Here is a 56,527-nt window from a genome sequence, read left to right on the forward strand (position 1 = left end):
GGCCGCGCGCACCCGCTCCACCGCGAACTGCGAGCGCCCCCCGTCGACGAGCACCTCGTCGACCAGCCTGCGGGTGTCCTCGTCGACCCGGGTGGCCGCCTCGCGGTAGAAGTCGAGCGCGATCCCCGTACCCACGTACGCCTTGACCAGGGCCTCCAGCCAGTCGTGCGGCGCGGTCCTGGCGTGCCAGTCGTCCAGCGGCCCGACGAACGGCGCCATCGCCTCCTCCGGGTCCGTCCCCAGAGCCGTGAGCCGGTCGCTCAGCAGCCGGAAGTGGGCGTACTCGGTCACGGCCAGGTCGCCGAGCGCGGCCCGGTCGGTCAGCGTGGGGGCGAGCCGGGCGGCGTCCTCGGCGAGCCTGAGGAAGGCGGTGAGCTCGGCGTAGGCGAGGACGCCGAGCAGGTCGGCGACGCCGGGAGGGGAATCACTCATGCAGGGAAGCCTACGAGCTGCCGGACCCCGCCATTCCGTAGGAATACCAAGAAATCGGTTCCGCGTTGTGGTATCGAGTACACTGCTCTGTGAAAGTGCGACCGCACCCGTGTTAACCCAGGAGATTTCACCTCCTGGACGCCCCCGAAGTCGGCATGACGCCGCAGCGGTCGCTGATGACATCAGAGGGCCGGCCCTTCCGCGAGGACCCGGGCACGGGGAAACTTTCAGCCCGTGGTCCCGGCAGGACTGCCTTCAACGGAGACTTAGGCAGGCCAAGCTGACGACGTTCCGAGACCTCGGAGTCACCCCGGAGATCGCCGATGCCCTGGAGACCGAGGGCATCACCACGCCGTTCCCCATTCAGGAGATGGCGCTTCCCCTGGCACTCAACGGCCAGGACATCATCGGACAGGCGCGCACCGGCACCGGCAAGACGTACGCCTTCGGCGTCGCCATGCTGCAGCGGGTCGGCAAGCCCCGCAAGAACCGCAAGAAGCCCCGCGGGCTGGTCGTCGTGCCGACCCGCGAGCTGGCCGTCCAGGTCACCGAAGACCTGGTCACGGCGGCGGGCAAGCTGGGCTCGCGGATCCTCACCGTGTACGGCGGGCGCGCCTACGAGCCCCAGATCGAGGCGCTCAAGCAGGGCGTCGACGTCATCGTCGGCACCCCGGGCCGCCTGCTCGACCTGGTCAAGCAGAAGCACCTCGACCTCAGCCAGATCAACGCCCTCGTCCTGGACGAGGCCGACCGCATGCTCGACCTGGGCTTCCTGCCCGACATCGAGCGGATCATCAAGCTCATCCCGGCGGAGCGGCAGACGATGCTGTTCTCCGCGACGCTGCCGGGTGAGATCGTCGCCCTGTCCCGGCGCTACCTCAGCCGCCCCACCCACGTGCGGGCCGAGAACAACGACGCCGAGGCCGAGGCGACCCCGCAGACGACGCAGTTCGTCTGGCGCGTGCACCGGATGGACAAGGTCGAGATCGTGGGCCGCCTCCTGCAGTGCGAGGGCCGGGGGCTCACGATGATCTTCTGTGAGACCAAACGGGCCTGCGACAGGGTCGTGGAGGATCTGAAGGAGCGCGGCTTCGCCGCCGCGGCCGTCCACGGCGACCTCGGTCAGGGCCAGCGCGAGCAGGCGCTGCGCGCCTTCCGCAACGGCAAGATCGACGTTCTCGTGGCGACCGACGTCGCGGCGCGCGGCATCGACGTCGACGACGTCACCCACGTGGTCAACTACGACTGCCCGCAGGACGAGAAGGCCTACGTGCACCGGATCGGCCGCACCGGTCGGGCGGGTAAGACCGGCGTCGCGGTGACCTTCGTGGAGTGGGAGGATCTCACCCGCTGGAAGGTCATCAACAACGCGCTGTCACTCGACTTCGCCGAGCCGGTCGAGACCTACTCGACCTCCGCGCACATCTACACCGACCTGGGCATCCCCGAGGGCACCAAGGGCGTGCTGCCGCGCGCCAACCGCTCCCGGGCGGGCCTGGCGGCCGAGGAGATCGAGGACCTCGGCGAGACCGGCCGCAGCCGTTCGCGCGGCCCGCGCCGGGGCCGCGAGGAGGAGTCCAGGGAGCGCCGTGAGCGTCCGGCCCGCACTCCCCGGGAGCGTCGCCGCACCCGGGGCGGCCGGAGCGCCCAGGAGGCCGTCCAGGCCGCCGGGGCGGCGGAGGAGCCCACCCGGCCCGACGCCGGCGGCGTCCGTGACACCGGCGTCGCCGAGACCGCCGGAGCCGCCGGGACCGTCGATGAGCGGAACGCGCCGCTCGCGACCGAGGAGGCGCGGCGCCCGGTCGCCGAGCCCGCCGTGCCGGAGACGGACGCGACGCCCCGCGAGGAGGTCCGGGAGGAGCGCCCCGCGAGGTCCCGCCGCCGCAGGTCCGGTCTGAACCCCGAGGTGAGCCTCGGCGGCGAGGAGCGGAGCGACGCGGCCCAGGACGACGAGCCCCGGGACGACACCTCCCGGAACGACGCGGTCCGGGACGACACCTCCCGGAACGACGCGGTCCGGGACGACACCTCCCGGAGCCGCGCGGCCCGGAAGGACACCGACCGGGGCGACGCGGTCCGGAAGGAGGAGCCCGTGGCCGACCGGTGGGACGACGAGCCCGACGCCCCGGACTCCCGCCCGCGACCGGAGAAGATCATCCCGGCGAGCCCGTTCACGGTGATCTTCCAGTCGCCGGACCTCGCGACGGACGACGACGAGATCGCCCCGTCAGCGGCGTCGGAGCGGGCGCAGAGCCGCCGCCGTCCCCCCGCGCGGGGGCAGCGGGGCCAGCGCCGCCCGCAGTAGCCGGCGGAGCGGCAGGAAGCGCGGAGATCGCGAGAGGGCCCGGACCGTGCCCGCCCGGGAGGGGGGGAGGCGGTCCGGGCCCTCGGCGAGAGGGGTGCGACCCGACGGGTCGCACCCCTTTTTCCGCATCTCAGACGCACAAAGGCACTCCGCGGGGAGAGGTATCGTGGGGCCACGTGAGTACGCCACGATTTCTGACCCTGCCTCCTGGCGTCCGTTCCCGCCGGATCGAGACGACCGTGGGGACCTTCGCCGCGTTGGAGGCCATGCCGGTCAGTGGCATAGCCGAGCGCTGGCCCGCGCTGCTGGTCCCCGGCCTCACCGGCAGCAAGGAAGACTTCATCGCGGTCCTGCAGACCCTCGCCCAGGCCGGCCGCCAGGTCGTCGCGATCGACATGCGGGGCCAGTACGAGACGGAGGGTCCCGACGACCCCGCCGCCTACACCTGCCCGGCGCTCGGCAACGACATCGACGTCCTGGCCCAGCACGTCGGCGGGGGCGGCCCCGTCCACCTGGTCGGCCACTCCTTCGGCGGCCTGGTCACCCGTGAGGCGGTCATCGACGGCCGCACCAAGTTCGCGTCCTACACGCTGATGAGCTCGGGCCCCTCCGCCATCCCCGGGGTGCGCGCCCAGGTGAGCCGCGCCATGCTCGCCGAACTGCCCGAGGTGGGCATCGAGCAGCTGTGGCAGACCCGGATGGAGCCGGAGGCGCTGGCGGCCGGCGTGCCCGACGAGATCGTCGAGTTCCTGCGCGGGCGACTGCTCGCCAACTCCGTGACCGGGATGGTCGCGATGACCCACGCGGTTCTGTCGGCGCCGGACCGCTGCGACGACCTCGCCCAGGTCGGGGTGCCCACGTTCGTGCTGTGCGGCGAGCACGACGACGGCTGGCCACCGGAGACGCAGGCGGAGATGGCCCACCGGCTGGGCACCGAGTGCATGGTCGTGCCCGGCGCGGCCCACTCCCCCGCGGTCGAGGCCCCGGAGACGACGGCCGCCGCGCTCACCCGGTTCTGGAACGACTCCGAGGCCCGCCTGCTGAACTGACCGGACCCGCCGGCCCGGCGGGTCCGAGAGTTCAGTCGTCGGCCAGGCCGTCCCAGGGGTCGCGGTCGCCGGCGGCGGCGCGGCCCTCGGGGCAGTGCTTCCGGAAGTCGCACCAGGAGCACAGGGGTCCCGTGCGGGGCGGGAAGACCGCGTCGATCTCCGCCGGGACCTCCGGCGGCGTACGGCCGGCCTCCGGCGACGCGCGGCCGGTCCGCCCGGCGGGACGCGCCGGGCCCGCCCAGGCGCGGTAGCGGTCGTCGGCCTCCGACGCCTCCGCCGCGATCTCCTCGGCCCGCCTCAGGTGCCCGGCCAGCGACTCCTCGGTGTGCTCCCACTCCACGATCGAGCCGGTCGGCAGGTGGTGCAGTTCCACCCGGTGGCAGGGGGTGCGCAGCATCCGCTCCGAGGCCACGGCGTAGACGGCCAGGGCGAGGGAGAACCGGGCGTCGTCGGCGGTGGGAGGCCGGCGGCCGGTCTTGTAGTCGACCACGACCAGCTCCGCGCCGCGCCGGTCGAGCCGGTCGACGCGGCCGGAGAGGGCGATGACCGGGGTCCGCGCGGCGACCGTCCGCTCGACGCCGACGGGCTCGTCGGCGGGGTCGAGGGTCGCGGCGTAGGCGCCGGTCATCTCCGCGGCCCGCTTCCGCCAGGCCGCCGACTGCTCGGCGTCGCGGAAACCCTCGCCGATCCACCCCCTGCCGACCAGGGCCGCCGCCGTCTCCGGCGTCCGCCGCTCGTACGGCTCGCGCCACCACCCCGCGAGGGCGTTGTGCACGCTGATCCCCACACTGTTGTGCGCCCAGGGCGGCCCCTTGGACGGCGCGGGCCGGTCCATGTAGGTGAACCGGTAGCGCCGGGGGCAGTCGAGCCAGTTGTTCAGCCGCGACGGAGTACAGGAGTAGAGCCGCCGCGGCATGCCCTCCAGGGGAAGCTGGTCCATGGGTTCACTGGTCGCGGAGGTCGAGGCGGATACCGGCCGCCTTCGTGCCGTCGGTCAGCGGCCCCTCGGCCCCGTTCTCGCCGCTCTCCTGGCGGCGGATCAGCGAACCCGACAGCCAGTCGTCGAACTGCGGCTCCAGGGCGCCGACCGTGGTCTCCTCGCCGTGCGCGGGCATCACGCGCGTGGCGTGGGGCAGGGTGAACAGCCGGCCGCCGATCGCGGTGAGCTGGTCGGCCAGCGCGGGGTACTCGTCGCCGATCCTCCCCGGTCCGTCGGCCTGCAGGGTCTTTCCGGTGAACACCGCGGACAGGGCCTCGCAGTAGAGCGAGACGCCGCCCTGCGAGACGCCCGGGGTGGACATCACCTCCAGCTCGACGTCGGCGACGCCGAACACGCCCTCGTCCTCCATGTCGATGTCCGGCCAGGTCTCCGGCCAGGTCCGCCGCCACAGCGGCCGGTCCTTGGGATGCAGGGCGACCACCGCCTCGTCCCGGGCCGCGACCTCGATGGCCGCGCCCACGTGGTCGGGCAGGCCGTGGGTGCAGACGACGGCCAGCACCTCCCGCTCGCCGACCTTCGCCAGGATCGCCTCCGCGTCACGCGCGGGGTCGATGACGATGACCTCCTCGTCGTCGCCAACGATCCAGGTGTTGTTCTCGACCTCGTGCTCGACGCCGTCGACGTCGACGGTCCCCTCGGTCACCACTCGTTCGATACGCGCTGTCACGCTTCCGAACTTTACCCGTAAGCCGCCGGGGGCCCTGTCTCCTCAGCCCTCTTCGTTCCTCAGCCTTCTTCGCCGCTCTCCGCCGGCCCCTCGTCGCCCAGGCGCGGGGAGAACGCGCCGAACGGCAGATCCAGTGCCTGGTCGTGGTCGCGCAGGTCGCGCAGGGACAGCTCGTACAGGGTGACGAGGTAGCCCGCATCGGGCGGCCAGACGACCAGCCACAGCCAGTTGCCCAGCGCCTCCCCGACGTACACCGCGCGGTCGGGCGCGCCCGCCACGCACCACAGCGGGGTCGGCCGTCCGTTGATGTCGATCTTGGCGTGCGCCGGGCCCTCGTCGAGCCCCGTGCCGGGGTCGGGTCCGTCCAGCCCGGCGAGCCCCGCGCCCAGCCCGACGCCGGGCTCCTCGGCGATCACCAGCATGTCGGCCGGGCCCTGGGTCAGGGACGGTCCGGACAGCGCGACCACGGTGGCCCTGGCCCCGGTGCGGTCGTCTCCGGCCTCGGCCAGCCCGGTGACCAGGAACCCCTGCGGCAGCGGCCAGGGCAGCCAGACGGGCACCTGGGCGTCACGGATGACGGCCTCGACGGCGGCGGCGGAGGGGCGCATCGGCGCCTGCATCGGCAGGACGTCGCCGTGCAGGACGCATCTCCAGGCGCTCGACCAGACGCTGGGCGCGCGGAGCGGGCCGAAACACCGTGGGCAGGTAGGCGCGGCTCTCACGATTACCCACGGTGCGTCCTCGACGCCCCCTCCGTCAAGGGCACGGCTCGTTATCCGGCCGTAATCTTGTCAACGTGCGGGTAAATTGTGTCGGCGCGATCATCCTTGACGCTTCGGGGCGGCTGCTCCTCGTGCGCCGGGGGCGTCCGCCCGGCGAGGGCCTGTGGTCGGTGCCCGGCGGCCGGGTCGAGCCCGGTGAGTCCGACGCCGAGGCGGTGGCGCGCGAGGTGCTGGAGGAGACCGGCCTGACGGTCGCCGTGGGCCGCCTGGCCGGCTCGGTGGACCGTCCGGGGCCCGGCGGCGTCGTCTACGAGATCCGCGACTACCTCGCGGAGGTGCGCGGCGGCACCCTCGCGGCCGGCGACGACGCCGCCGGCGCGGGCTGGTTCTCCCCCGGCGAGCTGGCCCGGCTCCCGCTGGCCACCGGTCTGCTCGCGGCCCTCACCGAGTGGTCGGTCATCGCTCCGCGATGAGCGCCGGAACCGAGTGACCGGACACCGTACGGCGAGGCGACCGGTCATCGCCCCGCGGTGGGCATTCGGACACCGTACGGCGGGGCGACCGGTCATCGCTCCGCGGTGAGCGTCGAGCGCCACACGGTGAGGTGGTCGGCGTCGTAGGTGGTGGAGCGGCCCAGTGCCACCACCCGGTCCCCGGCGACCGCGACCGCGCCGAGCCACTGGGCCCCCTCGCCGCTCTGGTTTCCCTGGTCGGGGTCGTGCCGCCGCCAGGTCGTCCCGTCCTCGGAGGTCCAGACCGCGCTGTCGCCCTCGCCGGGGACACCGTCCCAGCCGACCGCCACCACGCCGTCGTCCGTGGCCGCCAGGTCCTGTACGGCGGCGGCCCGGCCGGTCGGGAGCCAGGAGACGCGCCAGGTCGTCCCGTTGTCGGCCGACACCGCGCCGAAGGGCCGGTCGCCCTGGTCGGTCCGGGCGATGCCGGTCGCGACGACGCTCCCGCCGTGCAGGACGACGTGGCGCAGCCCGGCCGACGTCGCCCCCGGCGGCAGGAGCGGCTTGCGCGCGGTCCAGTCGGTGCCGTCGGCGGACACCCAGACCACGCCGGTCTCGTGCCCGGCGGTGCCGGCGCCGCCGACGGCCACGTAGCCGGTGGAGGTCGCCGAGACGTCGTGCAGCCGCACCCCGCTGCCGCCCGCGGGCAGCTTCTCCGCCCTGGTGTAGCGCTTGAGGTCGGGGGTGAACCACAGGACGGGGACGCTCCCGGCCGGGCCGCGGTCCTCCCCGGCCAGGACGTAGCCGGAGGGCCCGGCGGCCACCGCGTGCGGAGCGAGGAAGTCGTGGTCGGCCGCGGGGGCGAGGGGGCCCGCGATCGGGACCCGCCGCCAGTCGGCGCCGCCCGCCGAGGTGAGGAGCAGCGGCTCGGTGGAGGAGGCGTCGGTCATGGTGCCGCCCACGGCCAGCCAGCCGTGCCTGCCCTGCGCGACGTCGGCGAGCGACTGGCGCCGCGGGCCGCCGAGGGCCTGTGCCGGGCCGGCTGCCGTCCAGCCCTGGCCGTCGGCGCTGGTCCAGACGCCCGCGTCGCCGGAGGCGGTGCCGACGGCGACGAACCCGCCCGCGCCGGCGGCCACCCGGGCGGTCTCCCGTTCGGCCCTGGCCAGTCCATCGATCCCGCCCAGCGGGACCGGCGCGGCCCGGCCTCCCCTGGGAGCGGTGATGAGGATCAGCCGGTTGTCCACGTCGGCGGCGCGCTCGTCGCCGCCGACGACGAGCGTTCCGGTGCCGGATACGGCGACCGCCCGCAGCGAGCCGGGGACCTCGCCGAGGTCGGTGGACCTGGCCCAGTCGTGGCCGTCCTTGCTGGTGTAGACGGCGTAGCGCTCGAAGCCCGTCTCGGCGATCGCCGCGACCCCCTGCGGTGAGGAGGTCAGCCGCCGGACGCCGGCGCCGTCGGAGTCCATTCCGGTGATCTTGCCGCACCGGTTCCAGTCGTCGCCCTGCGAGGAGCAGTAGACCTGGACGTCGCCCTTCTCGCCGTGCTGCTGGGCCGGGACGAGCACGAACCCGCCGCCGGAGGCGGCGAGCGTGCCGGGTTCGGGGATGACGCCGTCCAGTTCCGTCCCCGTCCGCAGCCAGGTCCGCCCGCCGTCGGCCGAGCGCAGTATCACCGAGGACGACCGCCCCTGCCCCGGGTCGCCGAGCGCGACCACGGCGTCGCCCCTGGCCACGACCGCCTTGAGGCCCCGCACCTTGTCCGGGGCACCGATCTTCGAGGTGTCCACCCTGCTCCAGCCGCGCCCGTCGGGTGAGACCCAGGCGACGGCCCCGGAGGTGCCGTCCGGCAGCACGGTCGTGCCGACCGCGACGAAGCCGGAGGACGTCCTGGCCAGTTCCATGACCTTGTCGCCGGCGGTGAACGCGCCCGTGCCCGCGGGGTCCACCGCGGTCCATTCGTAGCCGTCGGCGCTGGTCCACAGGCCCTGGCCGGTGCCGAGGAGGTCGTTGCCCGCGGCCAGCCAGCGGCCGTCGCCGCCCGCCACCGCGCCGACGGCGGTCGGCCCGCCCTGGAAGCCCGCGGGCCCGTTCACCCTGCCGAGCCGCCAGGTCGAGCCGCCGTCGGTGGAGACGAGGAAGAGCGGCCTGGGCACCGGGCTGGTGGTGTCGCTGCCGACGGCCACCACGGTCGAGCCGTCGGCCACCACGGCGTTGAGCACCTGGCTGGAGCCGGTGCCCCCGGCCTCGGGCCGCGCGACGAAGGCGGAGTCACCGGAGCCGCTCTCGTCGCCGACCAGCCGCAGCCCGGCGCCGAAGGGGTCGCCCACCCATCCCCACAGCGCCAGGCCGCCGGCGACCGCGACGGCGAGGACCATGACGACCGCGACCGGGACGACCAGGCCGCGCACGCTCCTGCGCCGCGTCGGGCCGGAGCGGCGTACGGCCGAGGGCGGCGGGGAGGAGCGGTGGTGCCTGCCGCCGCCCGGCCCGCGCCTGCCGGGCGGGCCCTGCGCGACCAGCAGGTCGGGCCGGGCCGGGCGGCCGCCCGGGGGGCGTCCCACCCGGCGCACCGGCTCGAAGTCGTCGTCGGACACGGCGTGCGCTCCGCCCTCCCCGGCCGCCTCGGCCACGGGTTCCACGGGTTCCACGACCACGAGGGCCTCGGCCACGGGTTCCGCGGGGCGCACCCGCTCCACGGAACGCGACGCCCGCGACGGGCCGGATGCCACGAGCACGTCGGGCCGTACGGCGCGGCGGGAGGCGGACCGTGGCGCGGCGTCCCCGTCCCCGTCCCCGTCCCGGTCCCGGCCCTCGGAGACGGCGCCGGGATCGGGGGCTCCGTGGGCGCCGTCGCGGGAAGCGGAGTAGGGGCGCGTGTGCGGACGGCGGCGCTCGCCGCCCAGCCCTTCGGGGCGCGCCCGCAGGGGCTCCTCCTCCGGGACGGGAGCGGCGAACGGCGGGAGCATCCAGGGGGAGGCCAGCGGCATTCCCCTGGGGCCGTCGTCGGAGGGGCCGGGTGGGAAGTGCTGGAGTGTGGGCGGAAAGTTCTCGGGGACCGCCTCGTCACCGGAGCCGTCGTCCGGCGGCCGTTCCGGTGAGCGCGGGTCGTGGGGGCCCGGGACCACGCTCAGCACCTCCTCGCAGGAAGCCCGTCTCGGCCCGGGATCGCCCTCCCGGACCGTTCCAGCCGTCCCCGTGACATCCCGCCGCGATTGCCAGCCGGGCGGCGAAACCCACGGGACCCTACTCCTACCCCGTTCCGCCGAAACGATCACCTCCGCCGGGCGGGCGGCCGGGGCCGGAACCGTACACAGTCCAGAGCAGCACGCCGGAGGCGCGCTGGCGAGACCTCTCTAGTCAGATTTACGCGCGACCCGCCTGAAACATCATCTTTTAGGGCCATATTTCCGGATTCTCGGCGGGCCGGAACTCCGTCCGCCCACCCGCCACGACCCTCCGGTCCGGCCGGCCGACCGCCTGGCGGTCCGGCCGGCCCGCCCGGATCAGGCGGACGGCGGACCCGGGCGGGTCAGGCGGACGGCGGGGTGAAGGACTCGGTGCGGGCCAGCCCGGCGGCCCGCCCCTTGGCCACGACCACCAGCGCCATCTTCCGGGACGCCTCGTCGATCATCTCGTCTCCGAGCATGACCGCGCCGCGCCGCTCGACCGTCGTGTAGTACTCGTAGGCGTCGAGGATCAGCTCGGCCCGGTCGTAGTCCTCCTGGGACGGCGAGAACACCTCGTTGGCCGCCTCGACCTGCGTCGGGTGCAGCACCCACTTGCCGTCGAAGCCGAGCGCCGCCGACCGGGCCGCCACCCGGCGGTAGCCGTCCAGGTCCCTGATCGCGAGATACGGGCCGTCGATGGCCTGCAGGCCGTGCGTGCGGGCCGCCATGAGGATGCGCATCAGGATGTAGTGGTACGCGTCGCCCTCGGTGTAGCCGGCGGGCTGCTCCCCGACGACCATGGTCCGCATGTTGATCGAGGCCATGAAGTCGGCCGGGCCGAAGACCAGCGTCTCCAGGCGCGGGGAGGCGCCGCCGATGGCGTCCACGTTGACCAGGCCCCGGGCGCTCTCGATCTGCGCCTCGATGCCGATCCGGCCGACCGGCAGGCCGTTCGCCTTCTCGATCTGGGTGAGCAGGACGTCCAGCCAGGCCACCTGGGAGGCGTCCTCCACCTTCGGCAGCATCAGGCAGTCGAGGAACTCGCCCGCCCCCTCCACGACCTCGATGACGTCCCGGTAGGTCCACCGGGTGCCCAGGTCGTTGACCCGCACGACCCGCGTCCTGCCCGACCAGTCGCCCTCGCGCAGGGCGGCCACGACGTTCCGGCGCGCCTCCTCCTTGGCCAGCGGCGCGACGGAGTCCTCCAGGTCGAGGAAGACCTCGTCGGCGGGGAGGCCCTGTGCCTTCTCCAGGAAGCGCGGGTTGCTGCCGGGGACCGCGAGACACGAACGTCGGGAGCGCATGGCGACACCGTAACGGGCCGCCGCCGCCCCGGAGCGCCGGACCCCGGGCTATGGCGGTCATACAAAGTCTCACCCTCGTTCTTGGTGGTGCCCCTGTACACCCCGCGCCGGTGATGTCCGAATAATGAGGAACCAAGCTTCAGCAAAGGGAGACGAGAACGATGGCAAACGCTTCTCCGGCGGTCCGGCCCGCCGTACTGTCCGACCTCATCCCCGGGTCCCGGGTGCGGGACGTCGCGCTCGTCGCCGGCGGAGCGGTCCTGACCGGGCTCGCCGCGCAGCTCACCGTCCCCATGTGGCCTGTCCCGGTCACCGGCCAGACCTTCGCGGTCATGCTCGTCGGCGCGGCGCTCGGCATGAACCGCGCGGCGCTCAGCATGATCCTCTACACCGTGGTCGGCGTCGCGGGCGTGCCGTGGTTCCAGGGCGGCACCTCGGGCTTCGGCGGGGCCACGTTCGGCTACGTCGTCGGCTTCATCGCCGCCGCCGCCCTCGTCGGCAAGCTCGCCGAGCGCGGCGGTGACCGCACCGCCGCCCGCACGGTCGGCACGATGGTCCTCGGCAACCTGGTGGTCTACGCCTTCGGCCTTCCGGTCCTGATGGCCGTCACCGGGCTGGGCCTGAGCGCCGCGCTCGCCGCCGGCGTGATCCCCTTCCTGGTCGGCGACGCCGCCAAGATCGCGATCGCGGCCGGCCTGCTCCCGGCCGCCTGGCGGCTCTCCCGCCGCTGATCCGGCCACGGAACGCGCGGGGCCGTACATTCGCCGCATGGGTGTTATCGAAGAGGGCGCCAAGAAGTCGGGGATCCTGTGGCTCTCGCTGGACCGGCCCCGGCTCGCCTGGCACGTCTGGCACGACGGCGCGATCTACGTGGTGACCGGCGGCGGTGAGCAGGACCTGCCCGGCCTGGCCGAGGCCGGGCAGGTCCTGGTGACCCTGCGCAGCAAGGACAACGGCGCCAGGCTGGTCTCCTTCGACGCGGACGTCGAGGTGGTGGACCAGGAGCGGTCCCCGGAGGCGGTGGCCGCGCTGGCGAAGGAGCGGCTCAACGCCGCCGACGGCGCGGGGCTGACGGCCCGCTGGGCCGCGGGTTCCCGGGTGGTACGGCTGACGCCCCGCGAACCCGCCCCCTGAGCGGAGACCGGCGCCGGCTCGACGGTGCGGCCGGCGCCCCGTGAGGCGGCCTCTCGGCCCTCCGCCGGTCCCGCCGGGCCGGTCCGCCCGGTCACCCCGCGCGGGCCGGCTCCGGGGTCTCCACCGCCGCCTGGGGCAGGTCCCCGGTGGCCCGCTGGGCCAGGTAGGCGCCGGCCAGGACGACGAGGCCGCCGGCGATCTGGAAGATCCCGAGTGCCTCGCCCGCCAGCACCCAGGCGACCACCGCGCCGATGATGACCTCCAGCGTGGCGACCGTGGAGCCGACCGCGGCCGACAGCCGCCGGATCGCGATGACGCCCAGGACGTAGGCGGCGACCGTGGCGATCACGATCAGCCAGAGCGTCGCGGCCCACACCGGCAGCGCGAGGCCGCCGCCGGCGTCGGCGGTCCGGGTGAACGCCCGCCACGGGATGTCCCACGGCCGGGAGAGCGGGACGAGCGCCACGGCCGCGCCGAACAGCCCCCAGCCGATCAGTCCGAGGGGGTCGATGTCGTCGCCGAAACCGTCGCTGAGCAGGAAGTACCCGGCGCAGCAGGCCGCCGCCGCGAAGGCGAGCAGCAGGCCCAGCGGGTCGAGGGCCAGACCCGCCCACACCTCGACCACGACGGCGAGCCCGACGGCCGCGACCACGGCGCCCAGGTAGGCGGCGCGCGGCAGCCGTACCCGCCGGACGAACCGCACCCAGAGCACCACCAGCACCGGCGAGGTGTACTCGATCAGCAGGGTGACGCCCACCGGCAGGCGGGTGATCGCCGCGAAGTACAGCGCCTGCACCCCCGCCACCGCGACCACCGCGTACACCACGAAGAACGGCAGCCGCGAGCGCGGGATGCGCAGCGCCCCCGGCCGGACCAGGGCGAGGACGCCGAGGAGCAGCAGGGCGGACCCCGCCATCCGCACCCAGACCGACTCCATCGGGGACAGGCCGCCGTCCGCGAGGTACTTGGCCATGGTGCCGGAGAAGGCGAAGGAGCAGGACGACGCGACCGCGATCGACAGGGCGGCACGTCTCATAGTCAGCCTCCGTGTAACTACCGTTTAAAGGTTTTGATGCTGTCACGGCGTTCCGGGCCACGGCAAGGGGCCGTCCGAAATGTGAGCGTCGTTTGAACCGGCCCATCCGAAGCGCGACCTACGCTTCAAATGTGAAGATCTTCATCGCGCACCTGGCCGGGGTCGCGGTCTTCGACCCGGCCGGGGACCGCGTCGGGCGGATGCGGGACGTGGTCGTGTCCATCTCCGGCACGGCCCCGCCGCGCGTGCACGGACTGGTCGTCGAGGTCCAGGCGCACAGGAGGATCTTCCTGCCCATCACCAGGGTGCGGGGGTTCCAGGCCGGCGCGGTCGTCTTCAGCGGCCAGATCAACGTGCGGCGGTTCGAGCAGCGGGCCTCGGAGTCCCTGGCCATCGGCGAGATGCTCGACCTTGAGGTGGAGGTCGGCGGGGAGCGCATGACGGTCCTGGACCTCGCCATGGAGGAGACCGGCCGCGCCGAGTGGTCGATCACGAAGGTAGCGGTGGTCCGCGGCGGCCCGTCCCGGGGGCTGCGGCGGCGGCGCGGCCCGACCAGGATCGTGGACTGGTCCGAGGTCAAGGGGCTCGGCGCGGTGCAGCGCGACCAGGGCGCGGCCAACCTGCTGGTCGCCTTCGAGACGATGCGCGCCGCGGACCTGGCCGGCGCCCTGCACGACCTCCCCGACAAGCGCCGGATCGAGGTGGCCTCGGCCCTCGACGACGTACGGCTCGCCGACGTCCTGGAGGAGCTGCCGGAGCGCGACCGGATCGGCATCATGAGCCGCCTCAAGCCCACCCGGGCCGCCGACGTGCTGGAGGAGATGGACCCCGACGACGCCGCCGACCTGCTGCAGGAGCTGCCGCCCGAGGACGCCGACGCGCTCATGGCGTTGATGGAGCCGGACGAGGCGGCCTCCGTACGGCGGCTGCTGGTCTATCCCGAGGACACCGCGGGCGGCATGATGACGAGCGAGCCGGTGGTGCTCCCGCCGACCGCGACGGTCGCCGAGGCCCTCGCACACATCCGGCAGCGGGAGATCACCCCGACCGTGGCCGCGCAGGTGTACGTCGCCCGGCCGCCCATCGAGACGCCCACCGGGCGCTACCTCGGCCTGGCCCACTTCCAGCGGCTGCTGCGCGAGCCCCCGTCTGCCCTGCTCGGCGCGGTCATGGACACCTCCATCGACCCGATCAAGCCCGGCTACACGCTGCGCCAGGTGACCTTCTACCTCGCCACCTACAACCTGATGGCGGTGCCGGTGGTGGACGAGGCGGGCCGCCTCGTCGGCGCCGTCACCGTGGACGACGTCCTGGACCACATGCTCCCCGACGACTGGCGCGAACAGTACCGCGAGCCCGGCGGCGAGCATGACTGACCGGCTCGACCTGCCCCGGGAGACGGGGCCGCGGCTGCGCCCGCAGTACGATCCCGAGACGTTCGGACGGATGGCCGAACGGTTCGCCCGGTTCCTCGGCACCGCCCGGTTCCTCGTGTACATGACCGTCTTCGTGACGTTGTGGCTCGGATGGAACGTCCTGGGGCCGCGCGGCTGGCGCTTCGACCCCTACCCGTTCATCTTCCTGACCCTGATGCTGTCGCTCCAGGCCTCCTACGCCGCGCCGCTGATCCTGCTCGCGCAGAACAGGCAGGACGACCGGGACCGCATCCAGAACGAGCTCGACCGCGCCGCCGCCGAGCGCAACCAGGCGGAGGTGGAGTATCTCACCCGGGAGATCGCGGGCCTGCGCCTGGCGCTGGGCGAGGTGGCCACCCGCGACTACATCCGCTCGGAGTTCCAGCGGCTGCAGGACGAGCTGCAGGAGTCCTGACGCGGGACGCCCGGCGCGGGCCGGTCCGGCGCGGCCGTGTCACCCGCCCGGCCGTGTCACCCCTCGCCGGGCGGCGGTCCGGCGAGTCCGGCGAGCACGGCCGCGCACCGGCGCAGCTCGTCGGCGCCGAGCGCGCCCAGCAGGTGGGCGCGGATCCCGCGCAGGTAGGTGGGGGTGGCCTCGGCCAGCCGTACGGCGCCGTCGTCGGTGAGGACCGCGAACAGGCCCCGGGCGTCGTCGGGGCACGCCTCCCGCTCGACCAGGCCGTCCCGCTGGAGGCGGTCGACGAGCCGGGTCAGGCCGCTGCGCGACAGCAGCACCCGGTCGGCCAGGTCGTTCATCCGCAGCCGCCGGTCCGGCGACTCCGCCAGCCGGGTCAGCACGTCGTAGGAGGCCAGGGCCAGGTCGTGCCCGAGCAGCAGCTCGGCCTCCAGTGCCCGGGTGATGCGCGCCTGCGCCCTCTGGAGCATGCGCCAGAGCTCCGGTCCCCCGGGGTCCCCGGAATCCCCGGGACCATCGGTTCCCTCGGGACCGGTGGCCTCTCTTGGCTCGCCCGCCGTCACGGTCACGGGGTAACCTTAGAACGTTGCACATGCATCTACATAGGGGATCTCCCGAATTCGGCGCTCACCGCCGGATCCCGGAATTCCCCGTGACGACCCCGGGTTCATACCATGGGCCGTGACCTCTTCTCCGCTCCCTCCGGGGAGCGGCTCCTCGCCCAGCCGCTGGGCGTCGCGACGCACGGGCACCCGCCCGCACGACCCGCCCGGACGATCATAGACAAGGAGGGACGGCACCCCGTCGCCCCAGGGTGACGGTCGTTGCCGACACTTCGATGGCACCTACCCCGGAACTGGTGACGGCCGCCCTCGCGACCGTCAACGATCCTGAGATCCGTCGGCCGATCACCGAACTCGACATGGTCAAAAGCGTCGACATCTCCCCCGCCGGGGTGGTGCGTGTCGGGATCTTCCTCACGGTGTCGGGCTGTCCCCTGAAGGACACCATCACCCGCGACATCACCACCGCGGTCTCCCGGATCGACGGCGTGACCGGCGTCCAGGTGGAGATGGACGTCATGAGCCCCGAGCAGCGAAAGGCCCTGCAGACCAAGCTGCGCGGCGCCCGGGGCCCGGAGAAGGAGATCCCCTTCGCCAAGCCCGGCTCGCTGACCCGCGTGTTCGCGGTCGCCTCGGGCAAGGGCGGCGTCGGCAAGTCCTCCGTCACCGTCAACCTCGCCGCCGCCATGGCCGCGAGCGGTCTCAAGGTGGGCGTCGTGGACGCCGACATCTACGGCCACAGCGTGCCGCGCATGCTCGGCGTCTCCGAGCGGCCCACCAAGGTCGAAGACATGATCATGCCGCCGGTGGCGCACGACATGAAGGTCATCTCGGTCGGCATGTTCAAGCCCGAGGGCAACACCCCGGTCGTGTGGCGCGGCCCGATGCTCGACCGGGCGCTGCACCAGTTCCTGGCCGACGTCTACTGGGGCGACCTCGACGTGCTGCTGATGGACCTGCCCCCGGGCACCGGTGACATCGCCATCTCGGTGGCGCAGCGGATGCCGTCGGCGGAGATCCTCGTGGTCACCACCCCGCAGCAGGCCGCCGCCGAGGTGGCCGAGCGCGCCGGGTCCATCGCCGTGCAGACGCACCAGCAGATCGCCGGCGTCATCGAGAACATGTCGTGGCTGCCCTGCCCGCACTGCGACGAGCGGATCTCGGTGTTCGGCGAGGGCGGCGGCCAGACCGTCGCCGACGCGCTCACCCGCACCCTCGGCGCGCGCGTGCCGCTGCTCGGCCAGGTGCCGATCGACATGCGGCTGCGCGAGGGCGGCGACGCGGGCAAGCCGCTGGTGCTCAGCGACCCCGACGCCCCGGCCGCGGCCGAGCTGATCCGCATCGCGAACGGCCTGGGCAAGCGGGCCGGCAGCCTCAGGGGCATGCAGCTCGGCATCTCCCCGACCCGGGGCCGCTGACGCGGCAGCCGGACCCCGGGACGGCGGAGGACCGGAACGGCGAAAAGGCCCGGGAAGACGAGAAAGAGGAGGCGGCCCCCTTCGGCGGGGGCGCCTCCTCTTTCTCGTCTTCCCTTGCCCGTCCTCCCGGGGGCCGGACGGCCCCTCCCGGGTCAGGTCGCCTCGGAGTCGTACGGCGGGATCTCGCCGTAGCCCAGCTCGCCGCCCGCCTGGGCGGCGTAGGAGCCGGCGGGGGCCGGCGTGGCCGTGGCGGTGGCCGCCGCGGAGGCGCCGTTCCAGTCGTCCTCCAGCTCGCCGGTGAGGTGCTTGCGGACGAAGTTCTTCGGGTTCAGGTCGGCCGGGTCGAAGTCGGCGAACTCCGGCCCCAGCCCGGTCCGGAGGTCCTGCTTGGCGGTGTTGGCCATCTGCCGCAGGTTGCGCAGCGTACGGCCCGCCTGGGCGGCCGCCTGCGGCAGCTTCTCCGGGCCGAAGACGAGCAGGCCGATGACCACGAGCGCCACGATCTCAGGCCAGCCGAGTCCGAACACTGTGATCTCCTAACGGGGCAACGCCGGGCGGCTCCCGGGGCACACACCCCGGGAGCTTCCAGACTAATGTCCCCGCACCTGAGCCTGCACCCGTCCGTCGCCTCCTCAGGAGGGGGTGGGCGAGGGCTGGGCGGTCGCGGTGCCGATGGTCACGACGGCCGTCTTCTCCCGGCCACCGCGCTGATACTTGACCGTCACCTTCTCGCCGGGCGCCTTGTTGCGGATCACCGCGATCAGCTCGCTGCCGTCCTGGAGCACCGTGCCGTCGACCTCCATGATGATGTCGCCGGGCTTGAGGCCCGCCTTGTCGGCGGGGCCGTTCGGCTCGACCGGCTGGGCGCCGCGCTCGGCCTCGCTCGCGATCCGGACCCCCGCGCCCTGGTAGGTCTGGTCGATGGTGACGCCGATCCGCGACTTCTTGGCGACGCCGGTGCTGATCAGCTCCTCGGCGACCCGGCGCGCGTGGTTCACCGGGATGGCGAAGCCGAGGCCGATGCTGCCGCTCTGGCCGCCGAGCGACCTGCCGAGCGTGGCGATCGCCGAGTTGACCCCGATGACCTCGCCGTTGGCGTTGACCAGCGGGCCGCCGGAGTTGCCGGGGTTGATGGCGGCGTCGGTCTGGATCGCGCTGAACCAGGTGGTGTCGGAGCTGTTCTCCTCGCCCGCCTGCACCGTGCGGTTGAGCGAGCTGATGATGCCGGAGGTGACGGTGCCGGTCAGGCCGAGCGGGGAGCCGATGGCCACGACCGGGTCTCCGACGACCACGTTCTCGGAGTTGCCGAGCGTGGCCTGGGGGGCGCCGAAGGTGTCGTCGGGCTTGACCACGGCGAGGTCGGACTCAGGGTCACGGCCGACGATCCGGGCCGGGCTGGACTTGCGGTTGCTGAACTGGATCTGGATCTCACCGCCGTTCGCGGCCCCGGCGACCACGTGGTTGTTGGTCACCACGTAGCCCCCCTTGATCAGGAAGCCCGAGCCGGTGTTCGCGCCGGAGCCGCCGCTGACCGCCAGCGAGACCACGCTGGGCAGGACCCGGGCGGCCACGCCCGCGATCGAGTCCGGCGGCCGGGCCGAGGAGCCGTTCGGCGGCTTGCCCAGGCTGAAGGACGGGTCGGTGCCGGAGGCCGAGGACCGGGTGAGGAGGTAGGTGCCGAGGCTGCCCAGCGTCGAGGCGAGCAGCGCGATCACCACGGCCAGGATGACGAGGGTGCCGGTGCGCGGTCCGCGCCTGCCGCCGGGGACCGCGCCGCCCATCGGGGGGCCGGGGGGCGGGGCCCAGCCGGGGCCCATGCCGAACGCGTGCTCCGGCGGGGGAGGCGGGCCGGCCGGGGTGGTGAAGATCGCCGTGTCGTGGTGGGCCCTGCCCGACGGGTCACCCCAGCCGCCGGCGGGGCCGGGCCCCTGGCCGGGGTTCCGGTTCGGGTCATGGCCGGGGTTGTGAGCCGGGTCATGGCCGGGGTTATGAGCCGGGTCATGGCCGCTTTCCCCGGACCGGGCGGCCCATTCGCCGGTCTCCGGCCACCCGGGCCGCTCGGCGGGGCCGGGGTGGTCGGCGGGCCCGGGGTGCTCGCCGGGGTTCCGCTGCCCGTGCGGGTCCGGCCGACCGTACTGACCTGGCTGCCCGTACTGACCCGGCTGTCCGGGCTGATCCGGCTGTCCGGGGTCTCCCAGCCGGTTCCAGCCGTCGCCGCGCGGCGGCTGGCCGCCGGACGGCGGCGCCTCTCCGGCGGGCAGGAAGTCCGGACGAGAGGGTTCGGGGGCGGCCCCCCTGTCGTCGGCGAAGCCCGACGGCGTGCGCCCCTCGGCGTCGTTCGCCTCGTGGGGGCGGGTCTCGTCGGTCATCGAATATTCACCACTCCTTGCCTCGCACGAGGCCGCTCACCGGAACGATCCGGCAATCCTCCCCTGAGCGGCATACGAGAGATGTAAAGCGTGCCTTCCCGAAGGGATCGGAACAGAAGGGTGAACGGCTCGCGCCTTCCCCCGAGTGGTGCGGCGGCCCGCTCCGGGCCAGTGCGGCGGCGCCACCGCTGCGGTGTCGGCCATGCCGGCCGGAACGCCCGCGCAGACGGTGTAGACATGACCTCCACTCGCCCAGATCGTCTCCTGCTCGGCTGAGTCCCGGATCCAGATCGTATGCCCGTTGCGTCGCCCGGCATGCCAGCCATGGAACTTTTCCCATCAAATCCGGCAAAGGGGATTGAGTTCGGCGCGGCCCCGGAACACGACGACGCGCCGCCGGGTGGACCGGGCGGCGCGTCGTCACGGGCGCGGACCGGAGCCGGTCCGCGCGGAGGTCAGGGAACGGTGGGCGACGGGGTCGGCGTCGCCGTACCCGAGGGCGTGACCTGCCGGTGGTGGTTGGCGAACATGTCGGCCGGCGGCACGTGCGTGGCCGGGGTGGAGCCGTTCACGGCGAACATCGTGCCGATCGCCACCGCGGCGGAGGCTACGCCCACCGCGACGTAGCCGAACCTCCTCGACCGGCGGGCGCCCGGGGCCCGGCCTCGCGGCCGGTTGTCCGGCGGAGCCACGCTGTGCATGCTCGGGATCGGCGCGCCGCCGAAGGTCCGTCCGGACGGAAAGGGCCGCTCGCGCGGCGGCAGCGGGCCGCCGGGCTCGGCCATCCTCAGCAGCGACATCGACAGGTCGGCGGGCACGGCCGGACCGTCCAGGGACCGCAGCCGGGTCTTGAGCGCCCGCACGGCGTCGACCTCGGCCCGGCAGGCGGCGCAGAAGGCGAGGTGCGACAGGGCGCGGTCGCGCTCGTGGTGATTCAGCTCACCGTCGACCAGCGCCGAAACGCGTTCTCCAAGATGACTCATGCGCACTCCTTGCCAAGCGGCCCGCGGTGGTGTCCGTCACGACTGAGACCGGTCATGCGAACTCCTCCCCACGGGTGATGGTCGGGGGGAGCTGGTCGCCCCTGGGCGCGCGGTGTTCCAGCGCGTCACGCAGTTGCGCCCGCCCGCGATGGATGCGGCTGCGGACGGTGCCGAGCTTCACCCCCAGCGTCGCGGCGATCTCCTCGTAGGACAGCCCCTCGATGTCACAGAGGACGACGGCCGCGCGGAACTCCGGCGCGAGCGCGTCGAGTGCCGCCTGGATGTCGGGCTCCAGGTGGGTGTCGTCGTACGCCTGCGCCGGCGACGGCTCACGCCCGCGCAGCCGCTCGGCGGCGTCGTCGGCGAGACCCTCGAACCTGATGCGCTGCCTGCGGCGCGCCATGTCGAGGAACAGGTTGGTGGTGATGCGGTGCAGCCAGCCCTCGAAGGTGCCGGGCGTGTAGTTCGACAGGGACCGGAAGACCCGGACGAAGACCTCCTGGGTGAGGTCCTCCGCGTCGTGGACGTTGCCGGTCAGCCGGTACGCCAGCCGGTAGACGCGGGCGGAATGAGTGCGGACCACCTCCTCCCAGGTGGGAGGTGTCCATTCGGACACGGGAGCGTCTGCCTGGTGGTTGGGATCCTCCACCGGCACTCCTCTCTCCGGGACCACCGCTATCGCCATAGTGCCTGGTTTCGCCCCCTCATGTGCACTGCCAGTCCTGAGGACCGGCAAAGGCCGCTTAAACCGTGCAACGCACCGCGGGCGACATGAGTTCCCGATCCGGCCCGGCTCCCTTAGGCTGCGACCCAGTGCCTATATGGACTATGGGCCCCACTGCCTGACTGTGTACGGAGAAAGCGGGAGGAGAGGCCGATGGCAGAGTCGCCGACAAGTCCGTTGGAGGCCACTCTGGCCTATGCCGACGGGTTCCACACGGAGGACGAGATTCTGCGCACCGCGCGGCAGCGCGGCGCGGAGGTGGGAGCACCTCCGATCCCGCCCGGAGGCGGCGCGGCCCTCTGCTTCCTGGCCACGGCCATCAACGCCCGAGCCGTCGTGGAGATCGGCACCGGCTGCGGGGTGTCCGGCCTGTGGCTGCTGCGCGGCATGCGCCAGGACGGCACGCTGACCAGCGTGGACGTGGAGCCGGAGCACCAGCGGCTGGCGCGGGAGGTCTTCGCCCAGGCGGGCTTCTCCGGCGGCCGGGTCCGGCTGATCACCGGCCGGGCGCTGGACGTGCTGCCCCGCCTGTCGGACGGCGGCTACGACCTGGTCTTCTGCGACGGTTCCCGGCAGGAGTGCGCCGACTACCTGGACGAGGCGGTGCGCCTGTTGCGCCGCGGGGGCATCGTGGTGTTCGGCGACGCCCTTCTGCGCCACCGGATCGCCGACCCGGCGCACCGCGACCCGGACGCCGTCGCCATGCGGGAGCTGGGCAAGCTCGTGCAGTCCGACGAACGGCTGCGCCCGCTGATGATCCCCCTCGGCGAGGGCGTCCTGGCCGCCGTCAAGCTCGACGACTAGGTCCTGTTCCCACGGGTCACCGCCACGGCGGGGACCCGCAGGACGGGTCCCGGATCCCGCGGGTCACCGCCACGGCGGGGACCCGCGGAACCCGGCCCGGCTCACCGGCCGGTCAGCCACGCGAGGAGCAGGCGCACGCCGTACCCGGTGGCGCCCTTGGCGAAGACGCCCTCGTCGGCCGTGCTGCGCCCGACGCCGGCGATGTCCAGGTGCGCCCAGGGGCGCTTGCCGGTGAACTCGCGCAGGAACAGCGCCGCGGTGATGGAGCCCGCGCCGTAGGTGGACCCGGCCTCGATGTTGGCCAGGTCGGCCACGGACGACTTCAGGGCCGGCGCGTAGTCGTCGATCAGCGGCATCCGCCACAGCCGCTCGCCGGAGGTCTCGCCCGCCGCGGACAGGCCGGCGGCCAGAGTGTCGTCGGAGGCGAAGAGCGCCCCCAGCCCCTTGCCGAGGGCGATGCCGATGGCTCCGGTCAGCGTGGCGATGTCCACCATGACGTCGGGGTCGAGCTCGGCGTCGGCGTAGGCCAGCGCGTCGGCCATCACCAGGCGCCCCTCGGCGTCGGTGTTGAGGACCTCGACGGTCCGCCCGCCGTACTGGGTGATCACGTCGGAGGGGCGCTGGGCCGAGCCGGAGAAGGAGTTCTCGGCCGCGGCGATCAGCCCGGTGACGCGGACCCGCGCGCCGAGGGCGGCCAGCGCGCCCAGCACCGCGATGACGACGGCGCCGCCGGCCATGTCGGTCTTCATGAACTTCATGCCCTCGGTGGGCTTGAGCGACAGGCCGCCGCTGTCGTAGGTGATGCCCTTGCCGACCAGCACCACGTGCTCGGTGGCACCCTCCGGCTCGTACGACAGCTGGATCAGGCGCGGCGGGTTGGGCGAGCCCTGGCCGACCGCGAGGATGCCGCCGAACCCCTCGGCGCGCAGTGCCTCGGCGTCCCACACCTTCGCGGCGACCCCCTGCTCCAGGGCGCGCTCGGCGAGCCAGGCGGGGGACTTCACCGACGCCGGGGTGTTGGCGAGGTCCCTGGCGAGCGCCACCGCCCGGGCGACCGTCTCGCCCCGCTCCACGGCGGCCTCGGCCCCCTCGCCGACGAACTCGATCCGCTCCACCGGAGCGGGCTTCTGCGGCTCGCCCATGCGGAAGGTGTAGGTCGCCAGCAGCGCGCCCTCCACGAACGCCTCGACCGGGCCCTCGGGCAGCGCGGCCCGCAGCCCGTCGCGGCCCCTGCCGCGCCGGGCCACGGCCGCGCCCGCCTTGCGCAGCGCGTCGGCCGAGCCGTCGCCGACGCCGTACAGCAGCACCCGGCCGACGGAGTCGCCGTCGGCGACGGGCACCTCGATGATCTCCCCGGCCTCGCCCTTGGCCCGGTGGTGGGCCAGCAGCGCGGCCACCGGCACCGGCAGCGCGACCCCGGCCGCGGCCTCCTGGAGGACGAGGTCCGGGCCGAACGGCACGGCCAGCAGCCCGGCGTCCCCGGCGACCCGCTCACCCCCCTCGGCGGACGCGCCGGCCGGTCCGGCGGCGGGCAGGCCGAGGCCCGCCGGCGGCCGGGAGACGAGTGAACACGGGGAGATGGGCATGGAAAGCACTCCAGTCAGTCAGCCGGGGACAACACCACGGCCCCGGCGCGAGCCGCCTCTTCGGGCGGTCCGGCGGCCAGGGCCGTGGTCATGCGTTCATCGGTCGCGGTCGCGCGGGTCGTGGCGGGTGTCATGCTCCCCTGGGGAGCGCTCAGGAGGACCCGTTGGCACCGCCGTCTCGGATCGGGATCAGCCGACGACCTTCTTCAGTTCCTCACCGAGGGAAACAGCCTCGTCCGCCGAGAGTTCGACGACGAGCCGGCCGCCGCCTTCGAGGGGAACACGCATGACGATCCCCCTGCCTTCCTTGACGACCTCCAGCGGACCATCGCCGGTCCTCGGCTTCATAGCCGCCATGCGTGTATCCCTTCCTGCTTCGGGCTCCGGATCTCCGTCAGACCCGAGGGTGGCCGACGCATTCACGTCTTCTGTGATGTCCTATTATCCCGTCTCCGCGCTCGGAATGGTAACGATCAGCCTCCCCTTCGACTCATCCGGCAATCGGCACCGTTGTCCGTGACCCCGTCCGGCTACCAGACTTGTCCCCGTGAACGCCCGCGCCGCACTGTTCGATCTGTACGGGGACCACCTGCGCTCCCGGGGCGGCCGCGCGTCCGTGGCGGCCCTCGTCCGGCTGCTCGCACCCTTGGACATCGCCGGTCCCGCCGTCCGCACCGCCGTCTCCCGGATGGTCCGGCAGGGCTGGCTCGCCCCCGCCAGGCTGCCCCAGGGGCCCGGCTACGAGGCCACCGCCAAGTGCGTGCGCCGCCTCGACGAGACGGCCATGAGAATTTACCGAGTTGAGACGATCACGTGGAACGGCCGGTGGCACATCCTCGTGGTGGAACCGGTGCGCGAGCGGCCCCGGCGGGAGCGGCTCCGGGCCGACCTCGCCTTCATCGGGTACGCCCCCCTGACGGAGAGCACCTGGATCGGGCCCCGCCCCTCCCCCGAGCTGGACGGGGTCCTCGCCGCCGAGGGCGCGCGGGCCGACCGGTTCGAGGCCGCGCTGGACGGCGACCCCGCGGCGCTGGCCGCCCGCGCCTGGGACCTGGACGGCGTCGGAGCGGCCTACGAGGAGTGGCTGTCCCGGGCCGTCGACCTCGTCGGCGGGCTGCCCGCGAACGCCTCCGACGACCGGGCGTTCGCCACCCGCAGCAGGCTCGTGCACGGCTGGCGCAACTTCCTGTTCCGCGACCCCGGACTGCCCGCCGACCTGCTGCCGCCCGGCTGGCCCGGGGAGAAGGCGCGGGCCTACTTCGAGCGGGAGGCCGCCCGGCTCCTGCCGGCCGCCGCCGCGTTCGTCGACCGCCATCTCACTCTCACCGAACCGCAGGAAGCCAAGGAGCCAGCTTCGTGAACGACGTGAACGACGTCCTCTACTCCGTCGGCGACGGCGTCGCCACCATCACCTTCAACCGGCCGGAGGCGATGAACTCGCTGACCCTGCGGGCCAAGGCCGCCCTGCTGGACGCGCTGACCCGGGCCGCGCAGGACCCCGCCGTGCGGGCGGTGCTGCTGACGGGCTCGGGCCGGGCGTTCTGCGCGGGCCAGGACCTGGCCGAGCACGCGGCCTCCCTGGACGCGGGCCAGGGGCTGAACGACACCGTGCGGGCTCACTACAACCCGATCGTCCGGACGCTCACCGAGATGAACAAGCCGGTCGTCGCCGCGGTGAACGGTGTCGCCGCCGGAGCGGGCGCCTCCCTGGCCTTCGCCTGCGACCTGCGGATCGCCTCCGAGAAGGCGAGGTTCGCCATGGCCTTCACCGGCATCGGCCTGGCCCCCGACTCCGGCGCCTCGTGGACCCTGCAGCGCCTGGTCGGCCCGGCCCGCGCGGCCGAGCTCCTGCTGCTCGGCGAGCCGCTCGACGCGGCCCGCGCGCTGGAGCTGGGGGTCGTCTCCAGGGTCGTCCCGGCCGCCGAGCTGGACGCCGCCGCCCGGGAGCTGGCCGTACGGCTGGCACAGGGCCCCACGAGCGCCTACGGGGCCACGAAGCGGGCCCTGGCGTTCGCCGCGGGCGCCTCCCTGCCGGACGCCCTGGACCAGGAGGCCGCCCTCCAGGACGAGTGCGCGAGGACCGACGACCACGTCAACGCCACCCGCGCCTTCCTCAGGAAGGAGCGGCCCGTGTTCGAGGGCCACTAGGCGACAACAAAACAAGTTCGATAGGGATGGTCCACAACAAAACAATCTGTTAGCGTCTCTCCTGTTGCCTTACGGAACAGGAGACGACCCGTGTCGTTCGCATCCCCTCGCAGACCCCTGGCCCTCGGCGTGCTGTCCGCCGCGGGACTGATGACGATCCTGGACGGCAGCATCGTGACGGTCGCGATGCCCGCCATCCAGCGGGACCTGGGCTTCTCGCCCGCCGGCCTCAGCTGGATCGTCAACGCCTACCTTGTCGCGTTCGGCGGGCTGCTCCTGCTGGCGGGGCGACTGGGCGACCTGATCGGCCGCAAGAAGATGTTCCTGGCCGGAAACGCGGTGTTCACCGCGGCCTCCGTGCTGGCGGGGGTCGCGGACGGCCAGGGCCTGCTCATCGCGGCGCGGTTCGGCCAGGGCGTCGGCAGCGCGATGGCCTCGTCCGTCGTGCTCGGCATCCTGGTGACGCTGTTCACCGAGGAGCGGGAACGCGGGAAGGCGATCGCGGTCTTCGCGTTCACCGGCGCGGCGGGCGCCTCGCTCGGGCAGGTGCTGGGCGGAGTGCTCACCGACCTGCTCGACTGGCACTGGATCTTCCTGATCAACCTGCCGATCGGGCTGCTCACCATCGCCCTGGCGATCCCGGCGCTGCCGCGTGACCGCGGGCTCGGCCTCGCCGCCGGGGCGGACGTCGCGGGCGCCGCGCTGGTCACCTCGGGACTGATGCTCGGGATCTACACGGTGGTCAAGGTCGAGGAGCACGGCTGGCTCTCGGCCCACACGCTCGGCCTCGGCGCCGTCTCGCTCGCCCTGCTCGCCGGGTTCGTCGTCCGCCAGGCCACCGCGGGAACCCCGCTCATGCCGCTGCGCGTCCTGCGCTCACGCAACGTCGCGGGGGGCAACCTCGTCCAGATGCTCGCGCTGTCGGCGATGTTCGCCTTCCAGATCCTCGTCGCGCTCTACATGCAGCGGGTCCTCGGGTACGGCGCCCTCGAAACCGGCCTGGCGATGCTCCCCGCCGCGGTGGCCATCGGCGCCATCTCCCTCTTCGTCTCCGCGCGGCTCAGCGCCCGGTACGGCGCGCGCGCCGTCCTGCTGGGCGGCCTGCTCATGCTGCTGGCCGCCATGCTGTGGCTGGCCCGCGTCCCGGTGAACGCGGGCTACGTGATCGACCTGCTGCCGGTGATGGTGCTGGTCGCGGGCGGCGGGCTGGTCCTCCCGGCGTTGACCACGCTCGGCATGTCCGGTGCGCGCGAGGACGACGCGGGCCTGGCCTCCGGCCTCTTCAACACCACCCAGCAGATCGGCATGGCCCTCGGCGTCGCGGTCCTGTCCACGCTGGCGGCGTCCCGCACGGAACAGCTGCTCGGAGAGGGCGAGAGCCGGGCCGCCGCGCTCACCGGCGGCTACCACCTGGCCTTCGCCACCTCCGCCGGCCTGCTCGCGGCGGCCGTCCTGGTGGCGCTCACCGTACTGCGCCGGCCCGGGGACGCCCGGGCCGTGACGGCGGAGCACGACGGCGAGGTCTCCCTCGCCTCCTGACCGCCACGCCCGGCCACCGGAACCACCCGACCACCGACAAGGAAGAACCCAGATGAGCGAGAACGACTACGGCCCCGGCCAGGGCCCCGGCGCCCGGCCCCTCACCGAGGACGAAGTGGCCCGCATCCTCGGCGAGCAGCGGTTCGGCGTGCTGGCGACCGTCAAACGCGACGGCCGCCCGCACCTGGCCTCGATGGTCTTCGGCTGGGACCCCGAGGAGCGGGTCATCCGGATCTCGTCGGCCGAGGGACGCATCAAGGTGACGCACCTGCGGCGTGATCCGCGCGCGACCCTGCACGCCCAGGGTGAGAACGTCTTCTCCTACGCCGTCGCGGAGGGCGAGGCGGAGGTGTCGGAGGCGAGCGCGGAGCCCGGTGACGCGACCGGGCGGGAACTGCTGGCGATGGCCGGCGGCTTCGACGACCCGGCGGACGAGACCGCGTTCCTCGAACAGATGGTGAAGGACCGGCGCGTGGTGATCAGGCTCCGGGTGTCACGCCTGTACGGAACGGCCCTGGACGCGCGGAACTGATCCGTGCCGAACCGGGCCCGGGAAGGCCCACCGGGGCGGCACGGCCCGCCGCGCCGGCCGGGACCGGAGGTCAGCGGCAGGCGTCGCGGACCCAGCAGTCGGCCAGGTGGTCGTTGACCAGGCCGATGGCCTGCATGAGCGCGTAGGCGGTGGTGGGGCCGACGAAGCGGAACCCGCGCGCCCTGAGCTCCTTGGCGAGCGCCTTGGAACCGGGCGTCTGGGCGGGCACGTCGGCCAGGATCTTCGGGACCGGGGATCCGGGGTCGGCGTACCGCCAGACCAGCTCGGACAGGCCCCCGTCGAGCGCGACCCGGGCGTTGGCGACGGCGGCCTCGATCTTGGCGCGGTTGCGGACGATGCCGGCGTCGCCCATCAGACGCTCGACGTCGGCCGGGCCGAACGCCGCCACGGCGGGGATGGAGAACCCGGCGAAGGCGGCCCGGAAGTTCTCCCGCTTGCGCAGGATCGTGATCCACGACAGCCCGGACTGGAACGCCTCCAGGGTCAGCCGCTCGAACACCAGATCGTCGCCCTCGACCCTGCGGCCCCACTCGTCGTCGTGGTAGGCGATGTACTCGGGGGCCGAACCGGCCCAGCCGCAGCGCACCGGCTCGGTCATCGCGCCTCCCTCACTTCCCGGTCGCCGCGGTCGCTCCGGTCACCTTGGCCGTCCCGATCGCCGCGGTCGTTCCGGCCATCCTGGCCGGGCCGGTCGTCCTCGCCCGCCCCGTCGGCCCCGCCGGTCCGGCCGTGCTCGCCGGTCCGGCCGTCCCGATCGTCGCCACCCGCCTGATCGTCCCGGTCGTCCCGGTCGCTCCGGTCACCGTGGGCGGGGCGGCCGCCGGGCTCCGGGGCCGCGCCGGTCTCACCGGTCTCGCCGCCCTCGCCGTCCCTGCCGTCCGCGGAGGTCTCCTCCGGGCCGTCCTCCGCCTTCGAGCCGCCCTCGGCCTCCGGGTCGTCCTCGGCCGGTAGGGCGGGCCGGGCGTCGCTCCCGGTCGCCCGGTCGCCGTACGGCACGGCGGGGGCGCCCGGAGAACCGCCGGGGGCCGCCGGCTCCCCCGGATGGGTCTCCAGCAGCTCCGTGGGGCCCCACGGCGCCTCGGGCTCGTGCTCGGTGCGCGGACCGCTCAGCGGCGCGGCGTAGGCCTCCTGGCGGGCTTTGAGGCGGCCGGCCAGCAGCTCCGACACCCGCTGCTCCAGCACCGCGATCCGGGTGTCGCGCTCGCTCAGCGCGGCGGCGACCCGGTTCAGCGCCTCGTCCACGCTCTCGGTGTGATAGCCGACGAGGCTCACCGGCAGGTGCAGCGCCATGAGATCGACCGCGCCGAGCTGCCCTGCCTCGGGCAGGCCGAGCGGCGGGACGTCCGGGGTGAACTCCCCCAGTTCGTCACCCCGTCCCGTGGCGACCGCCCAGACACCGGCGAGTATGGCGATGGCGGCGAGCGCGAGCGCGAGTACGACCAGCACATACGAATCGTGCCACAACTCCCCTGATCTAAGGTTGGGGTCATGGCAGCTCTTGTGGTGATCGGCCCTGGAGATCCGGGTGATCCCGGCTGGGTGGAGGCCCGTTCCGTCGCCGGGATCGCCGAGCTGGCCCGCGCCGGGCACACCGTCGTCGTGACCCCCGCGGCCCTGGTCGGGAGCGCCGCCGGGCACGCCGAGGAGGCCGCGGAGCTGGCCGTGGCCGCGGTCTGCGTCTGGGCCGGGGCGCGGGTCCTGCGCACGACCCGCCCCGGCCCGGTACGGCAGGCCGCCGAGATGGCCGACGCCCTCGCCGGGCGGCGCCCGCCCGCGCTGACCCGCCGCGGCCTGGCCTGAGACCAGGCCAGGCCGGAGCGCGTGCCTACGGCGTGGACTCGCCGATCTCCTCGGGGCTCGGCACCAGGTGCCGCGTCCGCTTCTCCAGGTGCTGGAACGCCTCCTCGACCGTGGTGGCCCAGGAGATCGCGTCGAAGACGTTCGGCCGGGTGAAGCCCGCCTCGTGCAGGTTGTCCACGAGCTGCCGCAGCGGCGCGTAGAGCCCCCAGGGGTCGAGGACCACGAGCGGCTTGTCGTGCAGGCCGAGCGTGCGCGCCGTCCAGATCTCGAACAGCTCCTCCAGCGTCCCGATGCCGCCGGGCAGCACCAGGAACGCGTCGGACCGGGCGTCCATGACGCCCTTGCGCTCCCGCATGTCGGTCGTGACGACGATCTCGTCGGAGTCCTCGTCGGCGACCTCGATGTCGACCAGGGCCTGGGGAATGACCCCGATGGTGCGGCCGCCGCCCGCGCGGGCGGCGCGGGCCACCGCGCCCATGCAGGAGACCTTGGCGCCGCCGCTGACGAGCGTGTGGCCCCGCCGGGCGATCTCGGCCCCCACCTCCTCCGCCAGCGTCAGATACTTCGCGTCGATCTTCTGGCTCGATGCCAGGAATACGCATACGAACACGTTGAGACCTTACGACCGTCTTTTACTGGGCGTCGCCGACCGTGCCCGCGGCCGCCCGCTCCTCGTCCTCGCGGTGCCGCGACCGGTTCCGGTCGGCGTCGGTGATGATCCGTACGGCCTCGTCCACGTCGTCGGTGACGTAGATCAGGTCGATGTCGGCCGGGGAGATCTTGCCGGAGCCCACCAGGGTGGTCTTCATCCAGTCGAGCAGGCCACCCCAGTACTCGGTGCCCATGAGCACCACGGGGAAGGAGGTGACCTTGCGGGTCTGCACCAGGGTCAGCGCCTCGAACAGCTCGTCCATCGTGCCGAAGCCGCCGGGGAGCGTCACGAACCCGCACGCGTACTTCACGAACATGGTCTTGCGGACGAAGAAGTAGCGGAACTCGATGCCGAGGTCGACGTACTCGTTCATCTGCTGCTCGAAGGGGAGCTCGATGCCCAGGCCCACGGAGACGCCGCCCGCCTCCCTGGCGCCCCGGTTGGCCGCCTCCATGCAGCCGGGCCCGCCCCCGGTGATCACGGCGTAGCCCGCCTCGGAGAACTTGCGGCCGAGCTCGATGCCCATCTCGTACTCGGGCGTGCCCTCCTTGGTCCGCGCGGACCCGAAGACGGTGACCGCCTGGGGCAGTTCGGCGAGTTGTCCGAAGCCCTCCACGAACTCCGCCTGGATGCGCATGACCCGCCAGGGGTCCATGTGCAGCCAATCCGCCGGCCCCCTGCGGTCGAGGAGCCTCTGGTCGTGCGTGGAGTCGGAAACGAGGGCGCCGCGCACCAGGGATGCCCCCTGCCGGCGTTCCGGGCGTGTCTTCTTCATGCCGAACACGCTAGCCCGTTCAACAAAAATCTTGAAAAATCTACTGGCGAACACGGAACCGGATTTCGCCGAACGCGCGTCTAACCGCCGAGGGTGCTGCTCGGGACTGAAAGTGGCTTTCCCCGTCAAATGGCCGACGAGGAAAGCCACTTTCATTTGGGCCCGGCCCGTCCGGGTCGCCGGGCGGGCCGTCAGCCCAGCCAGCCGGGCATGCCGGCCGTCAGCTCAGCCAGTCGAGCATTCTGCGCTCGCACTCGACGATCTTCTCCAGCGCGACGTACTCCCCCCGCTGGTGCGCGAGATTGGGATCTCCGGGCCCGTAGTTCACCGCGGGAACGCCGAGACCGGAAAAGAGCGAGACGTCGGTCCAGCCGAGTTTGGCCCGCGGTTCGCCGCCGACGGCCGACAGGAAGGCCGCGGCCACCGGGTGGGACAGGCCGGGCCGCGCACCGGGCGCCCCGTCGGTGAAGTGGACCTCGAACCCGTCGAACACCCCGCGCACGTGCTCCTGGGCCGCCTCCAGCGACAGGTCCGGGGCGAAACGGTAGTTGACGGTGACCACGCACTCGTCGGGGATCACGTTGCCGGCGACTCCGCCGTTGATCGCGACCGCGTTCAGGCCCTCGTGGTACTCCAGCCCGTCCACGACGGGCCGTCTGGCGCGGTGGCCGTCGAGGATCGCGAGGACCGGACCGGCCGCGTGGACGGCGTTGACCCCGAGCCAGGACCGGGCGCTGTGCGCGCGTTTGCCGCGGGTGACGACCTGCGCCCGCAGCGTGCCCTGGCAGCCGCCCTCGATCACGCCGTCGGTGGGCTCCATGAGCACCGCGAAGTCCCCGGCGAGCCAGTCGGGGTGCCGGCGGCTGAGCCGGAGCAGGCCGTTGCGCTCGACCTCGATCTCCTCGCAGTCGTAGAAGACGTACGTGACGTCCCGGCTCGGCTCCGGCAGCGCGGCGGCCAGCCGCAGCGCGACCGCGATGCCGGACTTCATGTCGGAGGTGCCGCAGCCGTACAGCAGGCCGTCCTCGACCCGGCTCGGCAGGTTGCCGGCGACCGGCACGGTGTCGATGTGCCCGGCGATCACCACCCGCTCGCCGCGGCCCAGCGCGGTGCGGGCGACGACCGCGTCGCCGTCGCGGTGCACGGTCAGGTGCGGCAGCGCCCGCAGCGCCTCCTCGACCGCGTCGGCCAGCGCCTTCTCGTGACCGCTGACCGACTCGACGTCCACGATCCGCGCGGTGAGCGCGCCGACGTCCTGTGTGAGATCCAGACGCGTACCCATGCTCGCGACCTTACCGGCCCGGCCGCGGATCTCCCCGGGGCACGCGACCGCCGGGCGGGCCCGCCTCGGTCGGCTCCGGTACGGCGGGCGGGCGCGTGGCCGGTCGACTCCGGTACGGCGGGCGGGCGCGTGGCCGGTCGACTCCGGTACGGCGGGCGGGCGCGTGGCCGGTCGGAGAGCCCGCCACGGCCGGATGGACGGCCCGGAGGCGGATCCCCGCGCCTCGCCGTACCGGTAGGTTCTTCAGGGTGCGACGGCGCTTCTCCAAAGGGGTCATCGCGATCATCGTGATCGTGGTCCTGCTCGCGGTGGCCATCACCGTGGGCGTCTTCAAGCTTCTCCATCGGGTCCCCACCCTCGCCGGGCCCGGCGAGGGCTGCCGGGTCACCACCCCGAAGGGCACCCGCGACCTGGACATCGAGCAGGCCCAGGTGGCCGCCGTCATCGCCGCGGTGGCGGCCCGCAGGAAGCTGCCCGAGCGGGCCGTGGTCATCGCCTACGCCACCGGCATCCAGGAGTCCAAGCTCTACAACCTCACCTACGGCGACCGCGACTCGGTGGGGGTGTTCCAGCAGCGGCCCTCCCAGGGCTGGGGCAAGCCCGAGCAGCTCGTGGACCCCGTCTACGCCACGGGGAAGTTCTTCTCGGCGCTGGTGAAGGTCAAGAACTACCGCAAGCTGCCGCTCCACGAGGCGGCCCAGCGGGTGCAGCGCTCGGCCGACGGGTCGGCCTACGCCCAGCACGAGGACGACGGGGAGATCCTGGCCGCGGCGTTCACCGGGCGGGTTCCCGGGGCCGTGCACTGCTGGTTCCCCCCGAAGCCGAGCAAGAGTCCCACGGCCGTGCGCGCCACGGCGAAGCCGGCGAGCGCGACGCCGCCGCCCGCCACCGAGCGGGCCAGGCGGCGGCTGGCCCGCGCCCTGGGGCCCGGCGCCACGCTCGACACCGGCTCGCGCAGGCGCGGCTGGCTGGTGGCCTCCTGGTCGGTGGCGCACGCCCAGGAGTTCGGGCTGCGCCGGATCCGTTACGACGGCCGGGCCTGGACGTCGGCGAAGGGCGAGGACGGCTGGCGCCCGGACGCCGCGGCGACGGCGGCGCGGGTCGAGATCTCCTGAGGGGTCCGCTCCACCGCCGGCGGAGGTCCCGGCCGCCCCGGACCCGCGCCGCCCCGGACCCGCGCCGCCCGGTTCCGTGCCGGGAGCCGGTTCCGGCCCGTGCCGGGCCGGGGTTCCCGTCAGGCGAGGTCGGCGCGCCGGTGGAAGGTGATCGAACCGGGCGGCAGCGGCTGGGCGTGGAAGGACCTCCAGCGGTGGCCCTGGAGCCGTTCGAAGCTGAGCAGCCGGCCGTCGGCGGCGCGGTAGTCGGCGAAGTCGAGCAGCCCCCGCTCGGGCATGCTGACGCCCTCTCCGCGGAAGGCGGCCGTGCCGCGATCCACCGGGAAGAACTCGACCCCCTCGACGGTCAGCGTGGTCTTCGCGGGGATCATGCCCTGGGTGGGCACCCGCGTCCACAGCAGCACCTCCAGGTGGAGGGCGTCGTCGGAGCCGGGGCGCGTCTCGATCGACAGCCACCGGTCGCGGCGGGAGCCGTCGTCGAGGAGGTACTCGGTCCACTGGTTGCCCTGCCATGACAGGTACAGGGCTCCCATGACGCGGCTCCGCGCGCCCTGGCACTCGATGGTGTCGCCCACCTTGATGGCGCGGGGGTCGGGATGGTCGACGCCGGCGTGGCCCGCCTCCGGCCCGGACGGCGACGCGGACGGCGGCGCGGCCCCGGTGGGCGGCGGCGCGGTCCCGGCTGGCACGGCCCGCGCGGGGGGCGTCCCAGCCGGTGAGCGGCGCGCGGAGCGCCGCCCGCTCCGCCGGGCGGCCGCCACGAACACGCCGGCCAGCAGGACGAGGGCGACCACGCCCAGTCCGACTGCCACGGCGGCCCCAGAGATCATGGCGCCGGATCCTACTGGAGGCGCCGCACCGCCGCACTTATCCGCTCATCCGTCGCGGTCACCGCGATCCGGACATGCGACGCGCCGGCCGGGCCGTAGAAGTCGCCGGGGGCCGCCAGGATGCCCTTCTCGGCCAGCTCGCGGACCTGCGACCAGCAGTCGGCGCCGTTGGAGGCCCAGAGGTACAGCCCGGCGACGGAGTGGTCGATCTTCCAGCCGGCCGCCTCCAGCGCGGGGCGCAGCGCCGCGCGCCGGGCGGCGTAGCGGGCGCGCTGCTCGTCGGCGTGCCCGTCGTCGTCCAGGGCGGCGGCCGCCGCCGCCTGCACCGGTCCGGGCACGATCATGCCGGCGTGCTTGCGGACCTCCAGCAGCCGCCTGACCAGCGCGGGGTCGCCCGTGACGAACCCGGCGCGGTATCCCGCCAGGTTGGAACGCTTGGACAGCGAGTGGACGGCGAGCAGGCCCTCGTGCGAACCGCCGCACACGTCCGGGTGCAGGATCGAGACCGGCCGTTCCTCCCAGCCCAGCTCGATGTAGCACTCGTCGGAGGCGATGACGGCCCCGCGCTCGCGCGCCCAGGCGACGACCTTGCGCAGGTGCTCGGCGGGCAGGACCTTGCCGGTCGGGTTGGACGGGGAGTTGACCCAGACCAGCGGCACCCGCTCCGGGCCGAGCGAGAGCAGCCCGTCGGTGGCGTACGGCTCGGCGCCCGCGAGGCGGGCCCCGACGTCGTAGGTCGGGTAGGCCAGTTCGGGGAAGACGACCCGCTGCCCGGGGCCGACGCCGAGCAGCGTGGGCAGCCAGGCCACCAGCTCCTTGGAGCCGATCAGCGGCAGCACGTCCGCCTGGTCGACGGTCACCCCGTGCCTGCGCCGCAGCCAGCCGGCCGCGGCGGCGCGGAGCCGCTCGGTGCCGTGGGTGAGCGGGTATCCGGGGCTGTCGGAGGCGTCCGCCAGGGCCTGCCGTACCAGGGCGGGGACCGGGTCGACGGGGGTGCCCACCGACAGGTCGACGATCCCCTCGGGATGCGACCCCGCGAGCTCCTTCAGCGGCGTGAGCCGGTCCCATGGGAAGTCAGGCAGATCGATCACGGCTCTCCCCCGCTGGACGTCTCCCCCGCCGGCGCGGGAGATGGCTTGTCATCGGTGTGGCCCCGCGCGGCGGGGCCGGGCGGCTCCGCCGGGGAGGGCGGAGCCTCGCCGGGCGGGGCGGCTCCGTGCCGCCGCCGCCCGCCGGCGTGCGCTCGGTGACGCTCGGTGTCGCTCAGTGGCCCTCGGCCTGCGGGGGCAGGACCGAGACGACCGGGTGGTCCTTTTCGATCTTTCCGACCTTGGAGGCGCCGCCGGGGGAGCCCAGTTCCTCGAAGAACTCCACGTTGGCCTTGTAGAAGTCCTTCCACTGCTCGGGAAGGTCGTCCTCGTAGAAGATCGCCTCAACGGGGCAGACGGGTTCGCACGCACCGCAGTCCACGCACTCGTCGGGGTGGATGTAGAGCATGCGCTCGCCCTCGTAGATGCAATCGACGGGGCACTCCTCGATGCACGCCTTGTCCAGGACGTCCACGCAAGGCTGCGCGATGACGTAGGTCACCTCGGGCTCCTTCTTCCTTTACGCACCTAGGCGCGACTTCGACCGCGGGGTTGCTACGCCCTAGTATTGCCGTGCCCGTCACATGTCCGAAACGGGAGGGGGCAAAAACGATGGCCCCAGGCCTCGGCGCTCGCCTCGTCATCACCATAACCCCATCCGACGTGGGGAAAAGGGTAACCACGCGACGACGGGTCCCCGAGGGGTTCCGGGACGCGGTGGGCGTGCTGGAGTTCTGGCGCGACGGCACGCTGGGCGTGCGCAGGCGCGACGGCTCCCTCGTGGAGATCGCCGAGGACACGCTCGCGGCGGCCAGGATCGTGCCGGAACGCCGGGGTTAGGCCCGCTCCCCGAGGACCCGCGCCCGTTCTCCGATGATCCCGGCGTAACCCCTTTCCCAAGAACGGCCGCGCCTCCTCGACCGCCCCGCGTGTCGCGGCGAGTATCCGATGGGTGACCGTACGCATCAGCGCCGCCGCCGTGCTCCTCGTCGCCACGATCGCCGGGTGTGGCGCCCCGGCCACCGAGACCAGGCAGCTTCCACCGGTCAAGGTGGACGCCGCCTCCATGCTGGAGGGGTTCTCGACCATGGACCGCCTGGTCGAGGCGGCCCGCAAGGAGGGCACGCTCACCGTGATCGGGCTGCCGCGCGACTGGATCAACTACGGCGAGATCATCGACACCTTCTCCCGGGAGTACGGGGTCAAGGTCGATCAGCTCGAACCCGGTGCGAGCAGCGAGCGGGAGATCCAGGCCGCGGGCAGGCTCAGGCCCGACGTGTTCGACCTGAGCCTGGAGGTCGCGGTCGCCCACGCCGGCTCCTTCGCCCCCTACCGGGTGCAGGGCTGGCAGGACATCCCCGACCGCGTCAAGGACCCCGCGGGGCGCTGGTACGCCGGGTACGGCGGCTACATGTCCATCGCCTACGACTCCTCGAAGGTCGCGGCCCCTTCGTCCTACGCCGACCTGCTCAAGCCCGGTTACCGCGTCGCGCTGCCCGGTGACCCCCGGCAGTCCGCGGCGGCCTTCGGCGGGGTGATGGCGGTGTCCCTCGGCGACGGCGGCGCCAGGGTGGAGCGGGGCGTGGAGTTCTTCGACCGCCTGCGCAAGGCGGGCAACCTCGCGCCCGCGGAGCGGGCGGCCAACGCCGTCATCGACTGGGACTACCAGAACGCCGCACGGGCCGCCGCGGCGGCCGGGGCGGGCCGGCCCGGCTGGAAGGTCGTCGTCCCGGGCGGCACCGCGCTCGGCGGCTACTACGTGCAGGCGATCAGCAGGAACGCCCCGCACCCGGCCGCCGCGCGCCTGTGGGAGGAGTTCCTGTTCTCCGACCGGGGCCAGAACCTCATGATGAAGGGCTACGCCCGCCCGGTGCGGACGGAGGCCCTGCGGATGCGCGGCGCCCTCGACCAGGCGCTGGCGGCCAAGTTGCCCGCGACCAGGGCCGAGCCGGTCTACCTGACCGTGTCGGAGATCGACGCGGCCAAGGGCTACCTCCGCCACCGCTGGGACGCGAAGAAGGCCGACTGACATAAGGAACCCGTGGGACGGTCGCTCACCAAAGGGGCTTCTCGGACTGATATGTCGGGGCATCTCCGAGGCTCTAAAGTGTCTCGGGAGCACCGGCAAGAGGCCGTGGTGTTCGGAAGAGAGCTGACGTCTTGCTAAACGACACCCCCGGCATGACGAGGTGGAGCGTTCGCGCCCACGACACCGGCTTCGGATACGTCTCCGCGTACGGCGCGCCCCTGGTCGACCTGCTGGACCCGCGGCCAGGTGAGCGGGTCGTCGACCTCGGCTGCGGCATCGGGGTGCTGAGCGCCGAGATCACCGCCCGGGGCGCCCACGTCCTCGGGATCGACGGCTCGGCGGCGATGATCGAGAAGGCCCTGGCGCAGTACCCCGGGATCGACTTCATCGTCGGCGACGGCAGCGACTTCACGGTCGCCCAGCCGTACGACGCGGTCTTCTCCAACGCCGCGCTGCACTGGATGGGCCGCGAGCCGGACGCGGTGATAGCCAGCGTGCGGGAGGCACTGGCGCCGGGCGGGCGGTTCGTCGCCGAGATGGGCGGCGCGGGCAACTGCGCCGCGCTGACGGCGGCGATGTCCACCGCCTGGCGGGAGCACGGGCTGCCCGAGCCCGACCTGCCGTGGTACTTCCCGACCCCGGCCGAGTACGCCGCGCGGCTGGAGCGGGGCGGGTTCGTCGTCCGGCTGCTCGAGTACTTCGACCGGCCGACCCCCATGGACGAGTGCCCGGACGGGGCGGCCGGCTGGGTGCGGATGTTCGCCGGGTCACTGCTCCGCACGGTCCCCACCGGGATGGTCGAGCCGCTGCTGCGCCGGGTCAACGAGCTGGCCGCGCCCGCGCTGCGCCGGGAGACCGGTTGGATGGCGGACTACGTGCGGCTCAGGTTCGCGGCCGTACGCCGCTGAACCGGCCCGATGCGCCGGGGTGATTTGCCAGACTATGGTCTGTTCCATAAGTCTCGTTCCCCGGCGACGTGAAGCGAATCGGGCGGCTGGAGGGGCTGGGAAGGGGAGCGGATGAACTTCTGTCTGAGTGACCTCGTGCCGCCGCTGCGCTGGAGCGACGCGGCCACGATCCCGGAGCTGGCCGACCAGCCCGACCTGCCGGACGCCTGGTGGCGCAGCCTGCCGCTGCACCGGGTGCTGGCCGTGCTGGGCACGGAACGGCTGGCGGAGCTGCTGGCCCGGATCGCCCTGGATCACTGGCCGGCTGCCGCCGTGGGCGACGTGCTGCCCGCGCTGTACGTCCTGGACCCCGACGAGGCGGACGAGCCGTGCACCGCCATCGCGCTCGACCGCACCGGCTCCTGGGCGGGCCTGCTCGCCCTCACCGGCCGCGAGCTGCGCGACCAGCCCTTCATCCAGGCGTTCCCCGTGGTGCACGTGCTGTTCTGCGCGGCGTTCGACCGCTTCGCCCACCCCGAGCGGGCCGAGGCCGACCGCTCCCCGGCGTCCGTGCCCGCCGCCCCCCTCGCCTCCGCCGCTCCCGAGGCCCACGAGCCGGATCACGAGGCCCACGAGGCCCCTCGGATCCTTGAGGCTCCCCGGGTCCCCGAGGCTCCCCGGGTCCCCGAGGCTCTCCAGGCCGAGGCCGGGCCGGTCCCCGGCTCCGGGCCCGGACCGCTCCCGGACCGGGCCCCGGACTCGAACTCGGAACCGGCCCCGGACCCGGAACCCGCCGCGGACCCCGAACCGGAGCACGAGCCGAAGCACGAGCCGGCCCGCGCGGCCGAACAGGCCGCCGAACCCGAACCGGACCCCGTGGCCGAGGCCGAGCCGGACCCCGCGCCCGCCCCCGGCCCGCCCCCCGCGGCGTCACCGGCCGCGGCGGACGCCGGAGCCGCGGCGGACGACGCGGACCCGGCCGGGCCCGCTGCCGAGCACACGCCCTCCGACCTCCCCGACCTGCTGGACGCGGCCTTCGCCGGCCTGGACGACCGGAGCTGGGCCGTCGCGCAGAACAGGGTGTTCAGCGACGACCCCGCCGCGGTGGAGGCGCTGGCCAAGCTCTTCGCGGTGCCGCCCGCCGCCATCGCCGAGGTGGAGGCGGACCTGCGGCGGCGGCTCGCCGAATGGCTCGCCTCACCGGAGGCGGCGCCGTACCGGGAGCACCTGGCGGAGGTCAGGCGGACCCTCGGCAAGGCGGCCCCCAAGTCGCGCCTGGTCTCGGCCGCCGGCTGGCACCGGCGGGAGCTGTCCTCCCTCGACGTTCCGGCCTGGCAGTTCGTGCTGGCCACCCTGGACGGCTACCACCTGGTCGACGAGTGGCTGGTGGAGGGCGACATCGTGGCGCTGCGCCACCACACCCGCGACGTGATCAGCCGCGCGAAGCCGCCGCTGACCATGACCAAGGCGCTGTCGCTGGTCGCCTCGCTGGGCATCCATCCCGACGTGTCCAAGGAGTGGCTGGAGAACGTCCCCCAGCTCCGCATCCTCAGCGCCGGGCAGAAGGTCCCCCAGCGCCAGGGCGGCGGGTCCCAGGCCGGGCGTCCCAAGGAGGCCAGGGGTCCGAAGGACTCCAAGGGGCCCAAAGAGCCGAAGAGGGCCGGAGAGAAGGCCGAGGCCCCCCCGCCGCGGGCCTCGGCGGAGAACACGGGCCGGGAGCCGGACACCCCCGTCCGGGAGGCGGACCGGCCGCCCGGTGAGGCCGGCGGACGGCCCGGCGCGGCGGGACAGGCGGGCCGGTCGCCGTTCCGCCCGCTGAAGGACGTATCGGTGACCCGGCGCTGCTTCCGGCAGCCGGACGGCCGCTGGTGGCTGCGGGTCGACATCACCGCCGAGCACCTGCGGGGCGACGAGTGCCCGCTGCCCAGCGGCTTCGCCGCCTACCTGGGAGTGTCGCCCGGCGCCGCCCGTACGGTGGACAGCGCGGTGGGCGAGGTCACGCTGAGCTGGCGCGAGGGGCCCGTCCTCTCGTCGCTGGGACCGCTCCTCGCCGACGTGGGCGCCAAGGAGGGAAGCCACCTGTTCCTGACGCTGTCGGACGAGGGGGTGCTGCGAGCCAGGCACCTGCCCGCGGCGGACCCGGACGACGAGCCGCTCGCCCGGGCGCTGCGACTGGTCGGCTACACCGCCCCGGGCGGCACCCCCGAGCAGGCCGTCCGGGTCATCGCCACCCGGGTCGGCCTGACGGGGCCGGTCAGCTCGCCCGACCTGCTCAGCCGGCTGCGAGAGCGCGGGGACCGCGACCTGCTGTCCCTGCTGGCGTAGCCGATGCCCCGGCTCGCCATCTCCCCGGAGTTCCCCGCGGAACTCGGCGCCCTTGCCCAGCCGGCGCGCCGGGACGTCGTGGTCGCGGTGCGCCGGTTCATGCAGGGCGTGGCGGGCGCGCCGCACCCGGAGCGGATCAGGGGGGCCGGCGACCCCCGGGTCGCCACCCTCCGGCTGGCCGAGGGGCACCGCGGCGTCGTGGTCAGGCAGCGCGACGTCCACTGGCTGCTGACCGTGCTGCCCGACGCCGAGGCGTGGGCCTACGGCCGGCGTCACCGGTTCGGGGTCAACACCGCGCTGGGCGTGGTCGAGATGTGGGACGCCGAGGCGCTCGGCCGGGCCGAGCCCGCGCTGCGCCGGGCCGCGGCCGCCACCTCCGCGCGGCTGTTCGCCGACAACTGCGACACCGACCTGGCCGAGCTGGGCGTCGACCGGCGGCTGCTGCCGCTGATCCGGCTGATCACCGACGACCTCGCCCTGGAGGCGCTGGAGCCGCTGCTGCCCCCGACGCAGTACCAGCCGCTCGCCGCGCTGGCCCGGGGCGAGTCGCTGGCCGGGGCGTGGCGGGAGCTGGACGCCTGCCGCGCGGTCCCCCCGGACGGGCGCCCGGTCGATCCGGACGACTTCGCCGCGGCGCTCCTGCGCAGCCCGGACCGGGCCGTCTTCGTCGGCAGCCCGCGCGAGCTGAACCACGTGCTCGACGCCCCGGACTGGTGCGTCTTCCTGCACCCGCCGCAGCACCGGCTGGCCTACCACGGGCCGTACGAGCGGCCGGTGCTGGTCACCGGCGGCGCGGGCACCGGCAAGACCCTCGTGGCCCTGCACCGGGCCGTCTGCCTGGCGCGGCGCGGCGCGGGCCCGGTGCTGCTGGTCACGTTCTCGCAGAAGCTGAGCGCCGACCTGTCCGCCCGGCTGGACCTGCTGGCGGAGGACGAGGAGGTCCGGGAACGGATCGAGGTCGGCAACGTCGACCGCCTGGCGCACCGGGTCGTCTCCGAGGCCGAGGGGCGCGCGCCCGCGCTGGCCGACTCCGCCGATCTGGTCGCCCTCTGGGAGGAGAGCGGCGGCGGCCGCAGCCCGGCGTTCCTGCTGCGCGAGTGGGAGCAGGTGGTGCTGGCGCAGAACCTGCGGACGCTGGAGGAGTATCTCGCCGCTCCCCGCCCGGGGCGCGGCGTGGACCTCGGGCCCGCCGAGCGGGAGGCCGTGTGGCGGGCGGTCGAGCACGTCACCGGGCGGCTGCGGGAGCGGGGCAAGCGCACCCTGCTCCAGCTCGCGGCGGAGGCGTCGCTGCTGCTCGGCCGGACGACCGGCGACCTGCTGGGCGACGAGGAGCCGTCCCGCGAGCCGTACCGGCACATCGTGGTGGACGAGGCGCAGGACCTGCATCCGGCGCAGTGGCGGCTGTTGCGCGCGGCGGTGCCGTACGCCCCCGACGACCTGTTCATCACCGGCGACCCCCACCAGCGCGTCCTCGACACGCGGGTGCCGCTGGGCTCGGTCGGCATCGACGCGGTGACGACGCGGCTGCGGGTGTCGCACCGGCTGCCGCAGGAGATCCTCGCGTGGGCGGTGCGGCTGCGCGGCGGCGGGCCCGCCGACGGCCTGGTGAACGGCGCCCAGGAGATGTATGGCTTCCGCTCGCCCGGACACGGGCCCCGCCCGATGGTGCGGGCCTACGATTCGCCGGAGGAAGAACTGACCGGTCTGGCGGTCCAGGTGAGAGAGTGGGTCCGGGACGGCGTGCCGCCGCGGGAGATCGGGGTGGCCGCCAGGACCGCCGGTCTGGTGCGCGACGCCCGGGCCGCGCTGCGCGATCTGGGGGTGGGAGTGACGACACTGCACGGAATGAAGGGTCTGGAGTTCCGGCGGGTCGCCGTGATCGGCGTGACCGACGGGATCGTGCCCGCCCCAGGAGCGCTCACCCCCGCCGCGGAGGACCCCGCCGCGCGGGCGCACGACCTGCAACGTGAGCGCGGCCTGCTCTACGTGGCCTGCACCCGGGCCAGAGAGCTGCTCTACGTGTCTCACACAGGACGCGCCAGCCCCTTCCTTCCCACCTGAGTACATATTCTGAACTGCGGATATATTCCCCTTTTGCCGGTTGGACCTCAATGAACCTCAGCCTGAGCGACATCGTGCCACCCCTGCGCTGGACCTCCCCCGGCCAGGTCGCGCCGATCGCAACCGATCCCCGTCTCCCCGAGGCGTGGTGGCAGGCGCTACCGCTCGACCGGGCATGCGCCGCCATCGGGACCTCCGAGGTCGCCGGACGTCTGGCCGACCTCGCCCTGACGTGCTGGGGACATCTGACGCTCGGTGACGTCCTGCCGCTGCTCAGGTTCACCGACCCGGCCGCCAGCGTCCGCATGTCCGAGGGCCTCGGCCGCGAGGCGGTGCACAGGCTGTTCACCGAGGTGCTGGAGCGGCTGCTCGAACCGGTCACCCCGGAGAGCGTCGCCGCCCGGACGCGCCCCGCCCGGCCGGACCGGCCGCTGCCGGAGCTGATCGACGAGGTCTTCGCCGACCTGGACGAGCGGCAGCGCGCCATCGCCAGGGACCGCCTCTACGCCTCCCAGCGCGCCACGCTCGACGACCTGGCCCAGCGGTTCTCGGTGACCAGGGAGCGCATCCGGCAGATCGAGCGCGACCTGCGCGACCACGTCGAGGCGTGGCTGGCCGGCGAGGGCGCCGCGCCGCTGGTCGCCCACGTGTCGTGGCTGCGGGGCCGGCTGGGCTCCGCCGTACCCGCCGACGACCTCGCCGCGGCGGTGCCGTGGCACCGCACCGACCTCGCCACGCTGGGCATCCCGGCCTGGCGGTTCGTGCGGACCCTGCTGACCGGCTACGAGCAGGTGGACGGCTGGCTGGTCGCCGGCGGGGCCGACGAGCTGCGCGAGAAGACCCGGCAGCTGTTCGCCGACGGCCCCCGCCCGCTGGAGGAGGCCGTCACGCTGGTCAGCCAGCTCGGCATCCGCGAGGACGTGGCCGAGCGCTGGCTCGTCTCGGTCCCGCAGCTGCGGGTCTTCGAGAACCACGTGGTGCCGTGGCCGCGCAGCGTCAACGACAAGGCCGAGGCCGTGCTCGCGGTGTCGGGCAGCGCGCTGACGCCCGAGGAGATCCAGGAGCGCATCGGCGAGGACTACAGCCTCGTCGGCATCCGCAACCAGCTCACCGCCGACGACCGGTTCCTGCGGCTCGACCGCAACAAGTACGGCCTGACCCGCTGGGGCGGCGACCAGTACCTCGGCATCCGGGAGATGATCGTCCGGGAGATCGAGCGGGCGGGCGGCGAGGAGTCGGTCAACACGATCGTGGCGAACCTCACCTCCCGCTACGACGTGAGCGAGAGCTCGGTCCGCGCCTACGCGGGCGGCCCCGGCTTCGAGCGCACCCAGCGCGGGTGGATCCGGGTGGCCGGCACCGAGCAGGCCGACTACCAGCCGCGCCGTGACGTCTCGGCGACCCGGCGCTGCTTCCGCAGCCGCGACGGGCGCTGGTGGCACCGGGTGGACATCAACGCCGAGCACCTGCGCGGCTCGGGCTCCCCGCTGCCCACCGGGTTCGCCGCCCACCTGGGCATGGCCCCTGGCGGCCAGCTCACCGCGGCCACCCCCTCGGGCGACGTGGTGATCAGCTGGCACAACCAGCCGACGATGGGGTCGATCCGCCCGATCCTGGTGGCGGCCAACGCCTCCGAGGGCGACCACATCTTCCTGACCGTCTCCGACGGCGGCGAGCTGCTGACCCGCTTCCTGCCGGCCGCCCAGCCGAACCTGCCGTCGCTGAACCGGGCGCTCCACCTGATCGGCTACACCGCCCCGGTCGCCTCCGAGGCCGAGGGGCTCCGGCTGATCGGCGCCCGCATCGGCCTGCCGGAGGGCGTGGGCCGCGAGGAGGTCCTGGCGCGGCTGCGCGAGCGCGGCGACCGGGAGATCCTGGCGCTGCTGGAGGGCACGGCCGCCTGACCCCGCCCGGCTCACCTTCCCGGTCGCACCCCGCCCGGGGCCGTACGGTCCCGGGCCGGCCGCCGCGCGCGGCCGGCGGTTAGGCTCGGGACATGTTGCGGCTGTACGACACGCGGAACCGCCGGGTCGAGCCGGTCCTCGCCGAGGGGGCCCGCTCGATGCGCATGTACACCTGCGGGCCGACCGTCTACCGTCACGCGCACCTGGGCAACCTGCGGTCCTACCTGCTGTCGGACCTCATCCGCCGGGTCTGCGAGCGGCGCGGGGTCCGGGTGGCCGTCTGCCGGAACGTCACCGACGTCGGGCACCTGGTGGACGACTCCGAGATCGACCCCACCGGCGAGGACAAGGTCCTGGCCCGGGCGCGGGCCGAGGGCCGTTCCGCCCTCGAACTGGCGCGGTCCTACGAGGAGGCGTTCCTCGCCGACACCCTCGCCCTGAACATCCGGCCGCCGGAGCACTCCCCCCGCGCCTCCGAGACGATCGAGCCGATGATCGAGCTGATCGCGAAGCTGGTCGAGAAGGGGCACGCCTACGCCACGCCGGACGGGTCGGTCTTCTTCGACGCCGCCTCCTTCCCCTCCTACGGCGAGGTCTCCGGCAACCGGCTGGACCGGCTGCGGCCCGGCCACCGGGTGGCGGGCGTCGACGAGCGTAAGCGCTTCCACGCCGACTGGGCCCTGTGGAAGCCCGCCGACCGGGAGCTGACCTGGGAGTCGCCCTGGGGGCGCGGCTTCCCCGGCTGGCACGTCGAGTGCTCGGCCATGTCGCTGCGCTTCCTCGGCGAGCGCGTCGACGTGCACACCGGCGGGATCGACCTGCGCTTCCCCCACCACGAGGACGAGCGCGCCCAGTCCGACGCGGCCGTCGGCCGCGAGGTGGTCGCCCACTGGATCCACGGCGAGCACCTGCTCTTCGAGGGCCGCAAGATGGCCAAGTCCACCGGGAACGTCGTCCTGCTGTCGGACGTCGCCGAGGCGGGCCTCGACCCGCTGGCCGTACGGCTGGCGATGCTGGAGCACCCCTACCGCCGGCAGATGAACCTCACCTGGGACACCCTGCGGGCCGCGGACCGCACCCTGCGGCGCTGGCGTTCCCGGGTGGCCGGGTGGTCGGAGTCGCCGAGCCGGCCGATGCCCGCCGAGCGGGTCGCGGCGGTCGAGGCCGCCTTCGACGACGACCTGGACACCCCGCTGGCCCTGCGGCTGCTGCGCGAGCTGGAGCGCGACGCGTCGATCGCGCCGGGCTCGCGGCTGGAGGCGTTCCTCCACCTCGACCGGATCCTCGCCCTGGACCTGGCGTCCGAGATCGGCCGGACCCCGAGCCTGCCCCCGGGCGCCGCCGAGCTGCTGGACCGGCGGGAGCGGGCGCGGGAGGCCGGGGACTGGGCCGCCTCCGACCGCCTCCGCGACGAGCTGGCCGCCCTGGGCGTCCGGGTGGCCGACGCCCCGGAGGGCCAGATCTGGTCCTGACCGGACGTTCCTGAGGGGCTCGGAAACCGGGCTCCCGTTCCGTCCGGCTCCGGAGGGCTCCGTCCCTTTCCGTCCGGCTCCGGAGGGCTCCAGAGGGCCCCGGAGCCCTCCGGAACGCCGGGTGCCAGGGCGTTCGGCGCGACGATGTCCCCGACCGTCCTCTCGACGGGCTCGGAAGCGGCGCTCCCGCTCCAGGGTGCTGCCAAACTTGTTCGAGCACGTCGCATAGGAGGTCTTTGTGAGGTTCCGGCCGTATGCCTGGATGCCCCGGCCGCTCAGGTGGCTGGCTCGGGCGTTCACCGTCGTGGTGGTACTCGCGGTCGTCATCGCCGGGGTGGGCGTATGGGCCGTTCGCTCGTCCTTCCCCCAGCTCTCCGGCGATCTGAAGGTGGACGGCCTGTCGGGGAAGGTCACCGTCTACCGCGACAAGTCCGGCATCCCGCAGATCTACGCCGACTCCGCCGAGGACCTCCTCCTCGCCCAGGGCTACGTGCACGCGCAGGACCGCTTCTTCGAGATGGACTTCCGGCGGCACGTGACCGCCGGGCGGCTGTCGGAGATGTTCGGCTCGGCGACCCTGCCCGAGGACAAGGCCATCCGCACCATGGGCTGGCGCAGGGTGGCCGAGAAGGAGCTGCCGCTGCTCGACGAGCGGACCCGGCGCTACCTCGACGCCTACGCCAAGGGCGTGAACTCCTGGATGAAGCGCAACCCGGGCTTCGCCGACCGGAGCCTGGAGTACGCGGTCCTCAAGCTCACCAACTTCGGCTACCAGCCCGAGCCCTGGACCCCGGTGGACTCCCTCGCCTGGCTCAAGGCCATGGCCTGGGACCTGCGCTCCAACATGGACGCCGAGATCGGCCGGGCGCTCGCGGCGAGCAAACTGCCGGCCGACCGGGTCGGGCAGCTCTGGCCCGGCTACCCCTTCGACACCCACCAGCCGATCGTCACCCGCGGCGCGCTCACCGACCGCGGGTTCGACCAGAACCGGGAACCCGGCGACAAGGACGCCGCCGACGCGCGGGCCGACGCCGGGACGGGCGCGGGCACGCCGACCGGCACCGGAACGGGCGCCGGCACGCCGGCCGGCGCCGGGACGGACGCGCTGGCCCGCGCCTCGCGGGCCCTGCGCGCGGTGCCGGGCCTGATGGGCGACAGCGCCGACTCCAGCGGCATCGGCTCCAACTCCTGGGTGGTCGGCGGCTCGCACACCGGATCGGGCAAGCCGCTGCTGGCCAACGACCCCCACCTGTCGCCCAACATGCCCTCGGTGTGGTACCAGGCCGGACTGCACTGCCGTACGGTGAACGCCGAGTGCGCGTTCGACCTCACCGGATTCACCTTCTCCGGCGTGCCCGGCGTGATCATCGGCCACAACGACCGGATCGCCTGGGGCTTCACCAACCTCGGGCCCGACGTCGCCGACCTGTACCTGGAGCGGGTCAAGGACGACTCCTACCTCTACATGGGCTCCTGGAAGCCGCTGTCCACCAGGACCGAGACGATCCGGGTGGCGGGCGGCGACCCGGTCCGCCTCAAGGTCCGCGAGACCATGCACGGGCCGATCATGTCCGACGTCATGGACGACGTGAAGGACACCATGACCGGCGCCGACGCCGCCTTCGGGGAGAAGGCCGACGCCGTGGCGCTGAAATGGACGGCGCTCGAACCGGGCCGAACCGCCGACGCGATCTTCGAGCTGAACACCGCCCGCAACTGGCAGCAGTTCCGCGCCGCGGCGAGCAAGTTCGAGGTGCCCGCGCAGAACCTCGTCTACGCCGACGTCGACGGCAACATCGGCTACCAGTCGCCCGGCCGCATCCCGGTGCGCAGCCGGGGCGACGGCACCTGGCCGGTGCCGGGCTGGACCGGGGAGTACTCCTGGAAGGGCGTCATCCCGTTCGACGAGCTGCCCAGCGTCTACAACCCGCCCGAGGGCTACATCGTGACGGCCAACAACGCCGTCATCGACCCCGAGCGCTACCCGAACCTGCTCACCAAGGACTGGTCGTACGGCTACCGCTCCCAGCGGATCGCCGACCGGCTGAAGGACGAGCTGAAGAAGGGCAAGGTGGACGCCTCGACGATGGGCGAGATCCAGAAGGACAGCCGCAACGGCTTCGCCCCCGTCCTGGTGCCCCGGCTGCTGGACCTGGAGGTGGCCGGCGGCGCCGCGGACGCCCGCGAGCTGCTGTCCGGCTGGGACTACTCCCAGGACGCCGACTCCGGGCCCGCGATGTACTTCAACGCCGTCTGGCGGCACCTGCTCATCGAGACGTTCAACGACGACCTGCCCGAGGGCGCCCGGCCGACCGGCGGCGACCGCTGGTTCGAGGTGGTCCGCCTCCTGCTGGGGACGCCGGACGACCCGTTCTGGGACGACTCCCGGACCAAGGGCGTCGAGACCCGTGACGACATGCTGCGGCGCGCCATGGCCCTGGCCTACGACGAGCTGCGCGACCGCCTCGGCCCGGACGTCAAGAGCTGGCGCTGGGGCGACCTGCACACGCTGACGATCACCAACCAGACCTTCGGCACCTCGGGGATCGCCCCGATCGAGTGGCTGTTCAACCGGGGGCCGTTCTCGGTGGGCGGCAGCAAGGACGCCGTCGACGCGGCCGGCTGGGACGTCCAGAAGGACTACTCCGTGCAGTGGCTGCCCTCCATGCGCATGGTCGTCGACCTGTCGGACCTGGACAGGTCGCAGTGGATCAACCTCACCGGGGCGTCGGGACACGCCTTCCACGACAACTACGCCGACCAGGCGCCGCTGTGGGCCGACGGACGGACCGTCCCGATGCCCTTCCACGAGGACGCGGTGAAGCAGGCCGCCACCCACACCCTGACGCTCAGTCCCTGACGGCCTCCGGCCGGTCCCGGCGGCGCCTGGGACCGGTCAGGAGCCGGCCGTCCCCCGCGGTCCGGGGCCGGGCGCCGGGCCCCGTCCGCGCGGGCGGGAGCGGCGCCACAGCGGCGGGCGGCGGGGGTAGCCGCCGTCCTCCAGGCCGGCCAGCCGCTCGAAGACGTTCCAGGCGGCCTGGTGGCCGCTGAGCAGCAGGGACACCACGGCCGCCGCGCCGTACGCCGGGAGCATGGGCAGCCCCAGGCAGGCCGCGTACTGCGAGGCGTGCCGGGCCTCGTGCCGGAGCAGCGCGCCGGTGAGGTAGCCCTCGCCGTGCCTGGTCAGCACCACGTTGCCGACGGTGAACGCGCCCGCGATCGGCAGCGGCAGGCGGTAGCCGTGGGCGAGGACCAGCCCGCCGGGGCCCGGCTCCGTCCTGGCCCGGCCCGCCCGCGCCACCAGCAGCCCCAGCGGCGTGGACAGGTTCGCGTAGTTGAGTGCCCGCCGTACCCGATACAACCGCCGCATACCGCACATTGTGCTCCACCTCCCGGGTCGTGCCTCCGGGACACGCGGCGGTCAGGAACCGGTGCCGCGCTCCCCCGGGGCCCGTCCGGCCGGGCGGGGACCGAAGGAGTGCTGCGTGAGCAGCCACGAGCCGCCGCGGGCCGACGGGGTGAGCATGACGGCGGCCAGCACCGCGACCAGGCCGCCGTAGAGGTAGATGTAGCCCGACAGGTCATTGGCGATGACGAGGTCGCCCTCGGGCCGCTGACCCAGCCAGATCATCGTGACCACCAGCCAGGTCACCGCGGGCGTCAGGGCCCCCAGCTTCCCGCCCATCATCCGCCCGGCGCCGTAGCAGACGCCGAACAGCACGGCGACGCAGCCGACGGCCGAGACCGGGACGGGCCAGAGGTACCACGAGTGCTGGAACGCGCCCACGACCCCGAAGCCGAGCCCGAACAGGGCGAGCACGCAGTACGCCGCCGCGGTGACCGCCGCCTCCGACGGCCCCCGCCGGGCCGGGTTCCGCTCCTCCGCGGGCATGGGATCCATGGGCATCGAGGCTAGTCGATACCGGCGAACAGGTCGTCCTCCAGCTTGTACGGCTCCCCCAGGCCGCCGGACTCGACCGGCAGCGAGGGCGCCGCCGGGCCCGTCACCCCGGCCCGCAGGACGAAGTGCTCCACCCTGGCCACCTCCTGGCAGATGTCGTTGGACAGGGCGAACCAGGGGGCGTCCACGGTGATCTGGGTGGCGTGCGCCCGCATCGCGGCGAGCTTGTGCCCGAAGTACGCGCGGACGTCGATCTCGGTGGTGATCTCCTCGTCCGCGCGGCCGGGCGACTCCTCGGCGTCCTCGACGCGGAACCGCGTCCCGGTCACCCGCATCGCCTCGACCGCCCGGCGCGTCGTGGAGCGGGCCGCCGCCGTCAGATAGAACTTGGCGACCCGCCACGGCTCTCCCTCGCCGAACGCCGGGTCGGCGGCCAGCTCGAAGGCCCGCCAGGAGACGCGGTGGGCCTGGATGTGGTCGGGATGGCCGTAGAAGCCGTCCTCGTCGTAGGTGACGAGCACCTGGGGCCGCACCTCACGGATGATCTTCACCAGCTCCCCGGCGGCTTCGTCGAGGCCGGCCCGCCAGAAGGCCCCGGGACGGTCGTTGGAGGGGGCGCCCATCATCCCCGAGTCGCGCCAGCGGCCCCGGCCGCCCAGGAAGCGGTGGTCGGCGACCCCCAGCTCCCGGCAGGCGGCGGCCAGCTCCCCGACGCGGTGCGCGCCGAGGGCGTCGTCGCGGTCCGCCGCCAGGTGCGCGAGCTCCGGCGGGATGACCTCGCCCTCCTCGCCGAGCGTGCAGGTCACCAGCGTGACGTGGGCGCCCTCGGCGGCGTACCTCGCCATGGTGCCCCCGGTGCCGATCGTCTCGTCGTCGGGGTGGGCGTGTACGAGCAGCAGGCGCCGGTCAGTCATGGCTCAGAGGTTATCCGGCACCCGGTCCCCCGCCGACACCGACACGGCCCCGCCCGGCGGCCCTCCGCCCCGGAAACCCGGAGCTGGCAAGATGGCCTCATGAGTGAGAGCTTTCCTCGTCTTCACGCCAGGACCCGCCGGTTCACCCTCGGGGCGCCGCGTGGTTTCACCATCGCCCCCGGCGGGGATCGCGTCGTCTTCCTGCGGTCCAAGGGAGGGTCCGACCCGGTCACCTGCCTGTGGGAGTACGACGTCGCCGGCGGCCGGGAGCGGCTGATCGCCGACCCGCGCGCCCTGACGGGCGGCGAGGAGGACCTGCCGCCCGAGGAGCGGGCCCGCCGGGAGCGCAGCCGGGAGCAGGCGGGCGGCGTCGTCGGCTACAGCACCGACGCCGCGGTGACCACGGCGGCCTTCGCGCTCTCCGGGAGCCTGTACGTCGCCGACCTGAGGACCGGCGGGGTGCGCCGGCTGAAGACCGCCGGGCCGGTGATCGACCCGCGGGTGTCGCCCGACGGCGGCTACGTCGGCTACGTGACCGGCGGCGCGCTGCACATCCAGGACCTGGAGGACGAGGTCGACCACGTGCTGGCCCGCCCGGAGTCTCCCGAGGTGACGTACGGCCTGGCGGAGTTCATCGCCGCCGAGGAGATGAGCCGGATGCGGGGCTACTGGTGGTCCCCCTCCGGTGACGCGCTGCTGGTCGAGCGGGCCGACGTCTCTCCGATCGAGCGGTGGCACATCGCCGACCCGGCCAACCCGTCCCGCCCGGCCGCCGAGCAGCGTTACCCCTCCGCGGGCACTCCGAACGCGAAGGTCGAGCTGTTCGTGCTGTCCCTGGACGGCTCCCGGGTCGCCGTCCCGTTCACCGACGAGTACCTCGTCAACGCCGTCTGGGACGCCCATGGTCCCATGATCGTCACCATGTCGCGCGACCAGCGGTCCAAGCGGCTCTTCGCGGTCGATCCGGCCACCGGCGCCACCACCCTGCTGCGTGAGGACACCGACCCCGCCTGGGTGGAGGTCTACACCGGCGTGCCCGGCCGCCTCACCGACGGGTCCGTGGTCTGGGTCGCCGCCGCCGAGGGCGGCCACCGCCTGTTCGTCGGCGACCGGCCGGTCACCCCGGCCACGCTCCAGGTCCGCGAGGTCCTCGACATCGAGGGCGACACCGTGCTGTTCCGGGCGAGCGGCGAGCCCACCGAGATCGCCCTGTGGGCCTACAAGGACGGCCGGATCACCCTGGTCAGCCCGGCGGAGAGCGGCGTCTACAGCGGCCACACCGCGGGCGGCACCCTCGTGCTCACCACCCAGACGATGACCCACGAGGGCGCGATGACGATCGTCCTGCACCACGGCAGGCAGTGCGGCCACATCGCCTCGTACGCCGAACGGCCCGGCCTGGACCTGCGGGTCTCCCTGATCCGGGCGGGCGAACGCGACCTGTCCACCGCCGTGATCTTCCCGTCCGGGCACGAGCCCGGCTCGGCGAGGCTGCCGGTCCTGATGGACCCGTACGGCGGGCCGCACGCCCAGCGCGTGCTGGCCGCCTCCGGCGCCTACCTGACCAGCCAGTGGTTCGCCGACCAGGGTTTCGCCGTGGTCGTGGCCGACGGCCGGGGCACCCCGGGTCGCGGGCCGGACTTCGAGCGGGCCGTGCTGAACGACCTGGCCACCCCGCCTCTTGAGGACCAGGTGGACGCCCTGCACGGCGCCGCGGCCCGGTTCCCCGACGACCTCGACCTGTCACGGGTCGGCATCCGCGGCTGGTCCTTCGGCGGCTTCCTGGCGGCGCTGGCGGTGCTGCGCCGTCCCGACGTGTTCCACGCGGCGGTGGCCGGCGCTCCGGTGACCGACTGGCGGCTGTACGACACCTGCTACACCGAGCGCTACCTCGGCCGGCCGGACGAGGGGCACTACGAGGCGTCGTCGCTGTTCGCCGACGCCGAGAAGCTGGAGCGCCCGCTGCTGCTGATCCACGGTCTGGCCGACGACAACGTGGTGGCCGCGCACACGCTGCGGCTGTCGTCCGCCCTGCTGGCGGCCGGCCGCCCGCACACCGTGCTGCCGCTGTCGGGCGTCACCCACATGACGCCCCAGGAGGTCGTGGCGGAGAACCTCCTGCTCCTCCAGGTCGACTTCCTCAAGAAGGCCCTGGGCTAGCCGCACGGCCCGGACGCGCCGCCCCGCGGGCGTCCGCCGGCCGGGATCGCCGTTCCCCGCGGACGCCCGCGGGGAACGCGCCCGTCTCCGCTTCGCGGGGCCGGGAAACCCGTCGGCCCGCTCTATAGAGAAAAATCCCTTTTGTCACTTATGTGAATATATGACGCATTTGTCAATTCAGTAGGGGGTACGTGCGAGGGTATTGACCGAAACGGACGATCCAGCTCTGGGAGCCGACTACGAGGTCCCGCTCCGCGTCCGCCGTCACGAGACCGGCCACCGGTGCCACGGGCCTGGGAACACGGCTCATCGGGAGGTCCCTATGCACAGCCGACGATCCGCATGGCGAAAGACCGGCGCCGTCATCCTCGGCACGGCCGCCATCGTCGCCGCCCCCGCCGGAGCCGCCATGGCGGCGACCGCTCCCCGGGGCGACGACCTGAGCCCGGCGACGCGGGCGCACCTGAACGACGCCATACAGGGCGAGGCGTTCGCGTCCGCCAAGTACCGCGCCTACGGCGAGCAGGCCGCCCAGGAGGGACTGCCGAAGGTGCGGGAGCTGTTCGACCGCACCGCGGACACCGAGCTGCGAGAACACCTCACCGAGCAGGCCAAGCTGACCGGGCTGGTCGGCGACAACGCGGCCAACCTCCGCCGCAGCATCGGAGGGGAGTCCTACGAGACGTCCAAGATGTACCGCGACTTCGCCAAACAGGCCAAGGCGGACGGCGAGCGGAAGGCCGCCAGGCTCTTCACGGAGATCGGTCGCGACGAGGCCGGCCACCGCGCGAGGTTCGCCAAGGCGCTGAAGGCCGTCACCGCCCCGGCGGCCGGGGTCACCGTTCCCACCGACGTGACCGTCAAGCCGGTGCGGATCAAGGCCGGACCCCCTCAGGTGTCGGCGCGGCGCACCCTGGAGAACCTGCGAACCGCGCTGCGGGGCGAGGCGCTCGCCAGCGCCAAGTACACCCTGTACGCCGACCGGGCCAGGCAGACCGACCAGCCGGAACTCGCCACGCTGTTCGACCGCACCGCGGGGATCGAGCGCACCGAGCACTTCGCGGAACAGGCGGAACTCGCCGGTCTGGTCCGCGACACCCGGACCGACCTGCGCACCGCGGTCGCCGGGGAGAAGCAGGAGGGCGAGCGGATGTACCCGGGCTACGCCCGGCAGGCCGAGGCCGACGGTGACCGGAAGGCGGCGGAGGTGTTCGCGGACACCGCACGCGACGAGCTCAAGCACTCCGCCGCCTTCGCCGACGCCCTGTCCGGCCTCCAGGGGCAGGGGTCCGGCACGGACTGACCCGACCCTGAGAAGGCCGGCACGCGGGTCGTCCTCCCGTCCCGGGCGGGAGGACGACCCGTCACCGCGTCCCGGGAACCTCGGCGCTCACGCCGGACCGCCGTGCCAGCTGCTCCACAGGGCGGCGTACGAGCCGCCGGTCGCGACCAGCTCGTCGTGGGAGCCCAGCTCGCTGATCCGGCCGTCCTCGACCACCGCGACCCGGTCGGCGTCGTGCGCCGTGTAGAGGCGGTGGGCGATGGCGATCACCGTACGGCCGTCGAGGACGGCGGCCAGCGACCGCTCCAGGTGGCGGGCGGCCCTGGGGTCGATCAGCGAGGTCGCCTCGTCCAGGACCAGGGTGTGCGGGTCGGCCAGGACCAGCCGGGCGAGGGCGATCTGCTGGGCGTGGGCGGGCGGGACCGCGTGGCCGCCGGAGCCGACGACCGTGTCCAGGCCGTCCGGCAGGGCCGTGACCCACTCGGCGGCGTCCACCGCGGCGAGCGCCGCGTGGACGGCGTCGTCGCCGGCGTCGGGGCGGGCGATCAGCAGGTTGTCGCGCAGGGTTCCCCGGAAGACGTGGTGCTCCTGGGTCACCAGGGCGACGTGGCCGCGCAGGTCGTCCAGCGGCAGCTCGACCAGCGGGACGCCGCCGACGGTGACCTCGCCGTCGCGCGGGCCGTGGACGCCCGCGAGCAGCCGGCCCAGCGTGGACTTGCCCGCGCCGGAGGGGCCGACCATGGCCAGCCGCTCCCCCGGCCGGACCACCAGGTCGATGCCGTGCAGGACGTCGTGGCCCTCTCGGTAGGCGTAGCGGACGTCGTCGGCCCGCAGTTCGTCGCCGTCCGGGACGCCCGCGCCGGGCGCCCGGTCGTCGGGCACCTCGGCGACGCCCAGCAGGCGGGCCATGGAGGCGCCGCCGACCTGGAGCTCGTCGATCCACATGAGCAGCCGGTCCAGCGGGTCGATGAGCTGCTGGACGTAGAGTGTGGCCGTGGTGACCTGGGCCAGCGTGACCCAGCCGTTGACGTGGAACAGGCCGCCGATGACCAGGGTCGCCGCGATCGGGATGACGTAGCCCGCCTCCACCGCGGGGAACCAGACCGTGCGCAGGCCCAGGGTGTAGCGCTCGGCCGCCCACGAGCGGGCGATGTCGCCGTCGGTACGGCGGTGCCTGCGCTCCTGCAGTCCGAGGGCCTCCACGGCGCGGGCGCCGTTGACCGTCTCGGCCAGGCCGTCGGTCATGTCCGCGTAGGCGGCGCTCTCGCGCAGGTAGCCGTCGCGTGCCCGCCTGAGGTACCACCGGGTGGAGAACCACAGGATCGGTACGGCCAGCAGCGAGGGCAGGACCAGCAGCGGCCCGGCGATCAAGAGCGCGCCGATGGTGATCACGCAGGTGACCAGGGCGATCAGCGTCTCGGGCACGGCGCGCCGTACGGTGCGTGACAGCGAGTCGACGTCGCGGGAGGTACGGGTGATCAGGTCTCCCGAGCCGGCCCGCTCGACGGTGGACAGCGGCAGGTCGAGCACCCGGCCGACGAACTCCTCGCGCAGCTCGGCGAGGACCTTCTCGCCCAGCGAGGAGGAGGCGTAGACGGCGTACCTGACCAGCACCGCCTGGGCGGCCAGGAAGGCCGCGATGCCGAGCGCGACCGCCGTGACGTTCACCCCGGTGCCGTCCTGCACGTCCTGGACCAGCCGGCCCAGCAGCCACGGCACGGCCAGGCCCGCGACGGCGGCCAGCGCGTGCAGACCGAGCGCCAGCGACAGGGCGCGCGGGTACTTCAGGGTGAGCCTGCGGGCGTAGGCGCGGACCTGCGCCTCCCCGGCGACGGGAAGAATCTCTCTACTCATGGCGACACTCCGTGTCGCGGCTCGGGGCTCTTGACCCGGCGTCTTCCCTCGTCACTCCGTCGCTCCGCTCCTACGCTCCTCGGTCCAGACACCGGCGCCCCTCGCGGGCTCATGATTCTCCTCTTGTCACGACGGCGGCGTAGGCGGGGGCGGTGGCGAGCAGCTCCCGGTGCGTCCCCTGGGCGCGTACCACGCCGCCCTCGACGTAGATCACGTGGTCGGTGCGGTCGAGCACCAGCGGGCTGGTCGTGCAGACCAGCGTGGTACGGCCGGCCCGCGCCTTGGCAAGCCGGTCGGCGATGCGGGCCTCGGTGTGGGCGTCCACCGCGCTGGTGGGCTCGACGAGGATCAGCACCTCCGGGTCGGAGAGCAGCGCCCGGGTCAGGCGGAGGCGCTGCCGCTGGCCGCCGG

Annotated in this window: 52 protein-coding genes (2 of these 52 cut by a window edge); 25 read left to right on the forward strand and 27 right to left on the reverse strand. The window is 73.7% G+C overall.

Features of this window, described 5'->3' with window-relative positions:
- Positions 1–432: the 5' portion of a ferritin-like fold-containing protein gene (locus HDA43_RS23830; RefSeq protein WP_179825287.1), read on the reverse strand. Its footprint begins 219 nt before the window's first position; 432 of the gene's 651 nt are visible here — the first part of the coding sequence; its start codon is at positions 430–432; its stop codon lies off the left edge, out of view.
- A 370-nt stretch (positions 433–802) separates the two neighbouring features.
- On the opposite strand from HDA43_RS23830, the gene HDA43_RS23835 reads away from it, so the two are divergent.
- Together HDA43_RS23835 and HDA43_RS23840 are read left to right on the forward strand one after the other, a co-directional pair.
- The gene (locus HDA43_RS23835) at positions 803–2,737 is read left to right on the forward strand and encodes a DEAD/DEAH box helicase (RefSeq protein WP_246424497.1); all 1,935 of its coding nucleotides are present in this window, start codon (positions 803–805) and stop codon (positions 2,735–2,737) included.
- A 176-nt stretch (positions 2,738–2,913) separates the two neighbouring features.
- Positions 2,914–3,786, forward strand: coding sequence for an alpha/beta fold hydrolase (locus tag HDA43_RS23840; protein WP_179825288.1), 873 nt, complete (start codon positions 2,914–2,916; stop codon positions 3,784–3,786).
- Positions 3,787–3,817: 31 nt separating this feature from the next.
- Here HDA43_RS23840 and HDA43_RS23845 read toward each other — a convergent pair whose 3' ends face one another.
- Genes HDA43_RS23845 through HDA43_RS23855 form a run of 3 tightly spaced genes read right to left on the reverse strand, consistent with a single transcriptional unit; the run spans position 3,818 to position 6,175 of the window.
- Positions 3,818–4,726 carry a RecB family exonuclease gene (locus HDA43_RS23845; RefSeq protein ID WP_179825289.1) on the reverse strand — a complete coding sequence of 303 codons (909 nt, stop codon included), beginning with the start codon at positions 4,724–4,726 and terminating at the stop codon, positions 3,818–3,820.
- A gap of 4 nt (positions 4,727–4,730) precedes the next feature.
- Positions 4,731–5,453 (reverse strand): MBL fold metallo-hydrolase, encoded by a 723-nt coding sequence (locus tag HDA43_RS23850; RefSeq protein ID WP_179825290.1) that lies wholly within the window; start codon positions 5,451–5,453, stop codon positions 4,731–4,733.
- 59 nt (positions 5,454–5,512) lie between these two features.
- Positions 5,513–6,175: a DUF6758 family protein gene (locus tag HDA43_RS23855; protein ID WP_179825291.1), complete on the reverse strand. Its 663-nt coding sequence runs from the start codon at positions 6,173–6,175 to the stop codon at positions 5,513–5,515.
- Positions 6,176–6,249: 74 nt separating this feature from the next.
- Between HDA43_RS23855 and HDA43_RS23860 the strand changes: the two genes are divergently transcribed.
- A complete protein-coding gene (locus tag HDA43_RS23860; RefSeq protein ID WP_179825292.1) occupies positions 6,250–6,648 on the forward strand; it encodes an NUDIX hydrolase in 399 nt (132 codons plus the stop codon).
- A 92-nt stretch (positions 6,649–6,740) separates the two neighbouring features.
- Here the strand turns inward: HDA43_RS23860 and HDA43_RS23865 are convergent, their stop codons facing one another.
- The gene (locus HDA43_RS23865; RefSeq protein WP_179825293.1) at positions 6,741–9,761 is read right to left on the reverse strand and encodes a sialidase family protein; all 3,021 of its coding nucleotides are present in this window, start codon (positions 9,759–9,761) and stop codon (positions 6,741–6,743) included.
- A gap of 395 nt (positions 9,762–10,156) precedes the next feature.
- Entirely contained in the window at positions 10,157–11,098 is a 942-nt protein-coding gene (locus tag HDA43_RS23870) for an HpcH/HpaI aldolase/citrate lyase family protein (RefSeq protein WP_179825294.1), read from the reverse strand.
- Positions 11,099–11,259: 161 nt separating this feature from the next.
- Between HDA43_RS23870 and HDA43_RS23875 the strand changes: the two genes are divergently transcribed.
- Together HDA43_RS23875 and HDA43_RS23880 are read left to right on the forward strand one after the other, a co-directional pair.
- On the forward strand, positions 11,260–11,829 hold the full coding sequence (locus HDA43_RS23875) for a biotin transporter BioY (RefSeq protein ID WP_179825296.1): 570 nt from the start codon (positions 11,260–11,262) through the stop codon (positions 11,827–11,829).
- A 37-nt stretch (positions 11,830–11,866) separates the two neighbouring features.
- Positions 11,867–12,232, forward strand: coding sequence for a hypothetical protein (locus HDA43_RS23880; RefSeq protein WP_179825298.1), 366 nt, complete (start codon positions 11,867–11,869; stop codon positions 12,230–12,232).
- 91 nt (positions 12,233–12,323) lie between these two features.
- Here the strand turns inward: HDA43_RS23880 and HDA43_RS23885 are convergent, their stop codons facing one another.
- Positions 12,324–13,268, reverse strand: coding sequence for an EamA family transporter (locus tag HDA43_RS23885; protein ID WP_179825300.1), 945 nt, complete (start codon positions 13,266–13,268; stop codon positions 12,324–12,326).
- A gap of 131 nt (positions 13,269–13,399) precedes the next feature.
- Between HDA43_RS23885 and HDA43_RS23890 the strand changes: the two genes are divergently transcribed.
- Together HDA43_RS23890 and HDA43_RS23895 are read left to right on the forward strand one after the other, a co-directional pair.
- Positions 13,400–14,644 (forward strand): magnesium transporter MgtE N-terminal domain-containing protein, encoded by a 1,245-nt coding sequence (locus tag HDA43_RS23890; RefSeq protein ID WP_312873509.1) that lies wholly within the window; start codon positions 13,400–13,402, stop codon positions 14,642–14,644.
- Positions 14,637–15,098, forward strand: coding sequence for a DUF1003 domain-containing protein (locus HDA43_RS23895; RefSeq protein ID WP_179825305.1), 462 nt, complete (start codon positions 14,637–14,639; stop codon positions 15,096–15,098). The genes HDA43_RS23890 and HDA43_RS23895 overlap by 8 nt, the downstream gene beginning before the upstream one ends.
- A gap of 56 nt (positions 15,099–15,154) precedes the next feature.
- On the opposite strand, the gene HDA43_RS23900 is transcribed toward HDA43_RS23895, so the two are convergent.
- On the reverse strand, positions 15,155–15,568 hold the full coding sequence (locus HDA43_RS23900) for a MarR family winged helix-turn-helix transcriptional regulator (protein ID WP_179825306.1): 414 nt from the start codon (positions 15,566–15,568) through the stop codon (positions 15,155–15,157).
- Positions 15,569–15,936: 368 nt separating this feature from the next.
- Here HDA43_RS23900 and HDA43_RS23905 point away from each other — a divergent pair, with 368 nt between their 5' ends.
- Positions 15,937–17,079, forward strand: a complete 1,143-nt coding sequence (locus HDA43_RS23905; protein ID WP_179825307.1) for an Mrp/NBP35 family ATP-binding protein — start codon at positions 15,937–15,939, stop codon at positions 17,077–17,079.
- 152 nt (positions 17,080–17,231) lie between these two features.
- Here the strand turns inward: HDA43_RS23905 and HDA43_RS23910 are convergent, their stop codons facing one another.
- From HDA43_RS23910 to sigE, 4 genes are all read right to left on the reverse strand, one after another.
- Entirely contained in the window at positions 17,232–17,606 is a 375-nt protein-coding gene (locus HDA43_RS23910) for a sec-independent translocase (protein ID WP_179825308.1), read from the reverse strand.
- A 105-nt stretch (positions 17,607–17,711) separates the two neighbouring features.
- A complete protein-coding gene (locus tag HDA43_RS23915) occupies positions 17,712–19,448 on the reverse strand; it encodes a S1C family serine protease (protein WP_179825309.1) in 1,737 nt (578 codons plus the stop codon).
- 455 nt (positions 19,449–19,903) lie between these two features.
- The gene (locus HDA43_RS23920) at positions 19,904–20,431 is read right to left on the reverse strand and encodes an anti-sigma factor family protein (RefSeq protein WP_179825310.1); all 528 of its coding nucleotides are present in this window, start codon (positions 20,429–20,431) and stop codon (positions 19,904–19,906) included.
- Positions 20,432–20,483: 52 nt separating this feature from the next.
- Positions 20,484–21,116 carry an RNA polymerase sigma factor SigE gene (sigE, locus tag HDA43_RS23925; RefSeq protein WP_179825311.1) on the reverse strand — a complete coding sequence of 211 codons (633 nt, stop codon included), beginning with the start codon at positions 21,114–21,116 and terminating at the stop codon, positions 20,484–20,486.
- Positions 21,117–21,308: 192 nt separating this feature from the next.
- On the opposite strand from sigE, the gene HDA43_RS23930 reads away from it, so the two are divergent.
- Positions 21,309–21,959, forward strand: a complete 651-nt coding sequence (locus HDA43_RS23930; protein WP_179825312.1) for an O-methyltransferase — start codon at positions 21,309–21,311, stop codon at positions 21,957–21,959.
- 101 nt (positions 21,960–22,060) lie between these two features.
- On the opposite strand, the gene HDA43_RS23935 is transcribed toward HDA43_RS23930, so the two are convergent.
- Both HDA43_RS23935 and HDA43_RS23940 read right to left on the reverse strand, forming a co-directional pair.
- Entirely contained in the window at positions 22,061–23,545 is a 1,485-nt protein-coding gene (locus HDA43_RS23935; protein ID WP_179825314.1) for a leucyl aminopeptidase family protein, read from the reverse strand.
- 189 nt (positions 23,546–23,734) lie between these two features.
- Positions 23,735–23,902, reverse strand: coding sequence for a DUF3117 domain-containing protein (locus tag HDA43_RS23940; RefSeq protein ID WP_179825316.1), 168 nt, complete (start codon positions 23,900–23,902; stop codon positions 23,735–23,737).
- 190 nt (positions 23,903–24,092) lie between these two features.
- Here HDA43_RS23940 and HDA43_RS23945 point away from each other — a divergent pair, with 190 nt between their 5' ends.
- The 4 genes from HDA43_RS23945 (at position 24,093) to HDA43_RS23960 (ending at position 27,764) form a co-directional block, all read left to right on the forward strand.
- A complete protein-coding gene (locus tag HDA43_RS23945) occupies positions 24,093–24,905 on the forward strand; it encodes a PaaX family transcriptional regulator (protein WP_179825318.1) in 813 nt (270 codons plus the stop codon).
- A 5-nt stretch (positions 24,906–24,910) separates the two neighbouring features.
- A complete protein-coding gene (locus tag HDA43_RS23950; protein ID WP_179826421.1) occupies positions 24,911–25,693 on the forward strand; it encodes an enoyl-CoA hydratase in 783 nt (260 codons plus the stop codon).
- A gap of 90 nt (positions 25,694–25,783) precedes the next feature.
- Positions 25,784–27,232, forward strand: a complete 1,449-nt coding sequence (locus HDA43_RS23955) for an MFS transporter (protein WP_312873510.1) — start codon at positions 25,784–25,786, stop codon at positions 27,230–27,232.
- Positions 27,233–27,284: 52 nt separating this feature from the next.
- Positions 27,285–27,764, forward strand: coding sequence for a PPOX class F420-dependent oxidoreductase (locus HDA43_RS23960; protein ID WP_179825320.1), 480 nt, complete (start codon positions 27,285–27,287; stop codon positions 27,762–27,764).
- 70 nt (positions 27,765–27,834) lie between these two features.
- Here HDA43_RS23960 and HDA43_RS23965 read toward each other — a convergent pair whose 3' ends face one another.
- On the reverse strand, positions 27,835–28,383 hold the full coding sequence (locus tag HDA43_RS23965; RefSeq protein WP_179825322.1) for a DNA-3-methyladenine glycosylase I: 549 nt from the start codon (positions 28,381–28,383) through the stop codon (positions 27,835–27,837).
- Entirely contained in the window at positions 28,380–29,231 is an 852-nt protein-coding gene (locus tag HDA43_RS23970; RefSeq protein ID WP_179825324.1) for a hypothetical protein, read from the reverse strand. Before HDA43_RS23970 ends, HDA43_RS23965 begins: the two co-directional genes overlap by 4 nt.
- Positions 29,232–29,273: 42 nt before the next feature.
- On the opposite strand from HDA43_RS23970, the gene HDA43_RS23975 reads away from it, so the two are divergent.
- Complete coding sequence (locus tag HDA43_RS23975; protein ID WP_179825326.1) at positions 29,274–29,585, forward strand: hypothetical protein; 312 nt, start codon at positions 29,274–29,276, stop codon at positions 29,583–29,585.
- Positions 29,586–29,610: 25 nt separating this feature from the next.
- Here HDA43_RS23975 and HDA43_RS23980 read toward each other — a convergent pair whose 3' ends face one another.
- From HDA43_RS23980 to dapE, 3 genes are all read right to left on the reverse strand, one after another.
- Entirely contained in the window at positions 29,611–30,195 is a 585-nt protein-coding gene (locus HDA43_RS23980) for an LOG family protein (protein WP_179825328.1), read from the reverse strand.
- Positions 30,196–30,217: 22 nt separating this feature from the next.
- The gene (locus tag HDA43_RS23985) at positions 30,218–31,012 is read right to left on the reverse strand and encodes an LOG family protein (RefSeq protein ID WP_179825330.1); all 795 of its coding nucleotides are present in this window, start codon (positions 31,010–31,012) and stop codon (positions 30,218–30,220) included.
- A gap of 220 nt (positions 31,013–31,232) precedes the next feature.
- Positions 31,233–32,294, reverse strand: coding sequence for a succinyl-diaminopimelate desuccinylase (dapE, locus tag HDA43_RS23990; protein WP_179825331.1), 1,062 nt, complete (start codon positions 32,292–32,294; stop codon positions 31,233–31,235).
- Positions 32,295–32,542: 248 nt separating this feature from the next.
- Between dapE and HDA43_RS23995 the strand changes: the two genes are divergently transcribed.
- Complete coding sequence (locus tag HDA43_RS23995; protein ID WP_179825333.1) at positions 32,543–33,409, forward strand: hypothetical protein; 867 nt, start codon at positions 32,543–32,545, stop codon at positions 33,407–33,409.
- Positions 33,410–33,528: 119 nt separating this feature from the next.
- Here the strand turns inward: HDA43_RS23995 and HDA43_RS24000 are convergent, their stop codons facing one another.
- From HDA43_RS24000 to fdxA, 3 genes are all read right to left on the reverse strand, one after another.
- Positions 33,529–34,221 carry a DUF4178 domain-containing protein gene (locus tag HDA43_RS24000; RefSeq protein ID WP_312873511.1) on the reverse strand — a complete coding sequence of 231 codons (693 nt, stop codon included), beginning with the start codon at positions 34,219–34,221 and terminating at the stop codon, positions 33,529–33,531.
- A 29-nt stretch (positions 34,222–34,250) separates the two neighbouring features.
- The gene (gene dapC / locus HDA43_RS24005) at positions 34,251–35,330 is read right to left on the reverse strand and encodes a succinyldiaminopimelate transaminase (protein ID WP_179825353.1); all 1,080 of its coding nucleotides are present in this window, start codon (positions 35,328–35,330) and stop codon (positions 34,251–34,253) included.
- Between the two features lie 172 nt (positions 35,331–35,502).
- The gene (gene fdxA, locus HDA43_RS24010) at positions 35,503–35,829 is read right to left on the reverse strand and encodes a ferredoxin (RefSeq protein ID WP_179825355.1); all 327 of its coding nucleotides are present in this window, start codon (positions 35,827–35,829) and stop codon (positions 35,503–35,505) included.
- 161 nt (positions 35,830–35,990) lie between these two features.
- Between fdxA and HDA43_RS24015 the strand changes: the two genes are divergently transcribed.
- The 8 genes from HDA43_RS24015 (at position 35,991) to HDA43_RS24050 (ending at position 48,865) form a co-directional block, all read left to right on the forward strand.
- A complete protein-coding gene (locus HDA43_RS24015) occupies positions 35,991–36,167 on the forward strand; it encodes a putative acetyltransferase (protein ID WP_312873512.1) in 177 nt (58 codons plus the stop codon).
- A gap of 112 nt (positions 36,168–36,279) precedes the next feature.
- Positions 36,280–37,356, forward strand: a complete 1,077-nt coding sequence (locus tag HDA43_RS24020; RefSeq protein WP_179825362.1) for an ABC transporter substrate-binding protein — start codon at positions 36,280–36,282, stop codon at positions 37,354–37,356.
- A 152-nt stretch (positions 37,357–37,508) separates the two neighbouring features.
- Positions 37,509–38,264 (forward strand): class I SAM-dependent methyltransferase, encoded by a 756-nt coding sequence (locus HDA43_RS24025; protein WP_179825363.1) that lies wholly within the window; start codon positions 37,509–37,511, stop codon positions 38,262–38,264.
- A 111-nt stretch (positions 38,265–38,375) separates the two neighbouring features.
- Positions 38,376–40,568 (forward strand): hypothetical protein, encoded by a 2,193-nt coding sequence (locus HDA43_RS24030; protein WP_179825364.1) that lies wholly within the window; start codon positions 38,376–38,378, stop codon positions 40,566–40,568.
- Between the two features lie 3 nt (positions 40,569–40,571).
- A complete protein-coding gene (locus tag HDA43_RS24035; RefSeq protein WP_179825365.1) occupies positions 40,572–42,629 on the forward strand; it encodes a UvrD-helicase domain-containing protein in 2,058 nt (685 codons plus the stop codon).
- Between the two features lie 50 nt (positions 42,630–42,679).
- The gene (locus tag HDA43_RS24040) at positions 42,680–44,533 is read left to right on the forward strand and encodes a sigma factor-like helix-turn-helix DNA-binding protein (protein ID WP_179825366.1); all 1,854 of its coding nucleotides are present in this window, start codon (positions 42,680–42,682) and stop codon (positions 44,531–44,533) included.
- A 92-nt stretch (positions 44,534–44,625) separates the two neighbouring features.
- Positions 44,626–46,005 carry a cysteine--tRNA ligase gene (gene cysS, locus HDA43_RS24045; RefSeq protein WP_179825368.1) on the forward strand — a complete coding sequence of 460 codons (1,380 nt, stop codon included), beginning with the start codon at positions 44,626–44,628 and terminating at the stop codon, positions 46,003–46,005.
- Positions 46,006–46,267: 262 nt separating this feature from the next.
- Entirely contained in the window at positions 46,268–48,865 is a 2,598-nt protein-coding gene (locus HDA43_RS24050) for a penicillin acylase family protein (RefSeq protein ID WP_179826424.1), read from the forward strand.
- 36 nt (positions 48,866–48,901) lie between these two features.
- On the opposite strand, the gene HDA43_RS24055 is transcribed toward HDA43_RS24050, so the two are convergent.
- From HDA43_RS24055 to mshB, 3 genes are read right to left on the reverse strand one after another with little or no spacing between them, the layout of a single operon-like run.
- Complete coding sequence (locus HDA43_RS24055; protein WP_179825370.1) at positions 48,902–49,375, reverse strand: hypothetical protein; 474 nt, start codon at positions 49,373–49,375, stop codon at positions 48,902–48,904.
- A 51-nt stretch (positions 49,376–49,426) separates the two neighbouring features.
- Entirely contained in the window at positions 49,427–49,906 is a 480-nt protein-coding gene (locus HDA43_RS24060) for a DUF6113 family protein (RefSeq protein ID WP_179825372.1), read from the reverse strand.
- Positions 49,907–49,917: 11 nt separating this feature from the next.
- Entirely contained in the window at positions 49,918–50,820 is a 903-nt protein-coding gene (gene mshB / locus HDA43_RS24065) for an N-acetyl-1-D-myo-inositol-2-amino-2-deoxy-alpha-D-glucopyranoside deacetylase (protein WP_179825374.1), read from the reverse strand.
- Positions 50,821–50,919: 99 nt separating this feature from the next.
- On the opposite strand from mshB, the gene HDA43_RS24070 reads away from it, so the two are divergent.
- Together HDA43_RS24070 and HDA43_RS24075 are read left to right on the forward strand one after the other, a co-directional pair.
- Complete coding sequence (locus HDA43_RS24070) at positions 50,920–52,980, forward strand: S9 family peptidase (RefSeq protein ID WP_179825376.1); 2,061 nt, start codon at positions 50,920–50,922, stop codon at positions 52,978–52,980.
- 322 nt (positions 52,981–53,302) lie between these two features.
- Complete coding sequence (locus tag HDA43_RS24075; protein WP_218912389.1) at positions 53,303–54,283, forward strand: rubrerythrin family protein; 981 nt, start codon at positions 53,303–53,305, stop codon at positions 54,281–54,283.
- Positions 54,284–54,370: 87 nt separating this feature from the next.
- On the opposite strand, the gene HDA43_RS24080 is transcribed toward HDA43_RS24075, so the two are convergent.
- The gene (locus HDA43_RS24080) at positions 54,371–56,116 is read right to left on the reverse strand and encodes an ABC transporter ATP-binding protein (protein WP_179825377.1); all 1,746 of its coding nucleotides are present in this window, start codon (positions 56,114–56,116) and stop codon (positions 54,371–54,373) included.
- Between the two features lie 109 nt (positions 56,117–56,225).
- On the reverse strand, positions 56,226–56,527 hold the 3' end of the coding sequence (locus HDA43_RS24085; RefSeq protein ID WP_179825379.1) for an ABC transporter ATP-binding protein. The gene runs 1,387 nt beyond the window's last position; only the last 302 of its 1,689 coding nucleotides appear in the window; its start codon lies off the right edge, out of view; it ends in the stop codon at positions 56,226–56,228.

It is taken from the genome of Streptosporangium sandarakinum (genome assembly GCF_013409935.1).
Taxonomy (GTDB): Bacteria; Actinomycetota; Actinomycetes; order Streptosporangiales; family Streptosporangiaceae; genus Streptosporangium; species Streptosporangium nondiastaticum.

Excerpts from the sequence above, each read along its gene's own strand:
- HDA43_RS23835 (WP_246424497.1), top strand. The coding sequence starts at position 803 with ATGGCGCTTCCCCTGGCACTCAACGGCCAGGACATCATCGGACAGGCG.
- HDA43_RS23845 (WP_179825289.1), bottom strand. The coding sequence starts at position 4,726 with ATGGACCAGCTTCCCCTGGAGGGCATGCCGCGGCGGCTCTACTCCTGT.
- HDA43_RS23870 (WP_179825294.1), bottom strand. The coding sequence starts at position 11,098 with ATGCGCTCCCGACGTTCGTGTCTCGCGGTCCCCGGCAGCAACCCGCGC.
- HDA43_RS23875 (WP_179825296.1), top strand. The coding sequence starts at position 11,260 with ATGGCAAACGCTTCTCCGGCGGTCCGGCCCGCCGTACTGTCCGACCTC.
- HDA43_RS23880 (WP_179825298.1), top strand. The coding sequence starts at position 11,867 with ATGGGTGTTATCGAAGAGGGCGCCAAGAAGTCGGGGATCCTGTGGCTC.
- HDA43_RS23885 (WP_179825300.1), bottom strand. The coding sequence starts at position 13,268 with ATGAGACGTGCCGCCCTGTCGATCGCGGTCGCGTCGTCCTGCTCCTTC.
- HDA43_RS23895 (WP_179825305.1), top strand. The coding sequence starts at position 14,637 with ATGACTGACCGGCTCGACCTGCCCCGGGAGACGGGGCCGCGGCTGCGC.
- HDA43_RS23900 (WP_179825306.1), bottom strand. The coding sequence starts at position 15,568 with ATGCTCCAGAGGGCGCAGGCGCGCATCACCCGGGCACTGGAGGCCGAG.
- HDA43_RS23905 (WP_179825307.1), top strand. The coding sequence starts at position 15,937 with ATGGCACCTACCCCGGAACTGGTGACGGCCGCCCTCGCGACCGTCAAC.
- HDA43_RS23915 (WP_179825309.1), bottom strand. The coding sequence starts at position 19,448 with ATGACCGACGAGACCCGCCCCCACGAGGCGAACGACGCCGAGGGGCGC.
- HDA43_RS23920 (WP_179825310.1), bottom strand. The coding sequence starts at position 20,431 with ATGAGTCATCTTGGAGAACGCGTTTCGGCGCTGGTCGACGGTGAGCTG.
- sigE (WP_179825311.1), bottom strand. The coding sequence starts at position 21,116 with ATGGCGATAGCGGTGGTCCCGGAGAGAGGAGTGCCGGTGGAGGATCCC.
- HDA43_RS23930 (WP_179825312.1), top strand. The coding sequence starts at position 21,309 with ATGGCAGAGTCGCCGACAAGTCCGTTGGAGGCCACTCTGGCCTATGCC.
- HDA43_RS23935 (WP_179825314.1), bottom strand. The coding sequence starts at position 23,545 with ATGCCCATCTCCCCGTGTTCACTCGTCTCCCGGCCGCCGGCGGGCCTC.
- HDA43_RS23940 (WP_179825316.1), bottom strand. The coding sequence starts at position 23,902 with ATGGCGGCTATGAAGCCGAGGACCGGCGATGGTCCGCTGGAGGTCGTC.
- HDA43_RS23960 (WP_179825320.1), top strand. The coding sequence starts at position 27,285 with ATGAGCGAGAACGACTACGGCCCCGGCCAGGGCCCCGGCGCCCGGCCC.
- HDA43_RS23965 (WP_179825322.1), bottom strand. The coding sequence starts at position 28,383 with ATGACCGAGCCGGTGCGCTGCGGCTGGGCCGGTTCGGCCCCCGAGTAC.
- HDA43_RS23975 (WP_179825326.1), top strand. The coding sequence starts at position 29,274 with ATGGCAGCTCTTGTGGTGATCGGCCCTGGAGATCCGGGTGATCCCGGC.
- HDA43_RS23985 (WP_179825330.1), bottom strand. The coding sequence starts at position 31,012 with ATGAAGAAGACACGCCCGGAACGCCGGCAGGGGGCATCCCTGGTGCGC.
- dapE (WP_179825331.1), bottom strand. The coding sequence starts at position 32,294 with ATGGGTACGCGTCTGGATCTCACACAGGACGTCGGCGCGCTCACCGCG.
- HDA43_RS24025 (WP_179825363.1), top strand. The coding sequence starts at position 37,509 with ATGACGAGGTGGAGCGTTCGCGCCCACGACACCGGCTTCGGATACGTC.
- HDA43_RS24030 (WP_179825364.1), top strand. The coding sequence starts at position 38,376 with ATGAACTTCTGTCTGAGTGACCTCGTGCCGCCGCTGCGCTGGAGCGAC.
- HDA43_RS24035 (WP_179825365.1), top strand. The coding sequence starts at position 40,572 with ATGCCCCGGCTCGCCATCTCCCCGGAGTTCCCCGCGGAACTCGGCGCC.
- HDA43_RS24040 (WP_179825366.1), top strand. The coding sequence starts at position 42,680 with ATGAACCTCAGCCTGAGCGACATCGTGCCACCCCTGCGCTGGACCTCC.
- cysS (WP_179825368.1), top strand. The coding sequence starts at position 44,626 with ATGTTGCGGCTGTACGACACGCGGAACCGCCGGGTCGAGCCGGTCCTC.
- HDA43_RS24050 (WP_179826424.1), top strand. The coding sequence starts at position 46,268 with ATGCCCCGGCCGCTCAGGTGGCTGGCTCGGGCGTTCACCGTCGTGGTG.
- HDA43_RS24055 (WP_179825370.1), bottom strand. The coding sequence starts at position 49,375 with ATGCGGCGGTTGTATCGGGTACGGCGGGCACTCAACTACGCGAACCTG.
- HDA43_RS24060 (WP_179825372.1), bottom strand. The coding sequence starts at position 49,906 with ATGGATCCCATGCCCGCGGAGGAGCGGAACCCGGCCCGGCGGGGGCCG.
- mshB (WP_179825374.1), bottom strand. The coding sequence starts at position 50,820 with ATGACTGACCGGCGCCTGCTGCTCGTACACGCCCACCCCGACGACGAG.
- HDA43_RS24070 (WP_179825376.1), top strand. The coding sequence starts at position 50,920 with ATGAGTGAGAGCTTTCCTCGTCTTCACGCCAGGACCCGCCGGTTCACC.
- HDA43_RS24075 (WP_218912389.1), top strand. The coding sequence starts at position 53,303 with ATGCACAGCCGACGATCCGCATGGCGAAAGACCGGCGCCGTCATCCTC.
- HDA43_RS24080 (WP_179825377.1), bottom strand. The coding sequence starts at position 56,116 with ATGAGTAGAGAGATTCTTCCCGTCGCCGGGGAGGCGCAGGTCCGCGCC.